Raw genomic sequence first — 57,671 nt, forward strand, 5'->3', positions numbered from 1 at the left:
GCGGCCTTGCGGAACAGGGTGGTAGCCATGATGGGGGTGCTCCTTCACATCGGGGGTGCGCGACACACGCAAGAAGGGGGGTTCTGCGGTGGCATGCCGCGATGTTTCGGGGGATCCGGCCCGGCGGTGGTGGTGTCCTGCGCGGGTCCGGGGGATGTAACGACCGGGGCCGGGGGGTCATTCCCCGCCGGGGTTCCCGGGGCGGGCCCTGGTGCGTGGCCCGGGGGATGTAACCGTGCCGGCCGGCGGATCATTCCGGCCGGCCGGGGGTGGCGGGCTCGGACGGTGGCCGGTGGCGGGATCGTTCCCGCCGGGGTGGCGCGGTCTGCCATGTACAACGACCCGCCGGGGTCGGGGATTCCACCCCCGCGGTGGCCCCGGCCACCCGACACCCCACCCCGAAACCGGACACCCGGCCCGATCCGGCGCGACCGGAACCGGACACCGATGACGATCCGGGCAGGTACCCCGATCCGCGCGGAGTCGACCCCCAGTCGACCACGGTGGGCGGCAGCCGGCAGACCCCGTGGAGGTCGACGATCAGCCTCCCGCGCGCGCCACGTCCCCTTCGGACAACCGGCGTTCGATGGTGACGGTCGTGCCCTCGGCGGTGGAGACCATCCGCACGTCGCCGTAGGCGTTCATCAGCGTCGCGCCGCGGCCCCGGTCCATTGCCGGACGGCGGTCGCGCCAGGTCCCGAAGTCCCGCACCACGATCTGAACGGTGCCGTCGGCGACCCGCAACCGGACCCGTACCTCCGGCCGGGTCGGGCGCTGGGCGTGCTCCACCGCGTTGTTGACCGCCTCGGACGCGGCCACCAGCAGGTCCTGGACGACGTCCGGATCGAGGTCGATCGCCTCCAGCGCGGTGCGCACGTCCCGGCGCATCGCCGCCGCCGAGGTGGGCCGGGACGGGTACGCCCAGCCGGTGTCCAGCACGCCCGCGCGGGTGGCGAGGTCGGTGCGCGGCCGGGGATCGCTCACCTCCGGCTCGGGCGGTGCCGCGGTTGCCCGTACCGGCATGGGAGCGCCCGGCCCGGACGGCGGGGTGAGGTCCCCCGGCGGGCGGACCACGACGGTGGCCGGGGTCGTGGCGGCGGACCCGCCGGCGTCCGGTCGCCGGGTTCGGGCGCGCAGCAGCGCCGCCCGCACCCGGGCGATCAGCTCGGCGGCGGCGAAGGGCTTGACCACGTAGTCGTCGGCACCCAGTTCGAGGCCGGCGACGCTGGCGTCACCACCGGCGCGCGCGGAGAGCACCAGCACCGGCAGGGCCGCGGTGGACGGCGCGGCGCGCAGCCGGCGGACCAGCTCGAAGCCGTCGACGCCGGGCATCATCACGTCGGTGAGCAGCAGGTCCGGCGGGTCGCGCCGGACCGTGTCGAGGGCGGACCGGCCGTCACCGACCGTCTGCACCCGCCAGCCCTGATCGGCGAGCAGGCGGGCCAGGTAGGCGCGCATGTCGGCGTTGTCGTCGGCGACCAGGATCCGGGCCCCGTGGGTGGCGTCCATCGGCCCGGACGCGGGCGCCGGCACGGTCGTCGAGACCGGTTCGGTCAACCAGCCGGCCGCCTCCTGGACGGCCGCGCGGGTGGCCTCGCCCCGGGTCGGCGTGTCGGGTCCCGGTGGCGCGTCCCGGCCGGCCACCGCCCAGGGCAGCGCCACGGTGAACGTGCTGCCGACGCCGACCCGGCTCACCACCCGCACGTCGCCGCCCTCCAGGCGGGCCAGCTCGCGGACGAGGGCCAGGCCGATGCCGGTCCCCTCATAGCTGCGGGCCCGGGTGCCCGGTAGCCGGTGGAACCGCTGGAAGAGCCGGGGCAGGTCCTCGGCGGCGATACCGATGCCGGTGTCCGCGACGACCAGCCGGACCTCCTCGTCGTCGGCCTCGACGGTGACCCGGATCCGGCCGACGAACGTGTACTTCAGCGCGTTGGACAGCAGATTGGTGACGATGCGCTCCCAGTTGACCGGGTCGACGGCGACCGGGCGGGACAGCGGTGGGCAGTCCACCTCCAGGCGCAGCCCGGCCCGCTCCACGGCGGCCCGGAACACGCTGGCCAGCTCGCCGGTCAGCCCGGCCAGGTCGACCTCGCGGGCCTCGCTGCGGGCCCGCCCGGCCGCCAGGCTGGAGAAGGTGAGCAGGCTGTTGACCAGGGTCAGCAGCCGGGTGGCATTGTGCCACGCCGCGTCCACCCGGTCCCGCTGCACCGGCGGCAGCGGGTGTCCCGAGTCGGCGAGGGCGTCGGCGAGCGGGCCCAGCATCAGCGTCAGCGGGGTACGGAACTCGTGGCTGACGTTGGTGAAGAACGCGTTCTTGACCCGGTCGAGTTCGGCCAGCGCCTCGGCGCGACGCCGCTCGTCCTCGTAGGCCCGCGCGTTGCGGACCGCCACCGCCACCTGCTGCGTCAGCAGGTGGAAGAAGGACCGGTACGCCTCGTCCAACCCCCGGCTGGGACCGACCCCGGCGAGCAGCACGCCCAGCGGTTGGTCCGCCTCGGCCGACGGCAGCGGCAGCGCCAGCGCCCGACCGACCGGATCACCCCACGCCCCACCGGCGAGGTCGAGCCGGTCGGCCACATCGTCGATCTCGGTCATCACCCCCGCCGCGGCCTCCGGCAGACCCCAGGACCGACCCTCGCCCGCCGGTACGCGCTCCGGCAACCCGGCGGCCACCGCCGCGCCGCCGACGCACGCCGCCCGCCGCAGCAGGTCACCCTCGCGCAGGTAGATCGCGGCGAACGGGACGTCCAACGGGTACGCCTCGATGGCCTCGGCGAGCCGGCGGCAGGTGCCCGCCACGTCGAGTGTGCGCCCGTCCCCGCCGCCGGTCAGGTCCCGCAGCAGGCGCAGCCGACGCTCGCCGACCACCTGCTCGGTGACCTCACTGCACACGGTGAGCACCCCGACCGTGCGGCCGTCGTCGTCGCGGGCCGGGGCGTGCGAGACGCTGAAGTACGCCTCCTCCCGGTAACCGGCCCGCTCCAGCAGCAGCCGCAGCGCCGGCACCCAACTGGCCACCCCGGTCGTCATCGCCTCGTGGATCAACGGCGCCAGCACGTCCCAGCCCTCGGCCAGCGTCACCCGCACGTCGCCACCGAGCGCGGCGGGATGCTTGTCCCCGATCAGCGCCGAGTACGCGTCGTTGTAGAGCTGGGTGAACTCCTCGCCCCAGAGCAGCAGCATCGGGTAGCGGGAGGAGAGCACCATCCGGACCGCGGCGCGCAGGCTCTGCGACCAGCCGGCGACCGGCCCGACGGGCGACGCCGACCAGTCCAGGCGCGCCATCAGCCGCCCGGTGTCGCCGCCGCCGGCGAAGAGGTCACCGATACCTGCCGTCACGTCCGACCGATTCTCATCGTCGCCCCCCGTTCCGGGGCGAACGACCCCTGGCGCACCTGCCCACATCCTGACACCTGGGCCGGCGCGCGCCGTTGCCGGCACCCCGGCCGGTCTCTGTACCCGCCCCGGCCCGCCGGCACACCTGTCGGATGGGTCACCGGGGCGCGCCGGCCGTCTCCCGACGCGGGACGGCTGTTGCCCCCGCCGGAGACGATCCTCTACCGTGCTGTCAGCGGTGCAGCGGTGCGGTCCGCATCCGACGACCGCTGGGCGGCTCGCGTGCGGGCCGGGACGGTGGAAGTCCCGGATCGCCCCCACCGACGCCGGTCAGCGTCCCGCGTGACTTCCTGCTCGACTCCCGGGCATCGTGCTCGCCTCCCGCGGCACCTGCCCGCCTCCTTCGGCTCGGTGCCGCCCTGTCGGGCGGCGTACGGCCGGAGGTTCCCCGGGACGCCGAGCCGGGACACGCCGACCCCACCGGGAGCGACCGTGTACCTCACCCCCCACGAGCAGGACCGCCTGCTCGTCCACGTCGCGGCCGACGTCGCCCGTCGTCGCCGCGAGCGTGGCCTGCGCCTGAACCACCCCGAAGCGGTCGCGGTGCTCACCGCCTTCCTGCTGGAGGGAGCCCGCGACGGCCGGTCGGTCGTCGACCTGATGTCGACCGGCCGCACCGTCCTCGGCCGGGACGACGTCCAGGACGGCGTTGCCGAGATGCTGAGGGAGGTGCAGGTGGAGGCCACGTTCCCGGACGGCACCAAGCTGGTGACGGTGCACCACCCGATCCCGTGATCCCCGGGGAGATCCTGCCCGCCGCCGCGCCGGTGGAGATCAACGTGGGTCGGCCGGTCACCACCCTGCCGGTGGTCAACACCGGCGACCGGCCGGTGCAGGTCGGCTCGCACTACCACTTCGCCGAGGCCAACCCGGCGCTGGACTTCGACCGGGCCGCCGCCTGGGGCCAACGGCTGGCCGTACCGGCCGGGACCTCGGTGCGCTTCGAGCCCGGGGTCCGCCGGCAGGTCGAACTGGTGCCGCTCGGCGGCGCCAGGGTCGTACCCGGCCTCCGCGGCGAGTGCGGCGGTCCGCTCGACGAGCCGGCGGCCGGGCGGTGAGCGCGGTCGAGCGGTCCCGTTACGTCGACCTGTACGGCCCGACCACCGGCGACCGGATCCGGCTGGCCGACACGAACCTGCTCATCGAGGTGGAGGACGACCACTGCGTCGGCGGCGACGAGGTGGTCTTCGGTGGCGGCAAGGTGATCCGGGAGTCGATGGGCCAGTCCCGGGCCACCCGGGCGGAGGGCGCGCTGGACACCGTCATCACCGGCGCGGTGGTGCTGGACCACTGGGGCGTGGTGAAGGCCGACGTGGGTATCCGCGACGGCCGGATCGTGGCGCTCGGCCGGGCCGGCAACCCGGACACCATGCCCGGCGTGCACCCCGACCTGGTGATCGGTCCGGCGACCGAGGTGATCGGCGGCAACGGCCGGATCCTCACCGCCGGCGCGGTCGACACCCACGTGCACTTCATCTGCCCGCAGCTCGTCACCGAGGCGCTGGCCGGCGGCATCACCACGCTGGTCGGCGGCGGTACCGGCCCGGCCGAGGGCACCCGCGCCACCACGGTCACCCCGAACGCCTGGCACCTGGCCCGCATGCACGAGGCCCTGGACGCCTTCCCGGTCAACGTGCTGCTGCTCGGCAAGGGCAACACGGTCTCCACCGAGGCGCTGTGGGAGCAGTTGCGCGCCGGCGCCGGCGGTTTCAAGCTGCACGAGGACTGGGGGACCACCCCGGCGGCGATCGACGCCTGCCTGCGGGTGGCCGACGCCTCCGGAGTGCAGGTCTCCATCCACACCGACACCCTCAACGAGGCCGGTTTCGTCGCCGACACGCTGCGGGCGGTCAACGGCCGGGCGATCCACTCGTACCACACCGAGGGGGCGGGCGGCGGGCACGCGCCGGACATCATCACCGTCGCCGCCGAGCCGAACGTGCTGCCCTCGTCGACCAACCCCACCCGGCCCTACACCCGCAACACCCTGGCCGAGCACCTGGACATGCTGATGGTCTGCCACCACCTCAACCCGGCGGTGCCGGAGGACCTGGCGTTCGCGGAGAGCCGCATCCGGCCGTCGACCATGGCCGCCGAGGACCTGCTGCACGACCTCGGCGCGATCTCCATCATCGGGTCCGACTCGCAGGCGATGGGACGCATCGGCGAGGTCGTCCTGCGGACCTGGCAGAGCGCGCACGTGATGAAGGCCCGGGTGGGCGCCCTGCCCGGTGACGGGGCGGCGGACAACCACCGGGCCCGCCGGTACGTCGCGAAGTACACCATCTGCGCCGCGATGGCCAACGGACTCGACCACGAGATCGGGTCGGTGGAGCCGGGCAAGCTCGCCGACCTGGTGCTCTGGGAACCGGCGTTCTTCGGCGTACGCCCGCACCTGGTCATCAAGGGCGGGTTCATCGCCCACGCCCAGATGGGCGACGCCAACGCGTCCATCCCGACGCCGCAGCCGATGCTGCCCCGCCCGATGTTCGGCGCGTACGGCGGCGCGGCGGCGGCCACCAGCCTCGCGTTCGTCGCGCCCGCGGCGCTGGACGCCGGGCTGCGGCTGGACGTGCGGCGGCGGGTGGTGCCGGTCGCCGACGTACGCGGCCGGGGCAAGACCGACCTGCCGAACAACGGGGCGATGCCCCGGATCGAGGTGGATCCGGACACGTTCACCGTCCGGATCGACGGCGCGGTGGTCGAGCCGGACCCGGTTGCCGAACTGCCCATGGCCCAGCGGTACTTCCTCTTCTGATGCCGACGTCGAGCATGCTCCTGCTCCTCGCCGACGGACGGTTCCCGGCCGGGGCGCACGCCCACTCCGGCGGGCTGGAGGCCGCCGTCGCGGCGGGACGGGTCACCGACCTCGGCACGCTGGGCGAGTTCCTGCGCGGCCGGCTGGCCACCGCCGGGCTGGTCGGCGCGGCCTTCGCCGCCGCTGCCCACCGGGCCGTCCCGACCGCCGACCGGGCGGCCGAACTGGGCCGGCTGGACGCCGAACTGGACGCGCGTACCGCCGCACCGGCGCTGCGGACGGTGTCCCGCCGGCAGGGCCGGGCGTTGCTGCGGGCCGGGCGGGCGATCTGGCCGTACGCCCCGTTCGGTGACCTGCCCGGCGGTGCCGCGGGCCCGCACCAGCCGCTGGTGTTCGGGCTGCTCGCCGCCGCCGCCGGGCTGAGCAGGACCGAGACCGCGCTGGCCGCCGCCCACGGCACGGTGACCGGCGCGGCCAGCGCCGGGGTCCGGCTGCTCGGCCTCGACCCGTACCACGTCCAGGCGTTGCTGATCGCCCTCGCCGGCGCCTGCGACACCACCGCCGCCGACGCCGCGCGGGCCGCCGACGGCCCGCCGGAGGAGCTGCCGGCCGCCGCCGCGCCGCTCGCCGACATCCATGCCGAAGCACACGTCACCTGGGAGGTGCGTCTCTTTGCGTCCTGAGACCGCGCACGACGAGTCCGTTCCGCACACCCACCCCGAGCCCGGGGTCGACCCGCACGCCCCGCTGCCGCCGGCCGCACGGGCGCTGCGGGTCGGCATCGGCGGTCCGGTCGGATCCGGCAAGACCGCCCTGGTCGCCGCGCTCTGCCGGGCGTTCGCCGATGAACTCCGGCTGGGCGTGGTGACCAACGACATCTACACCACCGAGGACGCCGACTTCCTGCGCCGGGCCGGGGTGCTCGACCCCGCCCGGATCCGCGCGGTGGAGACCGGCTGCTGCCCGCACACCGCGATCCGCGACGACATCGGCGCGAACCTCGACGCGGTCGACGACCTCGCCGACACCGTCGGCCCGCTGGACCTGGTGCTGGTGGAGAGCGGCGGGGACAACCTGACCGCCACCTTCAGCCGAGGGCTGGTGGACCGGCAGATCTTCGTCGTCGACGTGGCCGGCGGGGACAAGGTGCCACGCAAGGGCGGCCCGGGGGTGACCGCCGCCGACCTGCTTGTCGTCAACAAGACCGACCTCGCTCCGATGGTCGGCGCCGACCTGTCGGTGATGGACCGGGACGCCCGCGCCCGGCGGGGCGACCTGCCCACGGTCTTCCTCTCGATCACCCAGGATCCGCTGGCCCACCGGGTGGCCGAGTGGATCCGCCACGAGCTGGCGCACCACCGCACCGCCGTCGCAGCCGCCCCGCCCGCCGCTCTGCCGCCGTCGGTCGCGGTGCCCACCGGGTCGGCCTGATGCGCGCCGCCGCCCGGCTGGTCGCCCGGACCGACGGTCGCGGTCGTACCGTCCTGGCCGAGCTACGCGGGGAACCACCGCTGCTGCTGCGCCAGGTGCCCGGCCGGGATGGCGGCGTCACGGTGTACGTCGTCGGCGGTGCCGCCGGACCGCTCGCCGGTGACGACCTGCGTCTCGACGTCGAGGTGGGACGCGGCGCGGTGGTCCGGGTGCACACCGTGGCCGCCTCGGTGGCGCTGCCCGGCCGGCCCGGGGCGGTGTCCCGGATGCGGGTCCGGGCCAGCGTGGCGGAGGGCGCCAGCCTGCACTGGCTGCCCGAGCAGCTGGTCGCGGCGACCGGCTGCGCACATCTCGCGGACTCCCGGGTGATGGTGGCCGACGGGGGGACGCTGCTCTGGCGGGACGAGCTGATCTGCGGCCGGTACGGCGAGCAGCCCGGCGACGTCGTCGTCCGGACCACCGTCGACCACGCCGGCCGCCCCCTGCTGCGGCAGTCCCTCGCGGTCGGTCCGGACGTACCCGGCTGGTCCGGACCGGCGGTGCTCGGCGGGGCGCCCGCCACCGGTTCCCTGCTGCTCCTGGATCCGGCCCGACCCGCCGCGCCCCCCGAGGTGGACCTGGGCGGGCCGGTTGCCGGCACGGCGTCGCGGGAGCGGCCAGGGGCGGTGGCCCGTCTGCCCCTGGCCGGCGACGCGGCCACCCTCTGGACCGCCACCGCCCCCGACGCAGACACACTGCGGCAACACCTGACACCCCGGCTGCCCGGTCCCGTGCCGGCCCCCACCTAGCGGCCCGCTCCGCGCCCCGCCCCGGCGCCGGTCGCCGGCGACCGCCACCCGCGGTCGGCGCGGGGGAGGAGGGAAGGGGACCGGTCAGGCGGGGGTCGGGGTGGGGCGGCGGTTCGGCTCCAGACGGCCGATCAGGTCGCCGAGCAGACGGGTCAGGTCGGCGTCGGCTCCGGTGGTCAGCTCGGCCAGGGCAGCGCCAACCAGGGCGTCGACCCGTTCGTGCTCGCGCCGCCCACGCGCGGTCAGGTACGCCCGGATGCGGCGACGGTCCACCGGGTCGACCCGGCGGAACACCAGGTTCCGGTCGACGAGATGGTCGACCAGCTTGGTCAGGGTGCCCGGGGGCAGCGACGCCTCGGCGGCCACCTCGCTCATCGGGTGTCCCCGGCCGTCGGCGAGCAGGCAGAGCACCCGCCACGCCTCGATGCTGAGCGACTCGACGGTCAGCACCGCGCCGGTCCGGCGCGCGAGCAGGCGCTCGGCGCGGGTGAGCAGGTGGAGCAGGTCGGCTGCGGAGCCGGGAAGGTCGGACATGGCACTCCCGCCTGGCGGTGGCCTCCGGGGGCTTCGACGACGGGGAAGGAGACCCCCGGCCATCGTACCGAGCCGTCCCGGTGGGTGGGGAGGGCTGGTCATCGCATCCGGGCGCGGTCACCATGTGTGCATGTCCGCGCCGGCTCCGGGGTCCGGGCGCCCGCAGGCGGGGGAGACCGTCGCCACCGGGGCGTCCTGGCTGACCGTCGACCGGGGTGTGGTCAGCGTCGCCCTGGTCTATCCGATGCGGGGCCCCGCCGGCATGTTCGGCCCGAGCTGCGAACTGTGCGCGCAGTTGGCGGCGGAGGAGGTCAACCGCCGGGGTGGGGTGCTGGGCCGGGAACTACGGCTGGTGCCGGTGGACGGTGGCGCACCGCCGCAGGCGGTGGCGGCCGAGGTCGAGGCGCTGGTGTCGGTGGGCGCGGTGCAGGGGGTGACCGGCTGGCACATCTCCTCGGTACGGCAGGCGGTGGCGCCCCGGATCGCCGACCGGGTGCCCTACGTCTACACCGCGCTGTACGAGGGTGGGGAGCGTACCGAGGGCGTGTTCCTCACCAGCGAGACACCGCAGGACCAGTTGTGGCCGGCGATGCGTGTGCTCGCCGGGGACCTCGGGGCGCGGCGGTGGTTCGTGGTGGGCAACGACTACGTCTGGCCACGACGGACCACCCGGGCGGCGTACCGGTACGCGGTGCACAGCGGCGGACGGGTGGTCGGGCACCGGTTCCTGCCGCTGGAGACCCACGACTTCGCCGAGGTGCTGCGCCGGATCGAGCGCAGCGGGGCGGACGCGGTGCTGATGCTGCTGGTGGGGGCGGACGCGGTCCGGTTCAACCGGGCCTTCGCCCGAGCCGGACTGGACCAGCGCTGCCTGCGCCTGAGCACGCTGATGGACGAGAACATGCTGCTGGCCAGCGGCCCGTCGGCGACCCGGCGGCTTTACAGCACCGCGGGATTCTTCGCCGGCCTGGTCACCCAGGAGAACCTGGACTTCCACCGGGCGTTCGCCCGCCGGTTCGGGGTGGAGGCGCCCCCGTTGGGCAGCCTGGGCGAGTCCTGCTACGAGGGCGTCATGCTGCTCGCCGCGCTGATCGCGAAGGCCGGCACGCTGGACGTACGGGCGGTGGAGGCGTCCGCGGACGTGGTGTCGTACGACGGGCCGCGAGGTGAGCTGCGGTTGCGTCGCCGGCACGTCCGGCAGCGCATCTATCTCGCCGAGGCCGACGGGTTGGACTTCCGGGTTCTCGCGCAGCTGTGAGCGAGGCCCGGCCGACGTGCCCGGGACCGGGCCTTGACAGGCCGGCCCGGCGCGCGCCTAAGATGCTTCCTGCGTGAAGTATCCGGGTGCCGCCCGGACACCGCTGATTCCACGGCGACCTGCCGGCGATTCCGTGACGCCCGTCGGGAATTGACCCGAGCAGCGGCCGACATTCGCATGCCGACGTCCATTGTGCCGATTTTCTCTCGGCCGGACGTCGGCATTTCTCGTGGGCCACGACAAGCCACGCCGGCTCGGTGGAAACAGTCTATTGAGGATCGGGAAACATCCGCGCAACGAAGCGGATCGAAGCTTTCCCTGCCCGACAGATAAATCGACGCCCGGACGGTGTCCACCCACCTGTCCGGTGCGCCGCGTAACGATCCACCGGACCGCACCGCACATCCGTCGACACACACCTCCACGCGCGAAGCAGGGAGAATTGATGACATTGTTCCGGGGCCGCCGCATCCTGGCGGGTGCCATGACCCTGGTCGCCGCGGTCGCGTTGACCGCGTGCGGCAGCAAGACCAGCGACACCGACACCGCCGCCGGTGTCAGCGCCGACACCTCCGGCGACACCGTCAAGGTGGGCCTGCTCAACTCGCTCTCCGGCACCATGGCGATCAGCGAGGTCACCGTCCGGGACGCGATCATGCTCGCCGTCGAGGAGATCAACGCCGTCGGCGGCGTACTCGGCAAGAAGGTCGAGCCGGTCGGCGAGGACGGTGCCTCGGACTGGCCCACCTTCGCCGAGAAGGCGGAGAAACTGATCAGCCAGGACCGGGTCGCCGCCGTTTTCGGCTGCTGGACCTCGGCCAGCCGCAAGGCGGTCAAGCCGGTCTTCGAGAAGAACAAGGCGCTGCTGTTCTATCCGGTGCAGTACGAGGGACTGGAACAGTCCCCCTACATCTTCTACACCGGCGCGACCACCAACCAGCAGATCGTTCCCGGCCTGGACTACCTCAAGGCGCAGGGCAAGAAGTCGGTCTACCTGGTGGGCAGTGACTACGTCTTCCCGCGGACCGCCAACAAAATCATCAAGGCGTACGCGGCGGCGAACGGGATGACGGTGCTCGGCGAGGACTACGCACCGCTGGGCTCCACCGAATTCGGCACGATCGTCAACAAGGTGAAGTCATCGAAGGTCGACGCGGTCTTCAACACCCTCAACGGCGACAGCAACGTCGCGTTCTTCAAGGAGTACACCTCCGCGGGTCTCACCGCGGCCAGCATGCCGGTGGTGTCGGTGTCGATCGCCGAGGAGGAGGTCAAGGGCATCGGCACGCAGTACCTCGCCGACCAGTTGACCGCCTGGAACTACTACCAGACCACGCCGGGCGCGGCGAACGAGAAGTTCGTCGCCGCGTACAAGGCCAAGTTCGGCCCGGACAAGCCGACCAGCGACCCGATGGAGGCCGCGTACGTCTCGGTGCACCTGTGGAAGGCGATGGTGGAGAAGGCCGGCACGTTCGAGGTGGAGAAGGTCCGGGCGGCCGCCGACGGGATCACCTTCGAGGCCCCGGAGGGCCTGGTCACCGTCGACGGGACGACCCAGCACATCGCCAAGACCGCCCGCATCGGCAAGGTCGGCGCGGACGGGTTGATCACCGAGGTCTGGAACTCCGGCCAGCCGATCAAGCCCGACCCGTACCTCAAGAGCTACCCCTGGGCGACCGGCCTGAGCTGACCGAACCGGCCCGGGCGGCGCCGCGCCGCCCGGGCCACCACACCTCCTCGGAGTGCGCACCGTGACAGTCCTCTTCGGTCAACTCTTCACCGGCGTCAGCATCGGGGCGGTCCTGCTGCTCATCGCGCTCGGCCTGGCGCTGACCTTCGGCCAGATGAACGTCATCAACATGGCGCACGGCGAGTTCATCATGGCCGGCGCCTACACCACGTACGTGCTGCAACAGACCATCACCGGCGCGGGCGTGTCCCTGCTGGTGGCGTTGCCGGTCGCCTTCCTGGTCGCGGGCACCATGGGGGTGCTGCTGGAGGCGCTGCTCATCCGCCGCCTCTACGCCCGGCCGCTGGACACCCTGCTGGTCACCTGGGGTGTGTCGCTGATGCTCCAGCAACTGGCCCGGGACGTCTTCGGCAGCCCGAACGTGCAGACCCGGGCGCCGGAGCTGCTCACCGGCAACATCGGCCTGCCCGGCGGGCTCACCGTCGCCAACAACCGCCTGTTCATCCTGGCCCTGGCCCTGGCCGCCGTGGCGGCGCTGACCCTGGCCCTGCGCCTCACCCCGCTCGGCCGCCGGATCCGCGCCGTCGTGCAGAACCGGGACCTCGCCGCGGTCTCCGGCATCGCCACCTCCCGGGTGGACCGCACCACGTTCTTCGTCGGCTCCGGCCTGGCCGGCGTCGCCGGGGTCGCCCTCACCCTGCTCGGCCCGATCGGCCCCACCATGGGCACCAACCTGATCATCGACGCCTTCCTGGTCGTCGTGGTCGGCGGGATCGGGCAGCTCAAGGGCAGCGTCATCGTCGCGTTCGCCCTCGGCGTGCTCCAGGCCACCGGCGAATACCTCACCACCCTCAGCGTCGCCAAGGTGATGGTCTTCGTGGCCATCGTCGCGTTCCTGCAGTGGCGACCCCAGGGACTGTTCACCCTGCGTACCAGGAGCCTGGCATGACCGCCGTCGTCGGACCGCCCACCGTGACCACCGTCGGCCCCGTCCCGGCCGGGGGTCCGCCGCCGGGCCGTCGCCGGCGCGCCCTGCGGCTGCGCGCGGCGGCCGGCTTCGCGTGCGGCGCGGCGTTGCTGTTCGCCGTCGCCCCGCTGGTGCTGTCGGACTTCCGGCTGTCCCTGCTGGCCAAGTACCTGTGCCTGGCCATGGTGGCGGTCGGCGTCGGCATCGCCTGGGGCCGCGGCGGGATGCTCACCCTGGGTCAGGGCGTGTTCTTCGGCCTCGGTGGCTACGCGATGGCCATGCACCTCAAGCTGGCCGACGCGGGCCCCGGTGCGATGCCCGACTTCATGCAGCTGTACGGGCAGCTCGACGAGCTGCCGGTGTGGTGGCGGCCGTTCGCCAGCCCCTGGTTCGCGCTGCCGGCGACCGTGCTGCTGCCGATGGCGGTCGCGTTCGGTCTCGGCTCGCTGGTCTTCCGCCGCCGGGTGCGCGGGGCGTACTTCGCGATCCTCAGCCAGGCCCTCGCCGCCGCCATGGTGATCCTCCTGGTCGGCCAGCAGGGCACCACCGGCGGCACCAACGGCCTGACCGACATCCAGGGCTTCTTCGGCTACGACCTGGACGACCCGGTGAACCAGCGGATGGTCTACTTCGTCATCGCCGCGTGCCTGCTCGGGCTGCTGGTGCTGGCCCGTCAGCTCATTCAGAGCCGCTACGGGGAGCTGCTGGTGGCGGTGCGCGACGGCGAGGAGCGGGTGCGTTTCCTCGGCTACGACCCGGCGTCGGTCAAGCTCGTCGCGTACGTGGTGGCCGCCGGCATGGCCGGCCTGGCCGGCGCGCTGTTCGTCCCGGCGGTCGGCATCATCTCACCGGCGCTGATCGGGATCGTGCCGTCCATCGAGTTCGTCATCGGTGTCGCCGTCGGTGGCCGGGCCACCCTGCTCGGCCCGGTGCTCGGGGCGGTCGCGGTGGCGTGGGCGCGTACCGCCCTGTCGGAACGGTTCCCGGGCACCTGGACGTACCTCCAGGGTCTGCTGTTCGTGTTGGTCGTGGCGTTCCTGCCGGGTGGCCTGGCGTCGCTGGTGGCGCTCGCCCGGCGGCGCGGCGACGACGGCCCGCCCGGACGTTTCACGTTGTGGCGCAAGCGTTCCCGGACGGAGACGGTGGCATGAGCGGGCCGGACGGGTTGGCGATCCGCGACCTGCGGGTCAGCTTCGACGGGTTCACCGCGGTCGACGGGGTCAGCCTCGACGTGCCGCCGGGCGACATCCGCTTCCTGATCGGCCCCAACGGGGCCGGCAAGACCACGCTGGTCGACGCGGTGACCGGCCTGGTCCGGGCCACCGGCTCGGTCCGCTTCGGCGAGCACGAGCTGCTCGGCCGGGCGGTCCACCGGATCAGCCGCCTCGGCGTCGGCCGGACGTTCCAGACCTCCACGGTCTTCGAGGAGCTGACCGTGTTGCAGAACCTCGACATCGCCGCCGGTGCCCGCCGGAGCTGGGCGACGCTGGTCCGGCGCCGGCACGGCGTTCCCGACGAGGTGGCGGCGGCGCTGGACACGATCGGGCTGGCCGGGCACGTCGACCAGCTCGCCGGCACCCTCGCACACGGCCAGAAGCAGTGGCTGGAGATCGGCATGCTGCTGGTCCAGGACGCCAGGCTGCTGCTGCTCGACGAGCCGGTGGCCGGGATGAGCCACGAGGAGCGGGACGCCACCGGCACGCTGCTGGAAAAGGTGAGCCGCGACCGCACGGTGGTGGTGATCGAACACGACATGGACTTCCTGCGCCGCTTCGCGCGTACCGTCACCGTGCTGCACGCCGGGAAGGTGCTCAGCGAGGGCACCGTGGCGCAGGTGCAGGCCGACCCGAGGGTGCAGGAGGTCTACCTCGGCCACCCGGTCGACGCCGCCGGGACCGCCCCGGCCGGAACGGAGGCGTGATGCTGGTGCTGCGGGACGTCCACGCCGGGTACGGGCGCAGCCGGGTGCTGCACGGGGTGGACCTGGCGGTGCCCACCGACGGGGTGGTCGCCGTGCTCGGTCACAACGGCGCCGGCAAGAGCACCCTGTTACGGGTCGCCGCCGGCCTGCTGCGGCCGAACGCGGGCAGCGTCGAGCTCGACGGCGAGGACGTCACCCGGCTCGCCCCGCACCAGCGGGTCGCCCGGGGCCTGGCGTACGTGCCGCAGGGGCAGCAGTGCTTCCCCCACCTCACCGCGGGGGAGAACCTGCGGCTGGTGGCCGACGGGCGGCGCGACGGCGCGGTGGCGACCGCCGAGGTGCTGGATCTGTTCCCCGCGTTGCGTCCGCTGCTGCGGCGTCGGGCGGGTCTGCTCTCCGGCGGCCAGCGCCAGCAGCTCGCGCTCGCCCGGGCGTTGATCACCCGGCCGCGGCTGTTGATGCTGGACGAGCCGACCGAGGGCATCCAGCCGTCGGTGGTCACCGAGATCCAGGACCGGATCGTGGCGTTGACCCGGCAGAGCGGCATCAGCGTGCTGCTGGTGGAGCAGCACCTCGGCTTCGCGCTGCGGGTCGCCGGCCGCTACCACGTCCTGGAGTCCGGTCGGGTCACCTCCACCGGCGACGGCGGGGCCGGGGCCGAGGCGGACGTGCGGGCCGCGCTCGCCGTGTGACCGCACGCGGGCGTCTGGTGTTCGACCGGGCGTCGGACGCCTCGCCCTCCGCGACGACTCGTATCCTTTCCGCGAACCTCTCCGTGGAGTCGAGCATGAAAGGACACGGTGTGAGCAACCGGGCCGAGACGTTGGAGTTCCAGGCCGAGGCGCGTCAGCTGCTCCAGCTGATGGTCCACTCGATCTACTCGAACAAGGACGTCTTCCTGCGTGAGCTGATCTCCAACGCCTCCGACGCGCTGGACAAGCTGCGGCTGGCGTCGATGGTCGACAAGGACCTGGACGTCGACACCGCCGACCTGCACGTGGCGATCGAGGTCGACCGGGACGCGCGGACCCTGACCGTCCGGGACAACGGGATCGGCATGTCGCGCGACGAGGTGGTCCAGGTGATCGGCACGATCGCCAAGTCGGGCACCGCGGAGCTGCTGCGCAAGCTGCGCGAGTCCTCCGACGCGGGGGCGTCGCAGGAGCTGATCGGCCAGTTCGGCGTCGGCTTCTACGCGGCGTTCATGGTCGCCGACCGGGTCGAGCTGGTCACCCGCCGGGCGGGGGAGAGCGGCGGCACCCGCTGGGAGTCGTCGGGTGAGGGCACCTACACCGTCGAGGCGGTCGCGGACGCGCCTCAGGGCACCGCGGTGACGCTGCACCTCAAGCCGACCGACGCCGAGGACAACCTGCACGACTACACCGCCGAGTGGACGATCCGGGAGATCGTCAAGCGGTACTCCGACTTCATCGCCTGGCCGATCCGGATGACCGTGTCGCGCCCCGGCGCCGAGGGTGCCGAGCCGACCACCGAGGTACAGACGCTCAACTCGATGAAGGCGCTCTGGGCCCGTCCCCGCGACGAGGTCGACGAGGCCGAGTACCACGAGTTCTACAAGCACGTCAGCCACGACTGGGCCGACCCGCTCGAGGTCGTGCACATGCGGGGCGAGGGCACCTTCGAGTACGAGGCGCTGCTGTTCCTGCCCTCGCACGCCCCGCTGGACCTGTTCTCCCCGCAGGGCCGCCGCGGTGTGCAGCTCTACGTCAAGCGCGTCTTCATCATGGACGACTGCGAAGCGCTCATGCCGAACTACCTGCGCTTCGTCAAGGGCGTGGTCGACGCGCACGACCTGTCGCTGAACATCTCCCGGGAGATCCTCCAGCAGGACCGGCAGATCCAGGTGGTCCGCCGCAGGCTGGTGAAGAAGGTGCTCGGCACGGTCCGCGACCTGAAGGCGAAGCAGCCGGAGAAGTACCGCACCCTCTGGACCGAGTTCGGCTCGGCACTGAAGGAGGGACTGATCGACGACACGGAGAACCGGGACACCCTCCTGGAGATCCTGTCCGTCGCCTCCACCCACGACGCGGCCGAGCCCACCGACCTGGCCGGGTACGTCGGCCGGATGCGGGACGGCCAGGCCGACATCTACTACGCCACCGGCGAGTCCCGGACGACCATCGAGAACTCGCCGCACATGGAGGCGTTCCGGGCCAAGGGCTACGAGGTGCTGCTGCTGACCGACCCGGTGGACGAGGTGTGGGTCGAGCGGGTCGGCACGTACGACGGCCGGACGTTGCGCTCGATCGCCAAGGGCCAGGTGGACCTGGACACCGAGGAGGAGAAGGCGGAGGCGGAGGCCGAGCGGGAGCGGCAGCGCACCGAGTACGCCGACCTGCTCACCTGGCTGGGTGGGGCGCTCGCCGACCAGGTCAAGGAGGTCCGGCTGTCCTCGCGGCTCACCACCTCCCCGGCCTGCGTGGTCGGCGACGCCCACGACATCACCCCGACGCTGGAGAAGATGTACCGGGCGATGGGCCACGAGGTCCCGGCGGTCAAGCGAATCCTGGAGCTCAACCCGGGCCACCCGCTGGTCACCGGCCTGCGCAAGGCCCGCGAGCAGGGCGGCTCCGAGGAGTCGCTGACCGAGACCGCGGAGTTGCTGTACGGGATGGCGCTGCTCGCCGAGGGCGGCGAACTGGCCGACCCGGCCCGGTTCACCCGGATCCTCGCCGACCGGCTCACCCGTACCCTCTAGGTTCTCCGAGCCGGGGGAGGTCGCCGGTCGGCGACCTCCCCACCGGCGGCGTGGGATCGGCGGCGGCTGGGTACACCGGCGGGCATGAGCAGCGCCACGGCTGAGGCCGCCCCGTCCCCGACCGGTTTCGGCACGGTGGCGGTCGTCGCCCACCGCAGAAAGACCCTCGGCGGCGGTCTCGACGCCCTCCGCACCGAGCTGCTTGGCGCCGGGGTCGAGGACCTGCTCTGGTACGAGGTGCCGAAGAGCCGCAAGGCGCCCAAGAAGGTGCGCAAGGCGCTGAAGAAGGACGCCGACCTGGTGTTCGTCTGGGGCGGGGACGGCATGGTGCAACGCTGCGCCGACACCCTCGCCGGCTCGGGCACCCCGATGGCGATCCTGCCGGCCGGCACCGCGAACCTCTTCGCCGCGAACCTCGGCATCCCGGAGGACCTGCCCGAGGCGGTCCGGATCGGCCTGCACGGCCGCCGCCGCACCCTGGACCTGGGCCGGCTCAACGGCGAGCACTTCGCGGTGATGGCCGGCGCCGGGTTCGACGGCGACCTGATCCGGGACGCCGACCGCGACCTCAAGGGGCGCTTCGGCCGGCTCGCCTACATGTGGACCGGGCTGCGCCACGTCCGGGGTGACCTGGTCGGCACCCGGATCACCGTCGACGGCACGACGTGGTTCGACGGCGACGCGAGCTGCGTGCTCTTCGGCAACGTGGGCACCATCACCGGCGGGATCCCCGCCTTCGACGACGCCCGCCCCGACAACGGCTGCCTCGAGGTCGGCGTGTCGACCGCCGACGGCGCGGTCGACTGGGCCCGTACGCTCAGCCGGATGGCGGCGGGCCGGTCGGAGGAGTCGCCGTTCCTGCGGATCACCCGCGGCCGCAAGATCAAGGTCCGCTTCGCGGCACCCCGCACGTACGAGCTGGACGGCGGCGCGCGCGGCGAGGTGACCGCGCTCAAGGTGCGGGTGATGCCCGGCGCGCTGACCCTCGCCTGTCCCGATCCGGACCGCTGAGTCGGCACGCCGGGCCGGCCTTACGGAGCGGCACCCCGCCCGGCCGCGCCGAACGGGGTGCGGTGTCTCAGGCCGCCGACGCCGCCGATCCCCGGCGTCCGCCCTGGGGTACGGCGGAGCGCAGGCGGTGCGCCTCCGTCGGCGCGACGGCGGACCAACCGCCCGGCCGAGCCTGCTCGGGCGGCGCGTCGGTCGACCGTCCGCCGGACGTGGCCTGCGCCATCTGCAACGCCCGCTGGGCCCGGTGCCACGGCTCGCAGGGCCAGGCCCGGCCGGCACAGAGCAGGTTGTGACAGGTGTCGTCGTCGTCCGGCTGGTGTGCGTCCGCCACGTCCAGGGCGAGCCCCCACAGCAGCGGGTCGGTCACCCCCTCGGGACGGTCGGTATGGCGGTCCGGCCGGTTGCGGCTGGTGTCGGACATGATGCGGCCCCCCTCGCGAAACCTCTGCTGCCCTAACTTTGACCCGTCCGGCGGCCTGGTAAACGAGCAGGCACGACCTCGTCGGGAACGGTCGCGGCCGGGCGGATCCGCCGGGTCCGCGCGGAGGCCGGCGGCGCAACCGCCATGATGAGGTGGTGAAGATCCTGTCCATCCAGTCATCGGTCGCGTACGGCCATGTCGGGAACTCCGCCGCCGTCTTCCCCCTCCAGCGGCTCGGTCACGAGGTGTGGCCGGTGCTGACGGTCCACTTCTCCAACCACACCGGGTACGGCGCGTGGCGGGGACCGCTGCTGGCGCCGGCCGACGTCGCCGAGGTGATCGAGGGCATCGCCGACCGGGGTGTCCTCGGCAGCGCCGACGCGGTGCTCTCCGGTTACCAGGGCGACCCGGCGATGGGGGCGGTGATCCTCGCGGCGGTGGCCCGGGTGAAGGCGGAGAACCCGGACGCCGTCTACTGCTGCGACCCGGTGATGGGCGATGTCGGCCGGGGGATGTTCGTCCGCCCGGGCATCCCGGAGTACCTGCGGGACGAGGTCGTCCCGCGGGCGGACATCGTCACCCCGAACCAGTTCGAGCTGGAGTTCCTGTCCGGCCGTACGACCGATTCGCCGGCGGCGCTGCTGGAGGCGGTCGACGTGGTACGCGCCACCGGGCCGCGCCACGTGCTGGTCACCAGCGTGCTGCACGGCGACGTGCCGGAGGGCTCGCTGGAGGTGGTCGCCGTGTCGGACGAGGGCGCCTGGGCGGTGACCACTCCGCTGCTGCCGATCAGTCCGAACGGCGGTGGCGACGTCACCGCGGCCCTCTACCTCGCCCACCTGGCCACCAGCGGCTCACCGGCGACGGCCCTGGAGCGCACCACCACCTCCATCTTCGCCGTCCTGGAGGCGACCCTCGCCGCGGGCACCCGGGAGATCCAGCTGATCGCCGCGCAGGACGTGATCGCCGACCCGCCGGCGAGGTTCGCCGCCCGCCGCCTGCGCTGACCGCCCCGGGCGGGGTGGCCCTCCCGTTGGTTCGTCAGGCCCGCCCGGCGGCCGGCGGGGCACCGAGCGTGGCGGCGAGCCACCGCAGTTGCCGCCGGACGTGCAGTGCCTCCCCGCCCTCGTGGCCGTTGAACGGATACACGTGGATCTCCCGTGCCTCGGGGTCCGCCCCGGTGCCGGTGCCGTACCGGTTGTAGGCGGCGAAGCCGGTGCTCGGCGGGCAGACGGTGTCGCGCAGGCCGATCCCGAAGTGCGCCGGCGCGGTCGCCCGACGGGCGAAGGAGACCCCGTCCACGTACGACAGGGTCCGTCGGACCGCCTCCTCCGCCTCCCGGTGCACCGCCAGGTACCGGCCGATCTCGCCGTACGGGGCGACGTCGGTGAGCGTGACGGCGCGCTGCACGTCGCAGAGGAACGGCGCGGTGGTGAGCAGGGCCGCGAGGCCGTCCACCAGGCCGGCCACCGCCAGGGCCAGCCCGCCTCCCTGGCTGTTGCCCACCGCCGCCACCCGGGTCGGGTCCACCCCGGGCAGCGCGCGAGCGGCGTCGACGGCCCGGACCGCGTCGGTGATCAGGCGGCGGTAGTGGTAGTCGCGCGGGTCGAGGATTCCCCAGGTGACCGGCCAGGGGCCACCGGGGGCGCCATGCCGGTCCGGGGTGTCGCCGACGGCGTACTGCCCGGACTGCCCCCGGTTGTCCATCAGCAGGTGCGCGTACCCGGCCACCGGCCAGGTGAGCCGCTCGTGCGGCAGGCCGCGTCCGCGCCCGTAGCCGGCGTACTCGACGACGGTCGGCAGGGGAGCGTCCGTCCCCGCCGGGCGGGTGTACCAGGCCCGCACCCGATCGCCGCCGAAGCCGGCGAAGGTGACGTCCCACGTGTGCACCAGCCGCAGGTCGGTGCGTTCCGGGCGGACGTCCACCAGGACCGGGTGGGCCGCGGCCCCGGCGAGCGTGTCGCGCCAGAACACGTCGAAGTCATCGGGTTCGACCACGTCGGGCGCGTACCGGCGGAGCTGGTCGAGGGCGTCGGCGGGCGCGGTCATGGGTCCTCGCAGGGTCCGTGGTCAGGTCAGGTGTACGGCGGTGCGGTGCTCTCCCGGACGACCAGCTCGGTCACCAGGTCGATCCGGCTGGTCGCCAGCTCGTTGCGGCGGGTCAGCACGAGCAGCATCTGGATGGCGACGCCGGCCATGTCCCGCAGGGGCTGGTTGACGGTGGTGAGGGCGGGGGTGGTCCAGGCGGCGAGCGGCAGGTTGTCGTACCCGATCACCGAGAGGTCCTCGGGAACCCGCAGGCCGCGCTGCCGCGCGGCCCGCAGCACGCCGATGGCCTGCATGTCCGATCCGGCGAAGATCGCCGTGGGTCGGTCGGGCAGGCTCAGCAGGTGCAGGCCGTGTTCGAGGCCGGTGCCGGCGGAGAACGTGCCGTACCGGACCAACTGGGGATCCACCGGGATCCCGGCCTCCTCGTGGGCGGACCGGAAGCCCGCGGTCCGGGCCCGGCTGCACAGCACGTCGCGCGGCCCGGACACGACCGCGATCCGCCGGTGTCCCAGTTCCAGCAGGTGCCGGGTGGCCAGCAGGCCGCCGTTCCAGTTGTTCGAGCCCACGGTGGGCACCGAGGACGAGGTCGCGCTGTCGGTGTCGACGACCACGAACGGGATCCCGTCGCGGCGCAGTTGTTGCTGCTGGACGCCGGACAGGTGGCAGAGCACGAGCAGCACGCCCAGGGGTCGGCGGGCGAGCAGGGCACCCAGGAACCCGGGGGACGGTCGGTGCGCGCCCTGGAGCTGCGACACGGTGAGCCCGAGCCCGGCGTGGGTGGTCACCTCCTCGACGCCGCGCAGGATCTCCATGGCCCACCCGACGTCGAACTCGTGGAACACGAGTTCGATCTGTCCGCTGCCGCCCGGCTGCCGCCGGTTGCGCCGCCGGTACTGGTGGCGTTCGAGGCTCTCCTCGACGCGAGCGCGGGTGCCGGCCGCGACGTCGGCGCGTCCATTCAGGACCTTCGACACCGTCGCCACCGAGACGCCGACCTCGCCGGCGATCGCCGCGATGGTGGTGGAGGGTGCGCCGGCCGGGCCCAGGTTCGTCATCGCCGCCTCACATCTCCGAAATTTTCGGAAGACCGTAGCACGGTCGTCGGGCGGTTCGGTGTGGACACAAGATCGGTGACCCCACCGGGAAAGCGTGGATCCCCGAGTGTCGTGCCAACGATCGGCGGTCCAGTTGAGACTCTTGACACACCCTCGCGGTGCCCCTAGGTTGCCGAAAAGGTTACCGGGGTTTCCGGAAAGTTTCGGAACGTCGAATGGGGCGTGGGACGGTCCCGTCCGCTGAGGAGTCCGTGGATGACATCCGACACGTTGCGGCCACCGCCGCAGGCGCCGGCGAGCGGTCCGGTGGTGACCAGCACGGTGGCGCCGAGGTCACCGCGCCGCCGCCGGACCTGGCGCCAGGCGCTGCGGCGGGACTGGCAGCTCTACTCGCTCGCCGTCCTGCCGCTGTTGTTCTTCCTGGTCTTCCGCTACCTGCCGATGATCGGCAACGTCATCGCGTTTCGCCGGTTCAAGCCGGGTGGGAGCATCTTCGGCGAGTACTGGGTCGGTCTGCGGTACTTCCGGATGTTCTTCGCCGACCCGACGTTCTGGGAGGTCTTCACCAACACGCTGGTGCTCGGGACGCTGAGCCTGCTGTTCTGCTTCCCACTGCCGATCGTGCTGGCGCTGCTGCTCAACGAGGTGCGGACCCGCCGGTTCAAGCGGTTCGTCCAGTCGGTGTCCTACCTGCCGCACTTCCTGTCCATCGTGATCGTCGCGGCGATGGTCATGCAGTTGACCTCGATCGACGGCACGGCCAACCAGATCGTGCGGTTGTTCGGCGGCGACGCGGTGGCGTTCCTGCAACAACCGGGGTGGTTCCGGACCATCTACGTCTCGTCCGAGGTCTGGCAGACCGTTGGCTGGGGCACGATCCTCTATCTCGCCGCACTCACCACCATCGACGACAACCTGTACGAGGCGGCCCGGATCGACGGGGCCAACCGCTGGCGGCAGACCTGGCACGTGACGCTGCCCGGCATCCGGCCGACGATGGTGACCCTGCTGATCCTCAACATCGGCACGTTCCTGGCGGTCGGTTTCGAGAAGATCCTGCTGCTCTACAACCCGCTGACGTACCCGACCGCGGACGTGATCTCCACCTACCTGTACCGGATGGGCTTCCAGTCGAGCAACTTCAGCTACGCCGCCGCCATCGGCCTCTTCGAGGCGGTGATCGGGCTGATCCTGGTCCTGACGGCGAACCTGATCTCCCGTCGCACGGTGGGGACGAGCCTGTGGTGATCCTCGGTACGAAGCGCGCCGCGCCCCGCACCCGCGGGCCGGTGGACAGCCGGGGCTACCGGATCTTCCGGGTCGTCAACGCGGTCGTGCTGACCCTCGTGGTGATCCTGACCCTGTATCCGTTCGTCAACATCGTGGCCCGCTCGCTCAGCGACGAGGCGTACCTGCTGGCCGGGAAGGTGAACGTCGTCCCGCGCGGGTTCGACCTGACCGCGTACCGGCTGGTGATGTCCGACCCGCTGTTCTGGACCAACTACCGCAACACCGTGGTGTACACGGTGGTCGCCACGCTCATCTCGATCGTGCTGACCACCTGCTACGCGTACGTGCTGTCGAAGCCGCAGCTCAAGGGTCGTGGCGTGCTCGTCGGCGTCGCCCTGTTCACCATGTTCTTCTCCGGCGGGCTGATCCCCAACTACGTGCTGGTCACCAGCCTGGGAATGAAGAACACCATCTGGGCGATCGTGATCCCCAACGCGATCAGCGTGTTCAACCTGCTGGTCATGAAGGCGTTCTTCGAGAGCCTGCCGACCGAGCTGGAGGAGGCGGCGGCGGTCGACGGGCTGAACACCTACGGCATCCTGCTGCGGATCGTGCTGCCACTGTCGAAGGCGATCATCGCCACGATGGTGCTCTTCTACGCGGTCTCCTTCTGGAACTCGTGGTTCACCGCGTTCCTCTACCTCGACCGGCAGGACCTGCTCCCGGTCACGGTCTACCTGCGCAACCTCATCGCGGGCGCCACCAGCGCCGAGTCGGCCGCCGCCGACGCCGACAAGGTCCAGGCCGCGGCCACGCTCCAGGCCGTGACGATCGTGCTCACCACCCTGCCGATCCTGGCGGTCTACCCCTTCGTGCAGCGGTACTTCGTCTCCGGCGTACTGCTCGGCGCGGTCAAGGGATGACGCCGGGCGCCGCCGCACCGTTGCACCCCCACCCCCCACCGAAAGGACGAGCCATGCTCCGCAAGACGTGGCGCCGCGCGGCGGTAGCCACCGCCGGTGTGCTCGCGCTCACCCTCGCCACCGCCTGTTCCGAGGATCCCGGCGAGTCGACGGACCTCGCCGAGAACCGGGTCGGCGCGATGGCCGAGTACGGCGTCGGCGACCAGTTCAAGGCCACCGAGGCGCTGTCCTTCTCCACCCTCTACAACAACCACACGTTCTATCCGTTGAAGGACGACTGGCTGTTCTGGTCGGAGCTGACCAAGCGGACCAACGTCACGATCGAGCCGGTCGCCGTGCCGTTGAGCGACTACGAGCAGAAGCGCAGCCTGCTGATCGGCGCCGGCGACGCGCCGTTGATCATCCCGAAGACGTACCACCCGGCGGAGACCGCGTTCGTCGCCTCCGGGGCGATCCTCCCGGTGAGCGACTACCTGGATCTGATGCCCCACTTCAGGGACAAGATGGAGAAGTGGAACCTCAAGCCGGAGATCGACAATCTTCGGCAGTCCGACGGAAAGTTCTACCTGCTGCCCGGGGTCCACGAGAAGCCCACCCAGGACTACACGGTGCTGGTGCGCACGGACGTCCTCCAGGAGCTGAACCAGCCGGTCCCGAAGACCTGGGACGAGCTGTACACGGTGCTCAAGGCGATGAAGGCGAAGTACCCCGACGTCTACCCGTACTCCGACCTCTTCAGCAAGCCGACCCCGACCGGTGCCCTGCTGAACATCCTCGGCGCCTCGTACGGCACCCAGGCGGGTTGGGACTACCAGCACGCCACCTGGGACCCGGCGGCGAAGAAGTTCACCTACACCGGTGGGTCCGAGCAGTACAAGCAGATGCTCACCTACCTGCACAAGCTGGTCGCCGAGGGACTGCTCGACCCGGAGAGCTTCACCCAGACCGACGACCAGGCCCGCCAGAAGCTGGCCAACGGCAAGTCCTTCGTGGTCACCGGAAACGCGCAGACCCTGGTCAACAACCACCGGCCCGACCTGGCCAAGACCCAGCCGAACGCGAAGCTGGCCAAGATCCCCCTGCCGGTCGGCCCGGCCGGTGAGATCAATCCCGCGCCCCGGCTGGAGAACGGCATCATGATCTCCTCCAAGGCCCGGGAGAGTAAGAACTTCGTCGCGATGATGCAGTTCATCGACTGGTTGTGGTATTCCGACGCCGGCCAGGAGTTCGCCCGGTGGGGCGTGGAGGGCACCACCTTCACCAGGGACGCGTCCGGCAAGCGAGCCCCCGCCGCCGACGTCGACGTGCTGGGACTCAACCCGAAGGGCACCAAGCACCTGCAGCAGGAGTTCGGCTTCTACAACGGTGTCTTCACCTACGGCGGCACCCCCGACCTGGTCCGCGGGTTCTTCTCCGCCGAGGAGCTGGAGTTCCAGAGGGTGATGGACGCGCGGACGCCGCGGGCGGTGCCCCCGCCGCACCCGCTCACCGACGAGGAGCGCGAGCAGGTCTCGCTCTGGGAGACCCCGCTCAAGGACTTCGTCGCGCAGAACACGCTGAAGTTCGCCCTCGGCCAGCGGCCGCTGAGCGAGTGGGACGCCTACCTCGCCGAGCTGAAGGCCAAGAACGCCGAGCAGTACATCGAGGTGGTCAACAAGGCGTACCAGCGGTTCCAGGACAAGAACAGCTGATCACGCAGGGTCCGGCCGGACCGCGCGCCCCGCGGCCCGGCCGGACCCGCCGGCCAGCACCGGCCGGCGCGCCGGCCGACCCGCTCGCCCGCCGCCGGGACGACCAGAGGACAGCGATGCGCATCACCGTTCCCGACCGGCCCGTCGGCCGGCTCACCGACGCCTGGCGTACCTGCGTCGGCACCGGTCGTTTCGAGTTGGCGCTGCGCCGCGACTACCAGGACTCGCTGGCGCTGATGCAGCGTGACATCGGGTTCCGGCACATCCGCGGGCACGGGCTGCTCAGCGACGGCGTCGGCGTGCACCGCCCGTACCAGCACCAGGGCCAGCGCCGGGTGCACCACTCGTTCACCTACGTCGACCAGGTCATCGACGCGTACCTGGACCTCGGGGTCCGGCCGTTCGTGGAGCTGGGCTTCATGCCCTCCGGGCTGGCCTCCGGCGACCAGACGGTGTTCTGGTGGCGGGGCAACGTCACCCCGCCGGACTCCTGGTCGGAGTGGGCCGACCTGGTCCGGGCCACCGTCGCCCACCTGGTCGACCGGTACGGCCTGGACGAGGTGCGCCACTGGCCGATCGAGGTGTGGAACGAACCCAACCTGACGGACTTCTGGTCGGGCGCCGACCGGGACGCGTACCACCGGCTGTACGAGGTGACCGCGCACGCGGTCAAGGAGGTCGACGCCGGCCTCCAGGTCGGCGGTCCGGCCATCTCCCCGGGGGCGGACGAGTGGCTGGTGCCGTTCGCCGAGTTCGTCACCGACCGGCAGGTGCCGGTGGACTTCGTCAGCCGGCACGCCTACACCTCCGGCCCCGCCCAGCACGTGCCGTTCGGCACCTACCAGACCCTCACCCCGGCGGCGGACCTGCTGACCCAGTTCGCCGCGCCCCGCCGGCACCTGGCCGGCACCGCGCTGGCCGGGTTGCCGGTGCACATCACCGAGTTCAACTCCTCCTACCGGCCGGACAACCCGATCCACGACACCGCGCTGCACGCCGCATACCTCGCGCCGGTGCTGGCCGCCGGCGGCGAGCTGGTCGACTCCTTCTCGTACTGGACCTTCAGCGACATGTTCGAGGAGACCGGCGTGCCCACCGCCCTGTTCCACGGCGGGTTCGGCCTGCTCACCCACCGGCAGATCAAGAAACCCACCTACCACCTGTACGCCTTCATGGCCCGCCTCGGCGACGAGGTGCTGGCGCGCGGCGACGACCACCTGGTCACCCGGCATCCCGACGGGCGGGTCGCCGTGCTGGCCTGGGCACCGGTGGACGTCACCGGCCCGTCGCCGGTACCGGACCGGCACCCGCTGGCCCTGACGGTCCCGCTCGGCCCACCCGGCACCACCTCGGCGTTCCTGCTCCGCTCGACCGTCGGCGAGGAGGCCGGCAACGCCTGGGCGGCCTGGGCCGAGATGGGCCGCCCCCGCTCGCCCCGGGCCCGGCAGCTCGACGCGCTGCGGGAGGCCGCCGAGCCGGCCCGGACCCACCGTGCCCTGCCGGTGCACGCCGGCCGGGTCGAGCTGGACCTCACCCTCGCCCGGCACGAGGTCACCCTGCTGGAACTGAGCGCCGTGGTGGACGAGACCCCGCCGTGGTGGGACGAGCGCCGGCTGCTCGGCGGAGACCCGGAGCCGGCGTCGTGAACGACACCGCGCACACCTCCCGGCTGTTCGGCGACGGGCCGCTGTCCCGGGGCGCCGCCGGGATCTACATCCTGCTCGTGGTCGAGCTGCTGCTCCTGCTCACCACCCTGCCCGGCCTGCTCCCGCTGCTCCTGCTCGGCCGTGACCCCAGCAACCTGCCGCTGGTCGCGGTCCTCCTGTTGCCGGTCGGCCCGGCGGTCTCCGCCGCCCTGTACGCCCTGCGCCACCAGCGGCCCGACCTGACCGACCTGAGGCCGGCCGCGGTCTTCTGGCGGGGTTACCGGACCAACCTGTCCGGCGCGCTGCGCGTCTGGGTGCCGGCGCTGCTGTGGCTGACCGTGCTCGGGGTGAACCTGGCCCACCTGGGCCCCGCCGGCCTGTCCGGTTGGTGGGTGGTGCCGTTGGCCCTGATCGCGGTGGCGGTGACGCTCTGCGCGGCCAACGCCCTGGTGATCACCTCGTTGTTCGACTTCCGCTCCCGTGACGTGCTCCGGCTGGCCGTCTACTTCCTCGTGCGTACCCCCGGGGTCGCCCTCGGCAACGTCCTGCTGCTGGCCGCGGCGGCCGGCGTCACCGCGGTGCTCTCCGAGGCGGTGCTGGCGTTGCTCGCCTCGATCGCCGTCCTGGCGCTGCTGCGCGTCGGCGACCCGATGATCCGCGCCACCGAGAAGGAGTTCACCGCATGAGCCTGCCCGGCACCGGAACGGCGCGCTGGCACCCGGCCTGGCTGCCGCCGGAGGCGTTCCGCGCGATCGGTACCCGTCGCGTCCTGGTGCACGGTGCCGGCCCGCTGGTCGACACCGTGTTCGAGGAGGTCACCCGCGCCTGTGCCGACCACGGCGGGCGGGCCCGCCGGACCGGTGCCACCCCGCCGGCGGGTACGACGGACTCCGCCGGCCCGCCGGACGGTGACGGGGGCGGCGGGCCGGCGGCCGACGAGGTCGACGCGACGCAGGTGGCGCTGGTGCTGCGCGGTGCCGGGGCGCTGCCGGCCGTCGCCGGGGACGCCCCGGTGCCGGCCGGCGGCGAGCCCGGGGCGCTGGGCGACGAGGGATTCCTGCTGACCCGGGACGGTGCCGTGACGGTGCTGCTCGCCGACGCGCCGGCCGGCCTGCTGTACGGGCTGTTCCACCTGGTCCGGCTCGGCGAGACCGCCTTCGACCCGGCCCGCCCCGGCGCGGTGCACCGGCCGGCGGTGCGCCGCCGGATGCTCGACCACTGGGACAACGTGGACGTGCACCCCGTGATGGGACAGGTGGAGCGCGGCTACGCCGGTGGCTCGATCTTCTGGCGGGACGGCCGGGCGCGCCGCGACCTGGCCCGGCTGCGCGCGTACGGGCGGTTGCTGGCCGCGTGCGGGATCAACGCGATCTCGGTCAACAACGTCAACGTGCACGCCACCGAGGCGCGGCTGCTGACCGACCGGCTCGGCGACGTCGCCGAGATCGCCGACGTGCTGCGCCCGTACGGCGTCCGGGTGCACCTGTCGGTCACCTTCGCCGCGCCCGTGGTCGTCGGCGGGCTGGCCACCGCCGACCCGCGCGAGCGCCGGGTGCGGGACTGGTGGGCGCGGACCACCCGGCAGGTGTACCAGCGGATCCCCGACTTCGGCGGCTACCTGGTCAAGGCCGACTCGGAGGGGCAGCCCGGCCCGTTCGCGTACGGGCGTGACCACGCCGACGGGGCGAACCTGCTCGCCGAGGCGCTCGCCCCGCACGGGGGAGTGGTGCACTGGCGGGCGTTCGTCTACGACCACCGGCAGGACTGGCGGGACCGGAGCACCGACCGGGCCCGGGCGGCGTACGACCACTTCGCGCCGCTGGACGGGCGGTTCGACGACAACGTCGTGCTCCAGGTCAAGTACGGCCCGATGGACTTCCAGGCCCGGGAACCGGTCTCCCCGGTGATCGCGGCGATGCCGGCCACCCGGCTGGCGGTGGAGTTCCAGGTGACCCAGGAGTACACCGGCCAGCAGCGGCACGTCTGCTACCTCGGTCCCTGCTGGAGCGAGGTGCTCGGCTTCCGGCCCTGGGGACCGGACGGGCACCGGGTCGCCGACGTGGTGGCCGGCGTGCCCGATCGCGGGCGGGGCGGCGATCTGGTCGCGGTCTCCAACGTGGGCGACGACCCGTACTGGACCGGCCATCCGCTGGCCCAGGCCAACCTCTACGCGTTCGGCCGGCTGGCCTGGGACCCGCGGCGGGATCCCCGGGCGGTCCTGGACGAGTGGATCGACCTGACCTTCCCGCCGACCACCACCGGCGACCCGGAGCGAGTCCGGGAGACGCTGCACGCGCTGCTGGACGACTCCTGGCGCACCTACGAGCGGTACACCGCCCCGCTGGGCGTCGGGTTCATGGTCAGCCCGGCGAACCGCCACTACGGCCCGGACGTCGACGGCTACGAGTACAGCCGGTGGGGCACGTACCACTTCGCCGACCGCGACGGCGTCGGCGTGGACCGCACCCGGGCCACCGGCACCGGCTTCGCCGGCCAGTACCCGCAGCCCTGGTCGACGGTGTACGAGTCGGTCGACGAGTGTCCCGACGAGTTGCTGCTGTTCTTCCACCACGTGCCGTACGGGCACGTCCTGCGCGGGGGCTCCACCGTCGTGCAGCACATCTACGACACCCACTTCGCCGGGGCCGAGGAGGTGACGGCGATGCGGGAGCGATGGCGGGACCTCGCCGGACTGGTCGATCCGGCCCTGTACGACCGGGTCGGCGAGCGCCTCGACGAGCAGGTGCGCAGCGCCACCGAGTGGCGGGACCAGATCAACACGTACTTCTTCCGCAAGTCCGGGGTGCCCGACGCCAAGGGCCGCCGGATCCACTGACCGCGTCAGGGCGACGGTCGCCCGCCGGCCGCGGTCACCAGGGGTGCACGGTGCCGTCCTCCAGCCGGTTGACCGGCAGGTACGCCGGCGAGTACGGGTACGCCGCCGCGGCCTCCTCGTCGATGTCCACGCCCAGACCCGGCGTCTCGGCGGGGTGCAGGTAGCCGTCGGCGTAGTGGTAGCCGTGCGGGAAGACCGCGTCGGTCTCCTCGGTGTGCCGCATGTATTCCTGGAGGCCGAAGTTGGGGATCGCGATGTCGAGCTGCAACGCCGCGGCCATGCACACCGGGGACAGGTCGGTGGCCCCGTGCGAACCGCTGCGCACGTGGTGCAGCGCCGCCAGGTCGAAGATCCGACGCAGGTGGGTGATCCCGCCGGCGTGCACCACCGTGGTCCGGATGTAGTCGATGAGCTGTTCCCGGATCAGCTGGGCCGCGTCCCAGACGGTGTTGAAGACCTCGCCGACGGCGAGCGGCGTGGTGGTGTGCTGCCGGATCAGCCGGAACCCCTCCTGGAAGTCGGCCGGCACCGGATCCTCCATCCAGGTCAGCGCGTACGGCTCCAGGCTCTTGCCGAGCCGGGCCGCCTCGATCGGGGTGAGCCGGTGGTGCACGTCGTGCAGCAGCCGGACGGTCGGGCCGAAGTTGTCGCGTACCTTGGCGAACACCGTCGGCACGTGCGCCAGGTAGCGTTCCGTCGACCAGGTCGCCTCGCTGGGCAGCGCGGCGTCGGCCGGCTCGTAGAAGAGCTTGTCGGTGCTGACCCCGTACGTCTTCGGCAGGCCCGGCACGCCGCACTGCACGCGCACCGCGCGGTAGCCGAGGTCGAGGTAGCGGGCGACCTCGGCCAGCACCTCCTCCACCGTCTCGCCGTTGGCGTGGCCGTAGACGGTGACCCCTTCCCGGGACCGGCCGCCGAGCAGCTGGTAGACGGGCAGGCCGGCGACCTTGCCCTTGATGTCCCACAGCGCGGTGTCCACGGCGGCGATCGCGCTCATCGTGACCGGTCCCCGCCGCCAGTACGCCCCCTGGTAGAGGTACTGCCAGGTGTCCTCGATCCGAGCCGGGTCCCGTCCGACGAGCAGCGGCACCACGTGGTCGCGCAGGTACGACGCCACGGCCAGTTCCCGGCCGTTCAGGGTGGCGTCCCCGACGCCGGTGACCCCCTCGTCGGTGATGATCTTCAGGGTCACGAAGTTGCGGCCCGGACAGGTCACGATGACCCGGGCGTCGACGATCCTCACGCGGTCTCCTCCGTCGGCCGGACCAGCGCGGACACCACGGCACGCACGCGGGACGCCGTGCGGGCCGGTACGCACCGCCGCGCGGGCCACCTCCCGGTCCTCGCCGACCGGCTGCCCGAGAGTCTGGAACCGTACTCAGATCGGTGTCAAGGACGGACGGCCCGCCCCCACGTTCCCGGCGCTACGGTGTCCGGGTGACCACTTCGGACTCCGGGTCGTCGCGGACCGCCACGGTCGGCGGGCTGGTCCTGGCCTACCGGGTGGCCGGCGACCCGACCGGCCCGCCGATGCTGCTGCTGCACGGCCTCGGCGAGGACGGCAGCGACTGGCACACCGTGCTGCCCGCCCTCGCCGACACGCACCGCGTGTACGCGCTGGACCTGCGCGGCCACGGACGCAGCGTCCACCCGGGCCGGTACCCGTTCGAGGCGATGCGCGACGACGTGCTCGGCTTCCTCGACGCGGTCGGTGTGCGGCGGTGCGTGGTGGTCGGCCACTCGATGGGCGGGGTGGTGGCGATCCTGGTCGCCCAGGCCGCCCCGGGCCGGCTCACCCACCTGGTCCTGGAGGACGTGTTCGCTCCCCGACCGGGCACCCTGGACCGGCCGCCGCTGGCACCGCCGGACACTCCCACACCCTTCGACTTCGCCGCCGTCAACGACGTCCGCGCCCAGCTCCACGACCCGGACCCGGCCTGGTGGGACCGCACCGCCACGATCGACGTGCCGACCCTGGTGATCGGCGGTGGGGCGGACAGCCCGATCCCGCAGCACCTGCTCGCCGAGATGGTCGACCGGATGCCGGACGCCGCTCTGGTCACCGTCCCGGCCGGCCACCACGTGCACGCCGACCGTCCGGTCGAGTTCCTCGCCGCCGTCCGGGGCTTCCTCGCCGCCCGGTGACCGCGGGCGGCCGAGGGCCGCCGGGCTTCGGTCACCGGGCGGCGGGTGCCCCGGTGCCGCTCACCGCAGGCCGGCGAACAGGTCGTCCTCGGGGACCGGCGCCCCGGTGGTGTCGTGGACCCGGACGAACGTCTCCATGCCCATCAGCTCGGTGAACCGTTCCCGTCCCAGTTGCAGGAAGAAGATGTTCTCCGTCTGGCTGGCGTGGGTGGCCAGCGCGTCGAACTTCTGCGCGGCGTAGGCGCGGGTGTCCACCCAGGTGGTGATCTCGTCGTCGGGCAGGCCCAGCTCCGGCTCCGGCTCCGCGCCGGCCTCGGGCTCGGGCCACTCGATGCCGGCCTCCTGCATGACCCGGCCGAACTCCGCGAACGCCGACCGGGGCACCGTGGTCCAGTACACCTTCGCGGGGATGCCCGTCCTGGCCACCGCGGCCATCGTGATCCGGTGCGCCTGGATGTGGTCCGGGTGGCCGTAGAAGCCGTTCTCGTCGTAGGTGACCACGACGTCCGGTCGGTACTTGTCGATCAGTGCGGCCAGCCGGTCCGCCGCCTCCGCCACCGGCGTGGTCCAGAACGCGCCGGGCTGGTCGTTGGTCGGCCACCCCATCATCCCGGAGTCGTGGTAGCCGAGGGTCTCCAGGTGGGTCACCTTCAGCGCCGCGCAGCTGGCCTCCAGTTCCTCCTGTCGCATCGTCACCACGGCGGCCGGGTCGTGCCCCTCCGCGCCCGGCTTGACCCCGCCGGGTCCGTCGCCGCACCGCCCGTCGGTGCAGGTCACCAGCACCGTCGAGATCCCCTCGGCGGCGTAGCGGGCAAGGACACCACCGGTGCTCGTCGCCTCGTCGTCCGGGTGGGCGTGCACCGCCATCAGGGTCAGGGATCGCTCAGCCATGCCTCTCACCCTACGAGCCCGCACGACGTCGGTGCGTCCACCGGTCACCGCGCGCCGGCCCGGAGGAGGTGCGCGAGCGCGTCGGCGGTGTGCGGATGTGCGGTGAGCAGGTCCGCCGCCCCGGCGCGGGACACCGGTTGCCCGACCGGCTCGGCCGGCCAGTCGCCGGAGTGGCCGAGCAGGCCGGCGACGGCGTCGACCGGCTCCCGGTGCCCGGCGAGCAGCGCGACGACCGGGCCCGCCGGGGCGGCGGCCGACACCGGTGCCGCCGGCACGGCCGGCCGCGTCCACGGCGGCGTCCAGGCGTCCAGCGCCGGCAGCGTGCCGGGGAACGTCCGTCCGGCCTCCCGGACCAGCAGCGGCACCAGCTCCGGTCCGTGCGCGCGCAGGGTGGTGATGAGCGTCGGCAGCCAGGGCAGCAGGACCGGGTCGGGCAGCCGCGCGAACGCGGTCGACATCACCTCCACCACGAACGGCGCCAGCCCCGGGACCGGTTCCAGCGCCTGCACGAAGCCGGACAGGTACTGCGGGAAGGTCGGCACCACCAGCGGGTTGGCCAGCAGGTCGGCGCAGCGGGCGCGCAGCTCGGTCAGCGGGAGCAGGCCGAGCTGGTGGCGGGCCGCCCAGAGCAGGGCGACCTTGGCCGGTGCCGCCGGGCGGGACTGCGCGACGGCCAGTTCGAGCTGGCTGCGGTCGCACCCCAGGGACAGCGCCACGCTCTCCAGGCTGACCAGGAAGCCCAGCATCGCGCCGACCTGCCGCACCCCGGTCTGCTCGTCGGCGAACGCGGTCGGCAACAGGGTGCAGTAGTGCGCGTACCCGGCGGTCACGAACGCCTCGCACCACCCCGGCGGCGCCGGCGCGGTGGCCCGGTGATGGGCCAGCAGCCGGCGGATGCGCCGCAGCACCTCCGGGGCGTCGTCCACGGTGCGCTCGGCGGCGAGCAACTCCACCGCCCGCGTGCCCAACTCGTCGACCAGACGGGGGGCGCCGAGCAGCGTGATGGCGTCCTCCACGGCCGCCAGCGCGGTGGCGGTGGACGCCTCCGGGCCGCGTACCGTCCGGCGCAGCCGCTGTTCGAGGACCTGCTCGACGGTGACACCCTCGTAGCCCAGCTCGATCAGGGCCCGCTGGTTGCGGCCGAGCGCCAGGTCCCAGCTCTCCCGCACCGAACGGTGTCCCAGCCGCCGCTCGCCCATGATCGGACGGGCGGTGTCGCCGGGCAGCAGGTGCCGCAGCAGCCACAGCAGGTCCGAGCAGGGGCCCAGCCCCGGGTCGGCGTGCAGGTCCAGCAGGGCCCGCTGGACCGTCCGCTTCTCCAGGTCCAACCCGAGGGGCGCCAGCCGGTCGAGGACGTCGCGGGCCAGCGGTGGCAGGGCGTCGTAGCCGACCTGGCCGACCCGGTCACCGCCGAGCAGGATCTCGCAGAGCCGGCGGACGTCCCGCCGCCCCGGCACGACGTCCTTCTCGATGCAGGTGACCGCCGCGTCGGCGAAGTCGTACGGGGTCGGACGGGCCCGGTTGCGCAGACCGGCGAGCAGGATCGAGGTCTCGAAGACGGCGATCGCGTCGGCGGTGCTGGCCAGGTATCCGTTGCGGCGGGCCAGCCGGACGATGTCCACGCACCAGCCGCGCAGCTCGGCCTCGTCCAGGCCGGCCGGCTCTCCGGCGGCGGTGAGGAAGCCGGAGAGGCGGTCGGTGACGCCGCCGGTCGGGGCGGGAACGACCGCCGTGCGTCCCTTCCGGGTCCGCCCGCCCTGCTGCCCGTCCAGCCGGTACGGGCGTAGCCCGGCCCGGGTCAGCGACTTCGTCCAGGTGGCGGCGGCGATGGAGACCGAGCCGCCGGCCAGGCCGAACTGCGCCTCGATCGCGGAGTGGCTGGACGGGATCAGCCCGTACCGCCACCGGGTGGCGGTACGGGGCTCGATCTCGTACGCCGGCGCATCCGGCGCGAGGCCGAACTGTGCGACCCGGCTGGCGGCGTGGAAGGCCCCGCACACGTGCAGGCAGTCGGCCGGGTCGGCGCCGGAGGCGGCCAGGTGCTCACGGATGCGCGTCCACATGTACCGCTCGCGGTCCTCGTCGCGCTCCTGCTTCTCCGGCCGGGCCGGGCGCAGCCGCCGGAAGAGGCTGCCGATCAGCACCATCACCTGCCGGTAGGTGTCGTGGTCGGCGGCGGCCAGCGGCTGTTCGACGTACTGGTCCCACCACTCCGACCAGTGCCGCACCTTCCCGTGGTGCAACAGGTGGGTCTCGAGTTCGGCGAAGCCGGGCCGCAGGTCGCCGATCTCCACGCCGACCGCGTCGCCGTGCAGGGCGTCGTCGTCCGCGTCCGGCGGAGTCTCGTCCCGGCCGGTCGCGCCCGCCTCGCCGCCGGGCCGGTCGTCGCGATCGCGCGGCAGCCACTGGAAGACGTGGTCGGTGGACCGGTCGACGCAGACCAGCTCCACCCCGGGCGTCTCCAGCGCGTACGCGATCGCCTGGTATTCGGCGGACGCCTCGGTGACCGGCGCGACCACGCTGAGCGGCCCCCACCCGGCGGGAAAGCCGTCCAACTCGGAGGCGAACGCCTGCACGGCCACCGGGAGGCGGCAGTTGCGCAGCTCGCCCAGCAGCGGCCCGAGGTCCTCGCACAGCTCCAGGTAGATCACCTTGGGCTTCTTCTCGCGCAGTCGCCGCACCATGGCCAGCGCGGACGCTGGCGAGTGGTGGCAGACCGGGAAGATCTCCAACGGTACGGCGAGGGCCCGGTCGACGTCGTCGACGATGCCGGCCAGGATGCCGGCCAGGGCGTCGGGGGAGTCGGCGAAGGCGGCGGCCGCGTCGGTGAGCTGGTCGCGCAGGGCACCGAACGGGCCGCCCGGGGAGGCGGCGGTCACGACAGCGTGGCGATCGCCTGGCGGCCACCGTCGAGGAAGTCCTCCCAGCCGCCGCCGTCGCGCTTGGCGCGCGGCTCCACGACGCCGTGCAGGTATTTGTTGAGGATCGCCAGGTCCTCCGGGCTGCGGCGGGCCAGCGAGCCCACCAGCGAGCCGGCGAGCGTCTCGGCTCGCAGGGTCCGGTCGCCGAAGAACTGGCTGTGCAGGATGGCGTCCTCCAGCACACCGATCTGCTCGGCGGTGGACAGCGCCGACTCCAACCTCTCGTCGTCGCTGGTCGCCGCCGAGGCGGCGGTGCGCAGGTCGGCGAAGCTCTGCAACAGGATGTCCAGCAGGGTGGGCGGCACGTCCAGGTCGATGTGGTGCCGGCGCAGCAGTTCCTCGGTGCGGAACCGGACGATCTCCGCCTCGCTGCGCCGGTTGGTCACCACCGGGATCCGGACGAAGTTGAACCGCCGCTTGAGCGCCGAGGAGAGGTCGTTGACCCCCCGGTCGCGGCTGTTCGCGGTGGCGATGATCGAGAAGCCGGGCTTGGCGAAGACGATGTTGTCGTGGTCCAGCTCGGGGATGGAGACGTACTTCTCCGACAGGATGGAGATGAGCGCGTCCTGCACGTCGCTGGTGGAGCGGGTCAGCTCCTCGAACCGGCCGACCACGCCCTGCTCCATCGCCGTCATGATCGGCGACGGGATCATCGACTCCCGGGACTGGCCCCGGGCGATGACCATCGACACGTTCCACGAGTATTTGATGTGGTCCTCGGTGGTGCCGGCGGTGCCCTGCACGACGAGGGTGGAGTTGCGGCAGATCGCGGCGGACAGCAGCTCGGCGAGCCAGCTCTTGCCGGTGCCCGGGTCGCCGATGAGCAGCAGACCCCGGTCGGAGGCGAGCGTGACGATGCTCCGCTCGACGAAGCTGCGGTCACCGAACCACTTCTGGCTGATCTCCCGGTCAAGGCCGTCGGCGCGTTCCGAACCGAGGACGAACAACCGCGCCATGCGGGGGCTGAGCCGCCAGGAGAACGGCTTCGGGCCGGTGTCGACCGACTCCAGGTAGTCGAGTTCCTCGGCGTACTTGGCCTCGGCGGGGGCACGCAGCATCTCGGACATGAGGGGATGGACTCCTAGGTGAGGAAGCTCTTGAGTTCGGAGACGAGTTTGCGGATGTGACCGGAGATCACCGGTGTGCCCAGGTCCTTGAGGCGTTGCCGGAACCAGGGGTTGACGCTCTGACCGCCGGAGCTGGAGACCGAACCGACCGGGATGAGCCGGACGCCGGAGCGGTGCACGGCCTCGAACCCCTCGAAGACTTCCTGGGACCGCCACTCGTAGAAGTCGGAGATCCAGACCAGTACGGTGTTCGGCGGTTCGGTGATCTTGGGACGGGCGAGGGTCAGGGCCGCCGTGCCGTCCGTGCCGCCGCCGAGCTGGGTGCGTAGCAGCACCTCGAACGGGTCGTGCACCCACGGGGTCAGGTCCAGCGCCCGGGTGTCGTACGCGATCAGGTGCACGTCCACCTTGGGCAGGCCGGCGAAGATCGACGCGAGGATGGTGCAGTTGACCATCGCGTCGACCATCGACCCGGACTGGTCGACCACCACGATCAGCCGGGCCGGGGTGGTGCGCCGGGCGGTCTGCCGGTAATAGAGCCGGTCGACGTAGAGGCGCTCGTCCTCCGGGCTCCAGTTGGTCAGGTTCTGCCAGATGGTGCGGTCCAGGTCGAGGTTGCGGAACACCCGCTTCGGCGGCACCGACCGGTCGATCGTGCCGACGCTGGCCTTCTCGACCTGGGTCCGGAGCACCTCGGCGACCTCGTCGACGAACCGCCGGATCAGCGCCTTGGCGTTGGCCAGCGCCACCCCGGACAGGTTGGCCTTGTCCCGCAGCAGTTGCTCGATCAGCGACATGCTCGGGGTGAGCTGCCGGGCCAGCTTCGGGTCGGCGAGTACCTCGCGCAGGTGCATCCGGCGCACCAGATCACCCTCCAGCGCGCCGAGCGTGCCGGCGAGCGGGTCGCCGCTCGCGCCGCGCCCGCGCAGCTCGCCCGGCTCGCAGCCGAGCGCCTGCTCGAACCAGCCCGCGTCGGCCTGCCACCGGGCGAGCTGCCCGGCGTCGACCGGGCCGGTGCCGGTGGCGAACACGTTGAGCAGCACCTTCGACACCAGTGCGGCACGGCGTACCTCGTCCGCGCCGGGCGGTGCGACGGTGTCGTCGGGCGCGGCGTCGGCGTCGGCGGCCAGTAGCCCGCGCAGCTCGTCGGCGAGCGCGGGGAAGCGTTGTACCAGGGTGTCCACCGAGACGGTCGGGTCCAGCAGGGCGGCCGGCAGGCCGAGGTCCTCGACCACGGCGACGCTGGCCGACTCCAGGGCGGGCTGCTCGGTCGGGTCGAACAGCCGGGCCAGCAGCCGCCAGTAGAGCACCTGCCGTCGGTGGGAGTGCGACTGGTCGGTCATCGGCGCAGCAGCCGTCCGGCGCGTTCGGTCAGCACGGCGACCGCGTCGCCGGCCTTCGCCTCGGCCTTGGCCACCCTGGCGTCGGTGACGCCGTCGGCCCAGTCGCCGGCGTGCGCGTCGACCGGCTTGCGTTTGACGGTGGCCCGCACCCCGAGCGGTTGCAGCAGCCACCGCCCGCCGTCCCACCGCAGCAGGCCGAGGCAGGCGGTCGAGGCGGCGACCAGCGCCGGGGTGAGCGGCCCGCAGGCGGGCAGCCGGTCGACCGCCACTTCGATCCGGTGGCCGTCCAGTGCCAGCGACACCTCGTCGCCGTCGACGTGCACGGTGTGCCCCTCGACCAGCACCGGTTCGGCGATGACGGCCGGGTGCCGGTCCAGCGGCGCGCCGGCCACCGCGACGGCCGACGGCAGCAGCACCCGTGCCGCGGCGAACGGGTCGACCGGCTCGTCGGGCCGCGCCCGGTCGTCCCGCCAGAGCAGGTCCGCGCCGCGCGCCGGCAGGTCGGTGACCGTCAGGCCGCGTCGCTGCGCCAGCGCCTGCCGGAGTACGGGATAGGCCCCGAGCAGCCGCCAGACCGCCGGCCCGACGATGGTGTCCACCTTCGCGGCCCCGACGGCGGTGCGGACCAGCCGGGGCGGCCCGCCGTCGGCCGGTTCGAGGATCGCGTGGACCTGGACCTGCACGGCGGTGGCGTGCTCGTGCACGTCCACCCCGAGGGGCAGCAGCCGCCCGGAGACCGGCTCACCGGCGTCGGCGGCGGGGGTGGCGTCCTGGGCGAGCAGCATCGCCCGCGCCCAGAGGTCGCCCCACCGGCGCACCGGCGGCTGTGGCAGCGCGGCGACCGGCACGCAGGCGCGCAGCTCGGCGGCGAACCCGTCGAGCAGCACCGCGAGCCGGCGCGACGCGGGCACCGCGAGCGCGGCCTCGACCGGGGTGCCGGCCGCGGCCACCAGCTCGTGGTCGACGCCGAGCCAGCCGGCCACCGCCACCTCGTGCAGCCAGGCCCGGGCCCCGGCGCGCGGGGGAGCCGTCTCGGCGGGGATGGCCGGCGACGCCGGCGTCCACGGCGAACGGGAGCGGCCCAGGGCGGCGTCGAACTGCCCGAGCAGCGCGTCTTGCCCGGCGCCGAGCAGGGCCGCGCGTGCCCCGGCGAGGACGGCGAGGTGCTCCTCGGTCACCGAGCCGGCGACGATCTTGCCGACCGCCTCGGTGACCGCGTCGCCCAGCGGCGTGGTGGCCAGTGCGGCGGCGAGGGCGGCCAGTGCGGCGGCGTCCTCCTCACCGACCCGGGCCAGGCCCCTGGTCAGCGCGGCGTCGAGGCCGGCGACCAGGTCCAGGGCGTCGGCCAGTCCGGTCGGTGCGGTGCCGGTCAGCGCGGCGAGCTGCGTGGCGAGCATCAGCGGCCCGCCCCGGTCGCCGGGAACCAGTGCAGCTCGGGCAGGGGCGTGGTGGTGGCCGGCACCTCCAGGTAGGACAGGTGGCGCAGGAACCGGCTGAACACCACCGCGGCGGGGGTCGGCTCGTGCCGGGCGTCGAGGCCGGCGAGCAGTTCGGCGCCGCTGTCCGCCTCGGCGGCGACGTCGGCGCGCAGGTAGCGGGCGACCCGGTCGATCCCGTACTGCACGACCGCCTCGTCGGCCAGCGCCTCCAGGTGCTTGCAGGGCGCGCCGCGCAGGCCGCCGCACGGGCGGTTGTTGTTGGTGGAGCAGTGGTAGGCGTGGGTGCCGGAGGCGATCGACGAGACGTAGACCCGTTCGATGTCCGACCCGCTGGACACGACCCCCTGCAACCGCCCGTCGGCCAGCTCGACGAAGGGCACCTTCGCCAGCTTCCGGGGCCGGGCGGGTGGCACCACCCGGATCACGCTGCGCCCCGCCCATCCGGCGTGGTCCGCGTCCGCCACTTCCGACCTCCCGCCCGCCGGAGACCCCGGCGTCGCCCATGACGATGTGGACGCCGCGATGGTGCCGGCGTCTCGATGACGTCAAGGATCATGGCGTACCGGTACGACAGCCCGGCGCGGGCCACGACCGGTGGCGGTCGGGGCTGTCAGGGCGTGGCGCGCAGATAGGTCAGCACGGCCAGCACCCGGCGGTTGGTGTCGTCGCTGGGCAGCAGTCCGAGCTTGGTGAGGATGTTGCCGACGTGCTTGCCGACGGCGGCCTCGGTGACGTGCAGCCGGCCGGCGATCGAGGCGTTGGACCGGCCCTCGGCGATCAGCGTCAGCACCTCCCGTTCCCGGGGCGACAACGCGGCCAGCGGGTCACCCGGGCGGTGCAGCAGCCGGCGTACGACGTCCGGGTCGATCACCGTGCCGCCGCCGACCACGGTGCGCAGGTGGTCGACGAACTCGGCCACCTCGGCGACGCGGTCCTTGAGCAGGTAGCCCACCCGGCGGCCGTCGCCGGAGTCCAGCAGTGCCGAGGCGTACGCGGTCTGCACGTACTGGCTGAGCACCACCACGGCCAGCTCCGGCCACTCGGCGCGCAGGGCGACGGCGGCGCGCAGCCCGTCGTCGTGTCGACCCGGCGGCATCCGGATGTCGGTGACCACCAGGTCCGGCCGGTGCGCACCGACGGCGTCCACCAGCTCCGGCGCGGAGCCGACGGCGGCGCACACCTCGAAGCCGAAGCGGGTGAGCAGCCCGACCAGCCCCTCCCGCAGCAGCACCTCGTCCTCGGCGAGGACGACCCGGGTCACGGACGACACGGCAGCTCCACCCGCACCAGGGTAGGGCCGCCAGCCGGGCTGGCCAGCAGCAGCCGTCCGTTCGCCGCGGCCACCCGGTCGGCGAGGCCGGCAAGTCCGGTGCCCCGCCCCGGGTCGGCGCCGCCGTGCCCGTCGTCGGAGATCTCGACCACCAGCGTCGACCGCTCCCGGGTCAGCCGTACCTGCGCCCGGCTCGCGTCGGCGTGCCTCGCGACGTTGCTCAGCGCCTCGGACACCACGAAGTAGGCGGTGGTCTCGGTGAGTTCCGGCAGCGGCCCGTCCAGGTCGGCGTGCACGGTCACCGGGACGGTCGACTCCCCGGCCAGCTCTCCCACCGCGCCGGCCAGGCCCAGCTCGGCCAGGCTCTGCGGGCGGATGCCCTGCACGATCTGCCGCAGCAGCACCATCAGTCCGCGGGCCTGCTCGTGGGCGACGGCCAGCGGCCGGGCGGCGGGGGAGTCCTCGGGCACGTCCAGGCGGGCCAGGCCGAGCTGGAGGGACAGGCTGGTCAGCCGGGGCTGCGCGCCGTCGTGCACGTCACGTTCGATCCGGCGACGTTCGTTCTCGTACGCACTGGCCAGCCGGGTCCGCGAGCGACTCACCTCGCGCAGCGCGGTCTCGTCGCCGGTGCGTCCGAGCAGCCGGCGGGCCACCGCGGCCTGGGCGGCGGCGAGCAGCCCGAGGCCGTACCAGAGCACCGGGACGAGCAGCACCCCGACGACGGCGTACGGGGTGGCCTGGCGCGGCGTGTCCACGGTGGCCCAGGCCACGATCACGTCGTCGGCGGTCCCGGCCGCGATCGGGCTGACCACGAGCATGACGTCGAGCGCCACCAGCAGCAGCACCAGCCAGTACGCGGCCGGCACCACGGTCGCCAGCCAGACCGTGTAGCCGGCCTCCCGCCAGCCGGCGGCGGTGCTCCACCGGGCGGCCACGCCCCGCCACACCGGCGCGGGCACCGGACGGTCGTCCACCAGGCCGAGCCGCCACCGCTCCAGCGCCGCCACCGCGACGCCCACCACCGGAGCCAGCCCCACCACGGCCGAACCGGCGACGACCAGGAACACCACGAGCGGCGTCGAGGGCGGCGGTCCACCCCACTGCAGCGAGCGGAACGAGGCGGTCAGCGGCGCGACGATGACGAGCAGCCCGACGGCCAGCACCCCGGCGACGGGCGTGGTGGTGACCAGGTAGGCCAGGGCCCGCCACGGCCAGGCGGTGATCAGGTAGCCGGGGCGGCGCAGCGCCGCGGCGAGATGGGTGGGCGGGGCGGTCGTCATGCCGTCGACGCTAGTGGCGGCGCGGACGCCGGCCCAGCCGGCTGCGGCCACCCGGCCGGGTAGGGCTGGACCTACCCGGCCGAGCGTCGGCACGCCGTCACGGTGCCGGCACGACCTCCTGGCCGAGCGGCCACAGGGCGGCCGGGACCAGCTTGAAGTTCGCGATGCCGAACGGGATGCCGATGATCGTGACGCACTGGGCGACGCCGGCCAGGATGTGCGCCAGCGCGAGCCACCAGCCGGCGACCAGGACCCAGACGATGTTCGTGACGCCGGAGGCGACCCCGGCCCCCGGCTTGGTGACCAGGGTGCGGCCGAACGGCCACAGCGAGTACGACGCGAGCCGGAGCGCGGCCACCCCGAACGGGATGGTGATGATCAGGGCGAAGCAGATGAGCGCCGCGATCCCGTAGCCGATGGCGAGCACGATCCCGCTGCCGAAGATGGCCCACAGGACGTTCAGTACGAAGCGGATCATCATCCCATCATGACTACCCGGCGCCACTGCCCGTCCGTGTCGGTAGTTTTCAATCCTCGCGGATCTGGCGAAACTTCCTTGCAGACGGCACACTGACCGGTGACGATGCCTCGCCTCACCCGTGGAGTACCGATGCCCAGACCACGCCGGCGCGCGGCCACCCTCGCCGCCGTCACCGCGCTCGCCCTCCTCGGCACCATGACCCCCGCCGTCGCGGGGCGCCCGGCCCGCCCGCCCGTGACGCACGACGAGCAGATCACCTTCCAGGAGTGGTCGCGGTTCGCCGACTGGCGGCGCGGCGAGCACGACGGCACCCGGGCGGTCCCCGGCGCCCGCCCGGGCCTCACCCTCGCCCGCCCGGCCGGCACCACGCAGTACGCCGACCCGCACACCGGGACCACCCGGGACTGGGAGTACGCGACCTGGACCTCCCCGCTGACCCCGGTCGGCTTCGACGCCACCGAGCTGATCGCCTCGTGGAACGCCGACACCCCGGCCGGCACCTGGATCCAGGTCGAGATGCAGGGCAGCTACACCACCGGCGACCAGACCCCGTGGTACGTGATGGGACGGTGGGCCTCCGGCGACGGGGACATCAAGCGGACCAGCGTGAACCGGCAGGGCGACGAGTGGTCGACCATCTGGACCGACACGTTCAGCATCGACGACGCCGAGGCGGGCGTGCTGCTGCGGGCCTACCAGCTGCGGCTCACCCTCTACCGCGCGCCCGGCCAGCGGGCCGCGCCGGTGGTCCACACGCTGGGCGCGATGAGTTCCGCCGTGCCGGACCGGTTCACCGTCACCCCCAGCGCGGGGGGTATCGCCTGGGGCGTCGAGCTGCCGGTGCCGCGCTACTCGCAGAACGTCCACATCGGCCACTACCCGGAGTACGACGGCGGTGGCCAGGCCTGGTGCTCCCCGACCTCCACCACCATGGTGATCGAGTACTGGGGCCGGCGGGCCTCGGCCGAGGACACCGCCTGGGTGGACCCGACGTACCCGGACCCGACGGTCAACCACGCCGCCCGGATGGTCTACGACCACACCTACGACGGTGCCGGCAACTGGCCGTTCAACACCGCGTACGCGGCCAGCTTCCCCGGGCTGGAGGGTCGGGTGACCCGGCTGCACTCGCTGGACGAGCTGGAGCGCTTCATCGCCGCCGGTATCCCCGTGGTGACCAGCCAGTCCTTCCTCGCCAGCGAACTGGACGGGGCGAACTACGGGACCTCCGGCCACCTGTTCGTGGTGGTGGGCTTCACCGCCGAGGGAGACGTGATCGTCAACGACCCCGCCTCGGCCAGCAACGACGAGGTCCGCAACGTCTACCAGCGGGAGCAGTTCGAGCAGATCTGGCTGCGGACCAAGCGGACCAACGCCAGTGGCGGGGTCTCCGGTGGGTCCGGCGGCGTGGTCTACCTGATCAAGCCCGACCGGCACCCCTGGCCGCACGTCCCGGGCAGCACGAACTGGTGACCGTCCGGCTGCGCGGGCCGGCTCCGGTCCGCGCAGCCGGCCCTCAGAGGGCCAGCGCCAGGGTCATCGCGGTGTAGCTGGCCAGCAGCAGCACCCCCTCGAAGCCGAGCCGGCCCCACCCGCAGGCCTGCCGCACCAGCAGGCCGCCGAGCAGGATCGCGGTCATGAACAGCGCGCTGGTGGTGACGAACAGTTCCTCCCGCCCGGCGACGTGGTAGATCGAACCGCCCCGGTGGGCCACGTCGGCCACCACCAGGTTGAGGGCGTCCAGGCCGTTGCCGCCGAGCACGGCGGCGATGGCCAGCGTGGGCGCGCCCCGGCGGACGGCGGCCACGGCGGTGACCGTCTCCGGCAGCGCGTTGACCGCGCCCATCAGGATCGCGCCGACGAAACCGCTACGCAGGCCGGTGGTCGCGACGAGACTCTCCGCGGCCAGGGCGATCAGCCAGCCACCGGCGGCGACGACCAGGCCGACGGCGGCGAACCGGCTCCACAGCCAGGCCGGGCTGCGCCGGTCCAGGCCGCCGTGGGCGTGCGGGACGTCCGGCAGGGTTTCGGTGGTGGCCACCGCCTCCCACAGCGGACTGACACCGGACCGCCGGATCAGGTGCAGCCCGCCGAGGTAACAGGCCACCATGGCCACGGAGACCGGGTGCAGGCCGGCGACCGTGCCGGCCGGGGCGAAGCTGCCCAGCAGCGCCAGCGCGAGCAGGGCGATCAGCAGCACCCCGAACAGCACGTTGGACAGCGACGCGGCGACGTGTTCCAGGTTCGCGCGGCGGTGGAAGGCGTCGGCCACGGCGACCGCGGTGGTCTGCGCGGCGATCCCGCCGACCGCGTTGCTGTAGCCCAGCTCCGGCTGCGCCGAGGCGGCGGTGACCGCGGTCATCACGATGCCCGACAGCGACGTGGCCAGGCCGAAGAACACCGCGCCGAAGAACGCCTCCCCCCAGCCGGTGCGGTCGGCCAGGGTGTCGCCCAGGGTGACCAGTCGGATGCTGCCCACCACGGTGAGCGCCCCGGCCAGGGCGAACACCGCGATGCTCAGTGCGGGTGGCCAGGGCAGCGAGGTCAGGTGGGCCGGCACAGCCCCGGGTCTTCCCGGTTCCGGTCGGTCCCCGGGCTGCGCGGACCGCGCTCCGCCCAGGCGTGCAACGCGTCCCGGTCACCGGCGGCGTCCAGGTTGAGCGCTGCCTCGATCAGCGCGAGGTGGGTGAAGGCCTGCGGGTAGTTGCCCAGGGCGGTGCCGTCGGCGGCGAGCTGCTCGGCGTACAGGCCGAGGGGTCCGGCACACGACAGGAGATCGTCGAACAGGGCCCGGGCGTCGTGGCGGCGGCCGGCCAGGACCAGCGCGGAGACCAGCTCGAAGCAGCAGAGCAGGAACGCGCCCTCCTCACCGGGCAGCCCGTCGTCGACCGCGTACCGGCGGATCAGGGCGGGGGCGACCGCGAGGTCCCCGCGCACCCGCTCGATCGTGCCGACCATCCGGGGGTCGTCACCGGGCAGGAAACCGACCAGCGAGATCCGCAGCAACGAGGCGTCCAGGTCGGTCGAGTCGTAGGCCAGGACGAAGCTGCCGACGCGCTCGTCGTACCCCCGGTCGAGGATCTCGGCGTGCAGCGCGTCGCGGGCGGCCCGCCACCGTTCCACCGGCGCGTCCCGGTCGCCGAGCAGGCCGGCCAGGCGTACTCCCCGGTCCAGGCAGACCCAGGTCATGACCTTCGAGTTGACGTAGTGGCGGCGCGGGCCACGGATCTCCCACACGCCGTGGTCGGGCTCCCGCCACCGCCGCGCCATCGTGTCCACCAGCCGGCGCAGCGACCGCCACTGCTCGGCGGTCAGCTCCCCGGTGAGCTGCTGGTAGGCCAGCGCCGCGTCCAGCACGTGGCCGTACGTGTCGAACTGGACCTGCTCGGCGGCCCCGTTGCCGACCCGTACCGGGGCGGAGCCGGCGTACCCGGACAGGTGTGGCACCTCCCGCTCGGCGGCAGTGCCGCCCCGGATCCCGACCAGGGGAGCCAGCACCCCCTCCTGCGCGGCGCAGACGTCCAGCAGGAACCGCAGGTAGCGGCGGCCCTCCTCGGCGTGCCCGAGCCGGAACAGGGCCAGCAGCAGCAGCGCGGCGTCGCGGTGCCAGGTGTAGCGGTAGTCCCAGTTGCGGACGCCGCCGAGCGTCTCGGGCAGCGAGCTGGTCGCGGCGGCGAGCAGGGCGCCGGTCTCGTCGTACGACAGGCCGCGCAGCACCAGGGCGCTGTGCCGCACCTGGTCGGCGGCGAAGCCGGCGTAGTCGCTGCGCGCCGACCACTCCCGCGCGGTCCGGCAGGTCCGCTCGATCAGGGCGTCCGCGTCGCCGGCCGCCGGGTGGTCGCCGGGCGTCCCGTCGCCGTAGGCCAGCAGCAGGGCGACCGAGTGGCCCGTCGGCACGTCGGCGGCGATCAGCAGGGTGCCCCCGTCGACGGTGACCGGCAGGTCGGTGACGAGCCGCAGCGGCGTGCCGTCGGCGTGCCAGGCGTCCCCGGCCCACCGCCACCGCACCGCGCGGGCGCCGTGTCCCGATCGGGGGGTGACCCGCGCCCGCAGCCGTGCCGTTCCGCGCGCGACCGTCACCCGGCGCACCAGGACCCGGTCGGACCGGACCGGTTGCTCGGGGCTGCCGGGCCCGGCGGCCAGGCAGTCCACGCCGACGGCCGCGACGCCGGCGCCGTCCCACCGGTTCTCCACCACCAGTGTCCCGGGCAGGTAGCGGCGGGCCGGCGTGGGACAGCCGTCCACCGTCAGCGTGAAGCAGCCGCCGACGTCACGGTCCAGCAGCCGGGCCAGCACCGCGTCACCGTCGGCCGCCGGCACGCAGAACCAGTCGACCGCGCCGTCCGGGCCGACCAGGGCCGTCGTGTGGGTGTCCGACAGGAAGGCGTACGCGTCGATCGGCGGGAAGCCGCAGGTGCTCACGTGCTCCTCCCGCCGTCGGTGGCCGACCGGTCGCCGCCGCCGGACCCATGACCGGCGGGGCCGTCTACCCGCACCGCAGCGGCGGAAACGGTCACCGGTCGGCGAGCCCGCCGAGCAGCACCGCCCGGGGTGAGCGCCGGGCGAGGTCGTCGGCGACGCTGCCCAGCAGGCGGTCCCGCAGGCCGTGTCCGTGCCGGCCGACGACCAACAGGTCCACGTCGTGCGTCTCGGCCACCGCCAGCAGCGCGTCCGCCGGATGGCCGACCACCACCTCGGTGGTCGGCTCGGGCAGTTCCGCCGGCAGGGCGGCGACCCGGTCGTCGAGCATCCGACGGGTCGCCGCCCGCTCGGCCGTCGCGTCGTCGCCGACCCGGTCGGGGCTGGCCACGCTCACCAGGACCAGTTCGCTCGTGGTGCCGGCGAGCGTACGGGCGACCGCGTCCAGCGCCCGGTCGGAGTCCGGGGAGCCGTCCACGCCGACCAGCACCCGCAGGCCGCCGCGGGCGGCGCGGGGCCGACCCGGCCGGACGTCGACCTCCCGGGTCCGGGAGTGACCGCGTTCCACCGCGATCGGGATGAACAGCGGCCCGAGCAGCCCGCCGACGACGTACCAGAGCAGGTGGGCGTGGCCGCCCCGGATGACGAACCAGGCGGCGGTGACCAGGCCGACGGTGAGCCACCCGGCGACGAACAGCAGCACGGACCACGGCTCGCTCACGTCGGCTCCCGGTGCCCGGCCGCCTCGGGTGCGGTCATGCCGGGGACTACCCGGCACGAGCGGGGGTAAGCCGGCGCGTCGAGGTGCGGGAGGGCGCGATGGGGCGGTCGTTCGTCAACTGGTCGGGCAGCCTGCGCTTCACGCCGGCCGAGTTCGTCGAACCCGTCGACGAGGACCAGGTGCGCACGGTCGTCCGGCGGGCCCGGGAGAGCGGGACCACGATCCGCCCGGTCGGCTCCGGGCACTCGTCCAGCCCGCTGGTGCGTACCGACGGGATCCTGCTGGGCCTGGACCGGCTCGCCGGGGTGATCTCCGACGACGGCGACCTCGCCACCGCGTGGGCCGGCACGAAGCTCCAGGCCCTCGGCGAGGGCCTGTACGACGCCGGCCTGGCGATGGACAACCTGGGCGACGTCGACTACCAGTCGATCGCCGGGGCGACCGCCACCGGCACCCACGGCACCGGCCTGCGCTTCGGCAACCTCAGCACCCAGGTGGTCGGCGTCCGGCTGGTCACCGGCACCGGCGACACACTCGACATCGGCCCGGACCGCAACGCCGACCTGCTCCCGGCGGCCCGGCTGTCGCTGGGCGCGTTGGGCGTGGTGACCCAGGTGACCCTCGACGTGCAGCCCCGCTACGAGCTGCACCGCCGCTCGTGGTGCGCGCCGGTGGACTGGACGCTGGACCACCTCGCCGAGTTGCAGCACACCAACCGGAACATGGACTTCTACTGGTACCCGCGCAGCGACCAGACCCAGGTGCGGGTGATGAACCGGGTCGACGAGCGGCCCGACGACCGGGTCTGGGACACCCCGCGGGTGCCCGACTCCGGGCCGTGGGGGCAGCCCCGCGAGGTCCAGGTCGGGCCGACGCACCGCACCATCCCCCGGCACCGGGAGCTGCGTTTCGAGGAGATCGAGTACATGCTGCCCGCGGAGGCGTTCCCGGCCTGTTTCGCCGAGGTGCGCCGGCGGATCACGCGGCGGCACCGGCGGGTCGCGGGGTGGCGGGTGCTGGTGCGGTCCATCGCCGCCGACGACGTCTGGCTGAGCAACGCCTACGGCCGGCCGACCACCACGATCGCCTGCCTGCAGAACACCTCCCTGCCGTACGAGGAGTACTTCCGGGACATGGAGGCGGTGTTCCGGCAGTACGGCGGCCGGCCGCACTGGGGCAAGAAGCACTGGCTGACCGCCCGTGAGCTGCGCCCCCTGTACCCCCGGTGGGACGACTTCCAGGCGGTGCGGCGACGGCTCGACCCGGACGGCGTGTTCCTCGGACCGGACCTGGCCCGGCTGCTGGAGCAGGCGTGACGGCCGACGTCGGGGCGCGGACCTGGGTGGTGCCCGGCGGGCACGTCCCGTTCCCCGGCCACGGCACCGAACCGGAGTTCACCGGCTTCGACCAGCTCTGCGTGCTCAACGCCACCGACACCGAGGCCGAGCTGAGCCTGGACGTCTACTACGCCGACGCCGAGCCGGTCGGCCCGTACCGGATCCTGGTCGGCGCGCGGCGGATCCGGCACGTCCGGATCAACGACCTGATCGATCCCGAGGCGGTCCGCCTGGACCGGCCGTACGGCTGCGTGCTGCGCTCTCCGGTGCCGGTGGTGGTGCAGTTCCTGCGCCAGGACACCCGGCTGCCCGGGGTGGTCGCGCTGACCGGCACGATGGCCCACCCGGCGTGACGTTCACCGGTCGGCGCGCCGGGTATGCCCGTCCATGCCTTTCGCGGCGGAGACCCGGGTGCCGGCGGCCCTGACCGGCCGGGTCCGCGACGCCGGCCGGAACAGCTACCGCCGGTTGCAGACGTACCTGATCGTGGCCGTCCAGGCCGGCCTGGCCGCCGCGCTGTCCTGGGTCATCGCCCGGGAGGTGCTGGGCACCCCGGAACCCACGTTCGCGCCGGCGGCCGCGGTCGGTGTGATCGCCGCGGCCCTGGGCAACCGGACCCGCCGCACCGTCGAGCTGATCGTCGGTGTGATCGTCGGCATCGCCGCCGGTGACCTGCTGATCCTGGCGATCGGCACCGGCCCGTGGCAGACCGGCGTCATCGTCTTCCTGGCCGTCACCGTGGCGGCGGTGGTACGCGGCGCCGGCGCGCTGATGACCCAGGCCGGCGGTACGGCGGTGCTGGTGGCCACCCTCACCCCGACCGCGCCCGACCTGGAACTGCCCCGGACGCTCAACGCGCTCGTCGGCGGGGTGGTCGGTCTGCTGGTGGTGCTCGTGCTCGCGCCGCTCAACCCGTTGCGCACCGTGCGCCGCGTCGCCGACTCCGCCCTGGACGTCTTCGCGCGGGAGATGACCGCCTCCGCCGAGGCCCTCGCCCGGGGCGACGCCCGTGCGGCCGAGGCGGTGCTGGACCGGATGCGGGCCGCCGAACCGGAACTCGACCGGCTCGGTGAGGTCGTCGGCGCCGCCGAGGAGGTGGTCCGCTTCTCGCCGGTACGGTGGCGACGCCGCCGGGCGCTCAAGGCGTACCGCAGGGGCGTCGAGCACATGGACCGGGCGTTCCGCAACAGTCGGGCGCTGGTCCGGCGGATCGGCAGCACGCTGCGCGACGAGGAGCCGGTGCCGGCGGACCTGCCCGCGGCGATCGAGCACTACGGGGAGGCGGTCCGGCTCCTGCACCGCGAGTTCCTGGAGGCCCGGGAGCCGGTCCGGGCCCGCGAGCGGGTGCTGACCGCGGTGCGGGAGGCCGGCGAGGCGTGTCGCCAGGACATGGGGTTCTCCGGCACGATCGTGGTGTCGCAACTGCGGACGGTCGCCAACGACCTGCTCCGGGCGACCGGGGTTCCCCGGGACGAGGCCCGCCGGATGGTTCGTCGTGCGGCAGCCGGGTACTGACCACACCGGCGTCGCTCGAGGAGGCCGCCACGGCCGGCGGCGGATAGGGTTGCCGCAGGTGTGCCGGGAAGTCTGGTCGGCGATGGATGACGCGTACCCCGTCGACGAGGAGTTTTCGTGACCGACGCCACTCGGCGCCGCCCCAGCCTGTTCGCCCGCCGATCCTGGCCGGAGACGAGTCGCATCTCCGGCATCCTGCGCAAGGAGACCGTCGGCGGCGCGCTCCTGCTGGTCGGCGCGCTCCTGGCCCTGATCTGGTCGAACTCACCCTGGTCGGACGGCTACCAGGCGGTCCGCGACTTCCGGGTCGGCCCGGCCGCCCTGCATCTGGACCTCACCCTGGGCACCTGGGCCGCCGACGGCCTGCTGGCGATCTTCTTCTTCGTGGCCGGCCTGGAACTCAAGCGGGAGTTCGTCGCCGGGGACCTGCGTGATCCGCTGCGCGCCGCGGTGCCGGTGTCCGCGGCCGTCGGCGGCGTCGCCGTGCCGGCGATCCTCTACGTGGTGATCGCCGGTGCCGAGGCACCCCGGGGCTGGGCGATTCCGACCGCCACCGACATCGCCTTCGCCCTCGCGGTGCTGGCCGTGGTGGGTCGTTTCCTGCCGTCGGCGCTGCGGACCTTCCTGCTCACCCTGGCCGTCGTCGACGACCTGCTGGCCATCATGATCATCGCGGTGTTCTACACCGCCGACCTGGCGGTGCTGCCGCTGCTCGGCGCGCTGGTGCCGCTGGCGGTCTTCGGCCTGCTCGTGCAGCGGCGGGTGCGGTCCTGGTGGCTGCTGCTGCCGCTGGCCGCCGCCACCTGGGTGCTGGTGCACGAGTCCGGCGTGCACGCCACCGTCGCCGGTGTGCTGCTCGCCTTCACCGTCCCGGTCGTCCGCAGCGCCGCGGCCGGCGGCCCGGACGCCGGTCCCGGCCTCGCCGAGCACTTCGAGCACCGGTTCCGGCCGATCTCGGCCGGGGTGGCGGTACCGGTCTTCGCCTTCCTCTCCGCCGGGGTCACCGTCGGCGGCCTGGCCGGCCTGGCCACCGCGCTGTCCGACAAGGTGGCGGTGGGCATCGTGGTGGGCCTGGTCGTCGGCAAACCGATCGGCATCGTGGGCGCCACCTGGCTGGTGTCCCGCTTCACCCGGGCCCAGCTCGACCAGGGCCTGAAGTGGGTGGACGTGCTCGGCCTGTCGCTGCTCGGCGGCATCGGCTTCACCGTGTCCCTGCTCATCGGCGAGCTGGCCTTCGGTCTCGGCAGCGACCGCGACGACCACGTCAAGGTCGCCGTACTCGCCGGCTCGCTGCTGTCGGCGCTCCTGGCCACGGTCATCCTGCGCTCCCGCAGCCGCCTCTACCGCCGGGTGCACGAGGAGGAGACCGCCGACGTCGACCACGACGGCGTCCCGGACGTGTACGACGCCGCGCCCCAGGACCCGTCGCGCCAGTGAGAGCCACCGCCGGCCGGCCCGCCCACGACGGGTCGGGCCGGCCGGCGGTAATCGGCTCGGCGGCGGTTCGCGCCGCTGTTAGGGTGGAGGCGGCAGATCGGGCCGGCGACGACGTTCGCCCGGCCCCGACCAGGGAGAGCAGACGTGGCAGGTGACGACGACATCTCCGGGTGAGACCGGAGTGTCCGGCCAGCGAGCGGGCGCGCGGCAGCGCCGCCGCCGTGGCCGATTCGTCGTCCCCTGATCCCTCCGCTGGGCGGCCCCGGCGCGCGCCCACCTCACCCGCGAGGTCCCTTCCGATGTCCGACGCATCCGTCGTCTGCACCCGCCTGAGCTTCGCCTGGCCCGACGGCACCACCGTCTTCCAGGATCTGTCCTTCTCCGTCGGCGCCGGGCGCACCGGCCTGGTCGCGCCCAACGGCGCCGGCAAGACCACCCTGCTCCGGCTGATCGCCGGCGAACTCACCCCCACCTCGGGCACCGTCACCGTCGACGGCACCCTCGGCTACCTGCCGCAGAACCTGCCACTGGCCGGCGACCTGACCGCCGCCGAGGTGCTCGGCGTCGCCGCGACCGTCGCCGCCCTGCACGCCATCGAGGCCGGCGACGCCCGCGAGGAGCACTTCACCACGGTCGGCGACGACTGGGACGTCGAGGAGCGCAGCCGCGCCGAGCTGGACCGGCTCGGGCTCGGTGACGTCACCCTCGACCGCCGGCTGGACACCCTCAGCGGCGGCCAGATCGTCACCCTGGGGCTGGCCGCCCAACTGCTGCGGCGTCCCGACGTCCTGCTGCTCGACGAGCCCACCAACAACCTCGACGTCGACGCCCGGCACCGCCTGTACGCGGTGCTCCAGGAGTGGCCCGGGTCCCTGCTGCTGGTCAGTCACGACCGGGCGCTGCTGGACCGGATGGAGCGCATCGCCGAACTCGACCGGGGCGAGGTCCACTTCTTCGGCGGGAACTTCACCGCGTACGAGGAGGCGACGCAGGCCGCTCAGGAGGCCGCCCAACGGCACGTCCGCTCCGCCGAGCTGGAGATCAAGCGGGAGAAGCGGGAGATGCAGCAGGCCCGCGAGCGGGCCGAGCGACGAGCCGGCAACGCCGCGCGCAACCTGAAGAACGCCGGGCTGCCGAAGATCATCGCCGGTGGACTCAAGCGCCGCGCCCAGGAATCGGCCGGGAGGGCCGACGAGACGCACGCCGCCCGGGTCGACGACGCGCGTGCCCGCCTCGACGAGGCCAGCCGGGCGCTGCGCGACGACGCCGCGATCACCGTCGAGCTGCCCGACACGGCGGTACCCGCCGGACGCACCCTCGTGCAGGGGGAGGGGCTGCGGGTCCGCGACGTCTTCGCCGGAGGGGGCGTCGACCTGACCGTCCGGGGTCCGGAACGGATCGCCCTGACCGGCCCGAACGGCGTCGGCAAGTCCACCCTGCTGCGTCTGCTGGACGGCTCCCTGCCCCCGGACGGGGGAACGCTGCGGCGGGCCGACGGCCGGGTGGCGTACCTGTCGCAGCGCCTCGACCTGCTCGACCCCGAGCGGACGGTGGCGGAGAACTTCGCCGGGTACGCACCGGACCGGCCCCAGTCCGAGCGGATGAACCTGCTCGCGCGGTTCCTGTTCCGTGGCGCGCGGGCACACCTGCCGGTCGGGGTGCTGTCCGGCGGGGAACGCCTGCGCGCCACGCTCGCCTGCGTCCTGTACGCCGAGCCGGCCCCGCACCTGCTGCTGCTCGACGAGCCCACCAACAACCTCGACCTGGTCAGCGTCCGGCAGCTGGAGACGGCGCTCCAGGCGTACCGGGGGGCGTTCGTCGTGGTCAGCCACGACGAGGCGTTCCTGACCGAGATCGGGGTCCGGCGGTGGCTGCGGCTGGACGACGGGCGGCTGCGGGAGGTCGCCGCCCCCGACGGCGACTGACACCGCCGGGCCGGGCGGCCGGTGGTCGGTAGGGCTTCACCCGGGGCGGGTCGGCAGGGCGTTGGCGACGTCGAGCAGTCCGGCGTCGACCACCGCCCGGCTCATCGGCCGGGTCAGCTCGGCGAGGCGGGCGCACCCGTCGGCGCCGAGCACCGCGTACGCGGGCGCGGCGAGCCGGTCGGTGGCCGCCTCGATCCACTCGCGTCGTGCCCGACCCTGGTCGGTGAGGGTCGGCTCGGCACCCTCCACCAGTCCCCGGGCGCGCAACCGCTCGACCGTGTCGGCCCACTGCTCGGCGGTCCAGCCGCGGGTGCGACGCAGGAACGTGACCGGCACCGCACCGGACGCGGCGTGCAGCACCAGTGCCTCCGTCCCGGTCAACCCGGCCAGCACCAGCGCGGCGACGTGCCCGTCGCCGCGGAACTCCCGCAGGACCGTCTGGGCCTGCCAGAGGACCAGGTGCGGCTGCTCCGGCCAGGGCAGCGCGGCGTGGGCGGCGGCCAGCGGCCGTCCCTCGGGGTACCCGGCGGCGGACTCGGCGGCCCGGCGGGCCAGGCCGGCGGCCTCGACCATGTCGGGGCCGTGCACCGCGTCGCCGAGCGCACGGGTCAGGGCGGCGTCGGCGGCCTCCAGCCGGGCGGCCAGCACGGCGGCCGGGGTGGTCCGCGTCCAGGCGGCCGGCAGCACCCGGGCGACGAGGTCCGGGTTGAAGTTGAAGAAGCTGGCGGCGACCGGGGCGGGACCGACCGGCCCCAGTGCGGCGGCGCGGGAGGCGAAGTAGCCGGCCGGCTCCGGGATGCCGAGGGCGGCGTACCGCTGGTGCGCCTCGGGCACGAAGTAGATCATCGCGTGCAGCGGCTCGGTCACCCGCCAGGCGTGCCGCGCCGCGGCCGGGTCGAGCGCCGCCGGCTCGGGCCAGTCGGGGACCGTCACGTCCGTCGCGTCCGTCATCCCGCCGCCTCTCGTCGAGCACGTTACCGACCGGTAGCCTCCCATGCCGGGCGGCGGCGTGTCACGCGCCGGCCGGCGGACTGCACCAGCACGGACCGGATCGGGTCGACGGCGAGTCGGTGGATCGGGGTAGCGTCGGGGACCGTGACCGCATCCAGGATCGCCGTCGCCACCGCGGCCGACCGTCCACCGGTTCCGGGTCACCGGCCGGCCCCGCCGGAGCGCGACAGGTGAGCGCCGACGCGGTGGGTCGGGCCGCGGACCTGCTCCGGCGGGCCCGGCGGGTGGTGGTCTTCACCGGGGCGGGGATGTCCGCCGAGAGCGGCGTGCCGACCTTCCGGGACGCGCTGACCGGCCTGTGGCAACGGTACGACGCCCAGACGCTCGCCACCCCGGCGGCCTTCCACGCCGATCCCGACCTGGTGTGGGGCTGGTACGAGTGGCGACGCGCCGCCGTCCGGCGGGCCCGGCCGAACCCCGGGCATCTCGCCGTGGCCACGATCGAGGCCCGGGTCCCGGACTCCGTCGTGATCACCCAGAACGTCGACGACCTGCACGAGCGGGCGGGCTCACCGGCCCCGCTGCACCTGCACGGCAGCCTGTTCGCGCCCCGTTGCGCGTCCTGCGCCCGGTCCGCCCCGGAGCCGGACGGGCCGCCGGAGGAACCGGCGGACGGCCGACGGACGCCACCGCCCAGGTGCGCGGGGTGCGGGGCGGCCGTCCGCCCGGGCGTGGTCTGGTTCGGCGAGGCGTTGCCGGGGCAGGCGTTGGAGGCGGCCGTCGAGGCGGCCGCCTCGTGCGACCTGCTGTTGACCGTGGGCACCTCCGGCCTGGTTTACCCGGCCGCCGAGATTCCGCAGGTGGCGTCCCGGTTCGGTGCCGTGGTGGTCCAGGTCAATCCGCGGGAGACGCCGCTGGACGCGGTGGCCGAGGTGAACCTGCGCGGCCCGGCCGCCCGGCTGCTGCCCGCCCTGGTCGACGCCACCTGGGACGGGACCGGACCGCAGCCGGCGGACTGACCCCGCGCCCGATGCCCGATCGGGGGCCTGCGGGGGACACAATGTCCCGATGGACGTCGAGGCGGTCACGGCCGAGGCCACCCGGCCGCTGCGGTGGCCGGTGCTGGTGCAGCGGTGGGAGGACCTGACCTTCCTGCACTGGGCGGTGGACCCGGACGTGGTGGCGCCGCTGCTGCCGCCGGGAACCCGGCCGGACGTGCTGGCCGGCCGGACCTACGTGGGTCTGATCGCGTTCCGGATGGTCGGGCTCGGCCCGCTGGCCGGACCGGGTCTGCCCTACCTGGGCACGTTCTGCGAGACGAACGTGCGGCTGTACAGCGTGGACACCGCCGGCCGACGGGCGGTGGTGTTCCGGTCCCTGGACGCCGCCCGGCTGCTGCCGGTCCTGGTCGCGCGGGCCAGCCTGCGTCTGCCGTACCTCTGGTCCCGGATGCGCCTGCGCCGCGACGGCGACGTGCTCACCTACACCAGCCGGCGGCGCTGGCCGGGCCCGCGCGGGGTGGTCGGCGACCTGCGGGTACGTCTCGGCGACCCGATCGGCGAGCCGACCGCGTTGGAACACTTCCTGACCGCCCGCTGGGGGCTGCACACCCGGGCGTACGGGCGGACCCTGCACCTGCCCAACGTCCACCCGCGCTGGCCGTTGCACCGCGCGGAGCTGCTCGGCCTCGACGACGAGTTGATCGCCGCGGCCGGCCTGCCCGCGCCGGAGTCCGCGCCGGTGAGCGTGCTCTACTCGCCGGGCGTGCCGGTGCGCTTCGGCCCGCCGACCGTCCTGCGCTGAAGCCGCGCCGACCCGCGCGGATCTCCCGGGGACTGGTGATTTCGCCGATGCGGTGGTGGAACGACCCGCCGAAGACTGGCGTACGTCGATATGTCCCCACCACCAGGGAGTGCCCGACGTGTCATCAGCCACCACCACCCGTACCCGTCCCCTCGCCGGCCGGGTCGCCCGCCTCGCGCTGGCCGCCACACTGTCCGCCACCGCCGCCGTCGCCGCGCCGGCCGCCGCCCAGGCGGCCAGCCCGTACGAGCGGGGCCCGAACCCGACGGTCGCGCTGCTGGAGGCCAGCCGCGGACCGTTCGCCACCTCGTCGCAGAGCGTCTCCTCGTGGAGCGTCACCGGCTTCGGCGGCGGCGTCATCTACTACCCGACCACCACCAGCGAGGGCACCTTCGGTGCGGT

At 73.5% G+C, this 57,671-nt stretch carries 50 protein-coding genes (1 of these 50 running past the window's edge); 31 read left to right on the forward strand and 19 right to left on the reverse strand.

Annotated elements, in window-relative coordinates; genetic code table 11:
* Positions 1 to 540: 540 nt before the first annotated feature.
* On the reverse strand, positions 541 to 3,339 hold the full coding sequence (locus tag D7223_RS28110) for an ATP-binding protein (RefSeq protein ID WP_238162263.1): 2,799 nt from the start codon (positions 3,337 to 3,339) through the stop codon (positions 541 to 543).
* A gap of 489 nt (positions 3,340 to 3,828) precedes the next feature.
* Between D7223_RS28110 and D7223_RS28115 the strand changes: the two genes are divergently transcribed.
* The 6 genes from D7223_RS28115 to D7223_RS28140 are packed head-to-tail and all read left to right on the forward strand — an operon-like array spanning position 3,829 to position 8,373.
* Positions 3,829 to 4,131, forward strand: a complete 303-nt coding sequence (locus D7223_RS28115; RefSeq protein WP_120731876.1) for an urease subunit gamma — start codon at positions 3,829 to 3,831, stop codon at positions 4,129 to 4,131.
* Positions 4,128 to 4,454, forward strand: a complete 327-nt coding sequence (locus D7223_RS28120) for an urease subunit beta (protein ID WP_120731878.1) — start codon at positions 4,128 to 4,130, stop codon at positions 4,452 to 4,454. Before D7223_RS28115 ends, D7223_RS28120 begins: the two co-directional genes overlap by 4 nt.
* On the forward strand, positions 4,451 to 6,154 hold the full coding sequence (locus D7223_RS28125) for an urease subunit alpha (RefSeq protein ID WP_120731880.1): 1,704 nt from the start codon (positions 4,451 to 4,453) through the stop codon (positions 6,152 to 6,154). Before D7223_RS28120 ends, D7223_RS28125 begins: the two co-directional genes overlap by 4 nt.
* Positions 6,154 to 6,837: an urease accessory protein UreF gene (locus D7223_RS28130; RefSeq protein WP_120731882.1), complete on the forward strand. Its 684-nt coding sequence runs from the start codon at positions 6,154 to 6,156 to the stop codon at positions 6,835 to 6,837. The genes D7223_RS28125 and D7223_RS28130 overlap by 1 nt, the downstream gene beginning before the upstream one ends.
* Positions 6,827 to 7,585 (forward strand): urease accessory protein UreG, encoded by a 759-nt coding sequence (gene ureG / locus D7223_RS28135; protein WP_280531493.1) that lies wholly within the window; start codon positions 6,827 to 6,829, stop codon positions 7,583 to 7,585. Before D7223_RS28130 ends, ureG begins: the two co-directional genes overlap by 11 nt.
* Positions 7,585 to 8,373: an urease accessory protein UreD gene (locus D7223_RS28140; RefSeq protein ID WP_120731886.1), complete on the forward strand. Its 789-nt coding sequence runs from the start codon at positions 7,585 to 7,587 to the stop codon at positions 8,371 to 8,373. The genes ureG and D7223_RS28140 overlap by 1 nt, the downstream gene beginning before the upstream one ends.
* An 84-nt stretch (positions 8,374 to 8,457) precedes the next feature.
* On the opposite strand, the gene D7223_RS28145 is transcribed toward D7223_RS28140, so the two are convergent.
* The gene (locus D7223_RS28145; RefSeq protein ID WP_120731888.1) at positions 8,458 to 8,907 is read right to left on the reverse strand and encodes a MarR family winged helix-turn-helix transcriptional regulator; all 450 of its coding nucleotides are present in this window, start codon (positions 8,905 to 8,907) and stop codon (positions 8,458 to 8,460) included.
* 130 nt (positions 8,908 to 9,037) lie between these two features.
* Here D7223_RS28145 and D7223_RS28150 point away from each other — a divergent pair, with 130 nt between their 5' ends.
* The 8 genes from D7223_RS28150 to D7223_RS28185 all read left to right on the forward strand — a co-directional run bounded on the left by D7223_RS28150 (position 9,038) and on the right by D7223_RS28185 (position 18,473).
* A complete protein-coding gene (locus tag D7223_RS28150) occupies positions 9,038 to 10,165 on the forward strand; it encodes a substrate-binding domain-containing protein (protein WP_120731890.1) in 1,128 nt (375 codons plus the stop codon).
* Between the two features lie 445 nt (positions 10,166 to 10,610).
* The gene (urtA, locus tag D7223_RS28155) at positions 10,611 to 11,855 is read left to right on the forward strand and encodes an urea ABC transporter substrate-binding protein (protein ID WP_120731891.1); all 1,245 of its coding nucleotides are present in this window, start codon (positions 10,611 to 10,613) and stop codon (positions 11,853 to 11,855) included.
* Positions 11,856 to 11,916: 61 nt separating this feature from the next.
* On the forward strand, positions 11,917 to 12,804 hold the full coding sequence (gene urtB, locus D7223_RS28160) for an urea ABC transporter permease subunit UrtB (protein ID WP_120731893.1): 888 nt from the start codon (positions 11,917 to 11,919) through the stop codon (positions 12,802 to 12,804).
* Positions 12,801 to 13,973, forward strand: coding sequence for an urea ABC transporter permease subunit UrtC (gene urtC, locus D7223_RS28165; protein ID WP_238162264.1), 1,173 nt, complete (start codon positions 12,801 to 12,803; stop codon positions 13,971 to 13,973). The genes urtB and urtC overlap by 4 nt, the downstream gene beginning before the upstream one ends.
* A complete protein-coding gene (gene urtD / locus D7223_RS28170; RefSeq protein WP_120731895.1) occupies positions 13,970 to 14,743 on the forward strand; it encodes an urea ABC transporter ATP-binding protein UrtD in 774 nt (257 codons plus the stop codon). The genes urtC and urtD overlap by 4 nt, the downstream gene beginning before the upstream one ends.
* A complete protein-coding gene (urtE, locus tag D7223_RS28175) occupies positions 14,743 to 15,435 on the forward strand; it encodes an urea ABC transporter ATP-binding subunit UrtE (RefSeq protein ID WP_120731898.1) in 693 nt (230 codons plus the stop codon). The genes urtD and urtE overlap by 1 nt, the downstream gene beginning before the upstream one ends.
* 95 nt (positions 15,436 to 15,530) lie before the next feature.
* Positions 15,531 to 17,462, forward strand: a complete 1,932-nt coding sequence (gene htpG / locus D7223_RS28180) for a molecular chaperone HtpG (RefSeq protein ID WP_120731900.1) — start codon at positions 15,531 to 15,533, stop codon at positions 17,460 to 17,462.
* 84 nt (positions 17,463 to 17,546) lie between these two features.
* A complete protein-coding gene (locus D7223_RS28185) occupies positions 17,547 to 18,473 on the forward strand; it encodes a diacylglycerol/lipid kinase family protein (protein WP_120731902.1) in 927 nt (308 codons plus the stop codon).
* A 67-nt stretch (positions 18,474 to 18,540) separates the two neighbouring features.
* Here the strand turns inward: D7223_RS28185 and D7223_RS28190 are convergent, their stop codons facing one another.
* Positions 18,541 to 18,894, reverse strand: coding sequence for a hypothetical protein (locus D7223_RS28190; protein WP_120731904.1), 354 nt, complete (start codon positions 18,892 to 18,894; stop codon positions 18,541 to 18,543).
* 155 nt (positions 18,895 to 19,049) lie between these two features.
* Here D7223_RS28190 and pdxY point away from each other — a divergent pair, with 155 nt between their 5' ends.
* Positions 19,050 to 19,901: a pyridoxal kinase PdxY gene (pdxY, locus tag D7223_RS28195; RefSeq protein ID WP_120731906.1), complete on the forward strand. Its 852-nt coding sequence runs from the start codon at positions 19,050 to 19,052 to the stop codon at positions 19,899 to 19,901.
* Between the two features lie 34 nt (positions 19,902 to 19,935).
* Here the strand turns inward: pdxY and D7223_RS28200 are convergent, their stop codons facing one another.
* Positions 19,936 to 20,943 (reverse strand): acetylxylan esterase, encoded by a 1,008-nt coding sequence (locus D7223_RS28200; protein WP_120731908.1) that lies wholly within the window; start codon positions 20,941 to 20,943, stop codon positions 19,936 to 19,938.
* 26 nt (positions 20,944 to 20,969) lie between these two features.
* Positions 20,970 to 21,998 (reverse strand): LacI family DNA-binding transcriptional regulator, encoded by a 1,029-nt coding sequence (locus tag D7223_RS28205; protein ID WP_120731910.1) that lies wholly within the window; start codon positions 21,996 to 21,998, stop codon positions 20,970 to 20,972.
* Positions 21,999 to 22,253: 255 nt separating this feature from the next.
* Here D7223_RS28205 and D7223_RS28210 point away from each other — a divergent pair, with 255 nt between their 5' ends.
* From D7223_RS28210 to D7223_RS28235, 6 genes are all read left to right on the forward strand, one after another.
* Positions 22,254 to 23,246, forward strand: a complete 993-nt coding sequence (locus tag D7223_RS28210) for an ABC transporter permease (RefSeq protein ID WP_238162265.1) — start codon at positions 22,254 to 22,256, stop codon at positions 23,244 to 23,246.
* Positions 23,243 to 24,151 (forward strand): carbohydrate ABC transporter permease, encoded by a 909-nt coding sequence (locus tag D7223_RS28215; protein ID WP_120732089.1) that lies wholly within the window; start codon positions 23,243 to 23,245, stop codon positions 24,149 to 24,151. The genes D7223_RS28210 and D7223_RS28215 overlap by 4 nt, the downstream gene beginning before the upstream one ends.
* Before the next feature lie 53 nt (positions 24,152 to 24,204).
* On the forward strand, positions 24,205 to 25,842 hold the full coding sequence (locus D7223_RS28220; protein ID WP_120731912.1) for an ABC transporter substrate-binding protein: 1,638 nt from the start codon (positions 24,205 to 24,207) through the stop codon (positions 25,840 to 25,842).
* 116 nt (positions 25,843 to 25,958) lie between these two features.
* Entirely contained in the window at positions 25,959 to 27,488 is a 1,530-nt protein-coding gene (locus D7223_RS28225; RefSeq protein WP_120731914.1) for a GH39 family glycosyl hydrolase, read from the forward strand.
* Positions 27,485 to 28,174, forward strand: coding sequence for a DUF624 domain-containing protein (locus tag D7223_RS28230; protein WP_202864708.1), 690 nt, complete (start codon positions 27,485 to 27,487; stop codon positions 28,172 to 28,174). The genes D7223_RS28225 and D7223_RS28230 overlap by 4 nt, the downstream gene beginning before the upstream one ends.
* Positions 28,171 to 30,324, forward strand: a complete 2,154-nt coding sequence (locus D7223_RS28235; protein ID WP_120731918.1) for an alpha-glucuronidase — start codon at positions 28,171 to 28,173, stop codon at positions 30,322 to 30,324. Before D7223_RS28230 ends, D7223_RS28235 begins: the two co-directional genes overlap by 4 nt.
* A 34-nt stretch (positions 30,325 to 30,358) precedes the next feature.
* Here the strand turns inward: D7223_RS28235 and manD are convergent, their stop codons facing one another.
* Entirely contained in the window at positions 30,359 to 31,567 is a 1,209-nt protein-coding gene (gene manD, locus D7223_RS28240) for a D-mannonate dehydratase ManD (RefSeq protein ID WP_120731920.1), read from the reverse strand.
* A gap of 287 nt (positions 31,568 to 31,854) precedes the next feature.
* Here manD and D7223_RS28245 point away from each other — a divergent pair, with 287 nt between their 5' ends.
* Entirely contained in the window at positions 31,855 to 32,469 is a 615-nt protein-coding gene (locus D7223_RS28245) for an alpha/beta fold hydrolase (protein WP_120732091.1), read from the forward strand.
* 60 nt (positions 32,470 to 32,529) lie between these two features.
* On the opposite strand, the gene D7223_RS28250 is transcribed toward D7223_RS28245, so the two are convergent.
* From D7223_RS28250 to D7223_RS28290, 9 genes are all read right to left on the reverse strand, one after another.
* Positions 32,530 to 33,360: a PIG-L family deacetylase gene (locus tag D7223_RS28250; RefSeq protein WP_120731922.1), complete on the reverse strand. Its 831-nt coding sequence runs from the start codon at positions 33,358 to 33,360 to the stop codon at positions 32,530 to 32,532.
* Positions 33,361 to 33,404: 44 nt separating this feature from the next.
* Positions 33,405 to 36,239, reverse strand: a complete 2,835-nt coding sequence (locus D7223_RS28255; RefSeq protein ID WP_120731924.1) for a DUF5682 family protein — start codon at positions 36,237 to 36,239, stop codon at positions 33,405 to 33,407.
* The gene (locus D7223_RS28260) at positions 36,236 to 37,348 is read right to left on the reverse strand and encodes an ATP-binding protein (protein ID WP_120731926.1); all 1,113 of its coding nucleotides are present in this window, start codon (positions 37,346 to 37,348) and stop codon (positions 36,236 to 36,238) included. Before D7223_RS28260 ends, D7223_RS28255 begins: the two co-directional genes overlap by 4 nt.
* 14 nt (positions 37,349 to 37,362) lie before the next feature.
* The gene (locus D7223_RS28265; protein WP_120731928.1) at positions 37,363 to 38,691 is read right to left on the reverse strand and encodes a VWA domain-containing protein; all 1,329 of its coding nucleotides are present in this window, start codon (positions 38,689 to 38,691) and stop codon (positions 37,363 to 37,365) included.
* On the reverse strand, positions 38,688 to 40,088 hold the full coding sequence (locus D7223_RS28270) for a hypothetical protein (protein ID WP_120731930.1): 1,401 nt from the start codon (positions 40,086 to 40,088) through the stop codon (positions 38,688 to 38,690). The genes D7223_RS28265 and D7223_RS28270 overlap by 4 nt, the downstream gene beginning before the upstream one ends.
* Complete coding sequence (locus tag D7223_RS28275) at positions 40,088 to 40,555, reverse strand: hypothetical protein (RefSeq protein ID WP_120732094.1); 468 nt, start codon at positions 40,553 to 40,555, stop codon at positions 40,088 to 40,090. The genes D7223_RS28270 and D7223_RS28275 overlap by 1 nt, the downstream gene beginning before the upstream one ends.
* Before the next feature lie 185 nt (positions 40,556 to 40,740).
* Complete coding sequence (locus D7223_RS28280) at positions 40,741 to 41,400, reverse strand: response regulator (protein WP_120731932.1); 660 nt, start codon at positions 41,398 to 41,400, stop codon at positions 40,741 to 40,743.
* Positions 41,388 to 42,680: a sensor histidine kinase gene (locus D7223_RS28285; RefSeq protein ID WP_120732096.1), complete on the reverse strand. Its 1,293-nt coding sequence runs from the start codon at positions 42,678 to 42,680 to the stop codon at positions 41,388 to 41,390. Before D7223_RS28285 ends, D7223_RS28280 begins: the two co-directional genes overlap by 13 nt.
* A gap of 97 nt (positions 42,681 to 42,777) precedes the next feature.
* Positions 42,778 to 43,158 (reverse strand): YccF domain-containing protein, encoded by a 381-nt coding sequence (locus D7223_RS28290; RefSeq protein WP_120731934.1) that lies wholly within the window; start codon positions 43,156 to 43,158, stop codon positions 42,778 to 42,780.
* Between the two features lie 132 nt (positions 43,159 to 43,290).
* On the opposite strand from D7223_RS28290, the gene D7223_RS28295 reads away from it, so the two are divergent.
* Positions 43,291 to 44,634, forward strand: a complete 1,344-nt coding sequence (locus D7223_RS28295; RefSeq protein WP_120731935.1) for a C39 family peptidase — start codon at positions 43,291 to 43,293, stop codon at positions 44,632 to 44,634.
* A gap of 43 nt (positions 44,635 to 44,677) precedes the next feature.
* On the opposite strand, the gene D7223_RS28300 is transcribed toward D7223_RS28295, so the two are convergent.
* From D7223_RS28300 to D7223_RS28310, 3 genes are all read right to left on the reverse strand, one after another.
* Positions 44,678 to 45,721 carry a sodium:calcium antiporter gene (locus D7223_RS28300; protein ID WP_120731937.1) on the reverse strand — a complete coding sequence of 348 codons (1,044 nt, stop codon included), beginning with the start codon at positions 45,719 to 45,721 and terminating at the stop codon, positions 44,678 to 44,680.
* Positions 45,706 to 47,583 (reverse strand): glycoside hydrolase family 15 protein, encoded by a 1,878-nt coding sequence (locus tag D7223_RS28305; RefSeq protein ID WP_120731940.1) that lies wholly within the window; start codon positions 47,581 to 47,583, stop codon positions 45,706 to 45,708. The genes D7223_RS28300 and D7223_RS28305 overlap by 16 nt, the downstream gene beginning before the upstream one ends.
* Positions 47,584 to 47,674: 91 nt before the next feature.
* Positions 47,675 to 48,301 (reverse strand): universal stress protein, encoded by a 627-nt coding sequence (locus D7223_RS28310; protein ID WP_158610942.1) that lies wholly within the window; start codon positions 48,299 to 48,301, stop codon positions 47,675 to 47,677.
* A 98-nt stretch (positions 48,302 to 48,399) separates the two neighbouring features.
* Here D7223_RS28310 and D7223_RS28315 point away from each other — a divergent pair, with 98 nt between their 5' ends.
* The 5 genes from D7223_RS28315 to D7223_RS28335 all read left to right on the forward strand — a co-directional run bounded on the left by D7223_RS28315 (position 48,400) and on the right by D7223_RS28335 (position 54,515).
* Positions 48,400 to 49,617 (forward strand): D-arabinono-1,4-lactone oxidase, encoded by a 1,218-nt coding sequence (locus D7223_RS28315; RefSeq protein WP_120731944.1) that lies wholly within the window; start codon positions 48,400 to 48,402, stop codon positions 49,615 to 49,617.
* Positions 49,614 to 49,991: a sensory rhodopsin transducer gene (locus D7223_RS28320; protein WP_120731946.1), complete on the forward strand. Its 378-nt coding sequence runs from the start codon at positions 49,614 to 49,616 to the stop codon at positions 49,989 to 49,991. The genes D7223_RS28315 and D7223_RS28320 overlap by 4 nt, the downstream gene beginning before the upstream one ends.
* Positions 49,992 to 50,025: 34 nt before the next feature.
* Positions 50,026 to 51,153, forward strand: a complete 1,128-nt coding sequence (locus tag D7223_RS28325) for an FUSC family protein (protein WP_120731948.1) — start codon at positions 50,026 to 50,028, stop codon at positions 51,151 to 51,153.
* A 117-nt stretch (positions 51,154 to 51,270) separates the two neighbouring features.
* Positions 51,271 to 52,590: a Na+/H+ antiporter NhaA gene (gene nhaA, locus D7223_RS28330; RefSeq protein ID WP_120731950.1), complete on the forward strand. Its 1,320-nt coding sequence runs from the start codon at positions 51,271 to 51,273 to the stop codon at positions 52,588 to 52,590.
* 299 nt (positions 52,591 to 52,889) lie between these two features.
* Positions 52,890 to 54,515: an ABC-F family ATP-binding cassette domain-containing protein gene (locus tag D7223_RS28335; protein WP_120731952.1), complete on the forward strand. Its 1,626-nt coding sequence runs from the start codon at positions 52,890 to 52,892 to the stop codon at positions 54,513 to 54,515.
* 36 nt (positions 54,516 to 54,551) lie between these two features.
* Here the strand turns inward: D7223_RS28335 and D7223_RS28340 are convergent, their stop codons facing one another.
* Positions 54,552 to 55,466: an SCO6745 family protein gene (locus tag D7223_RS28340; RefSeq protein WP_120731954.1), complete on the reverse strand. Its 915-nt coding sequence runs from the start codon at positions 55,464 to 55,466 to the stop codon at positions 54,552 to 54,554.
* 230 nt (positions 55,467 to 55,696) lie between these two features.
* Here D7223_RS28340 and D7223_RS28345 point away from each other — a divergent pair, with 230 nt between their 5' ends.
* The 3 genes from D7223_RS28345 to D7223_RS28355 all read left to right on the forward strand — a co-directional run.
* On the forward strand, positions 55,697 to 56,485 hold the full coding sequence (locus D7223_RS28345) for an SIR2 family NAD-dependent protein deacylase (RefSeq protein ID WP_120731957.1): 789 nt from the start codon (positions 55,697 to 55,699) through the stop codon (positions 56,483 to 56,485).
* A gap of 49 nt (positions 56,486 to 56,534) precedes the next feature.
* A complete protein-coding gene (locus D7223_RS28350) occupies positions 56,535 to 57,269 on the forward strand; it encodes a YqjF family protein (protein WP_120731959.1) in 735 nt (244 codons plus the stop codon).
* A gap of 118 nt (positions 57,270 to 57,387) precedes the next feature.
* Positions 57,388 to 57,671, forward strand: the 5' portion of a protein-coding gene (locus D7223_RS28355; protein ID WP_120732099.1) for an alpha/beta hydrolase family protein. The gene runs 613 nt beyond the window's last position; only the first 284 of its 897 coding nucleotides appear in the window; its start codon is at positions 57,388 to 57,390; its stop codon lies off the right edge, out of view.

Source organism: Micromonospora endolithica, assembly GCF_003626595.1.
In the GTDB taxonomy this organism is placed as follows: domain Bacteria; phylum Actinomycetota; class Actinomycetes; order Mycobacteriales; family Micromonosporaceae; genus Micromonospora; species Micromonospora endolithica.

Excerpts from the sequence above, each read along its gene's own strand:
- D7223_RS28210 (WP_238162265.1), top strand. The coding sequence starts at position 22,254 with ATGACATCCGACACGTTGCGGCCACCGCCGCAGGCGCCGGCGAGCGGT.
- D7223_RS28205 (WP_120731910.1), bottom strand. The coding sequence starts at position 21,998 with ATGACGAACCTGGGCCCGGCCGGCGCACCCTCCACCACCATCGCGGCG.
- D7223_RS28140 (WP_120731886.1), top strand. The coding sequence starts at position 7,585 with ATGCGCGCCGCCGCCCGGCTGGTCGCCCGGACCGACGGTCGCGGTCGT.
- D7223_RS28185 (WP_120731902.1), top strand. The coding sequence starts at position 17,547 with ATGAGCAGCGCCACGGCTGAGGCCGCCCCGTCCCCGACCGGTTTCGGC.
- D7223_RS28225 (WP_120731914.1), top strand. The coding sequence starts at position 25,959 with ATGCGCATCACCGTTCCCGACCGGCCCGTCGGCCGGCTCACCGACGCC.
- D7223_RS28315 (WP_120731944.1), top strand. The coding sequence starts at position 48,400 with ATGGGGCGGTCGTTCGTCAACTGGTCGGGCAGCCTGCGCTTCACGCCG.
- D7223_RS28260 (WP_120731926.1), bottom strand. The coding sequence starts at position 37,348 with ATGTCCGAGATGCTGCGTGCCCCCGCCGAGGCCAAGTACGCCGAGGAA.
- D7223_RS28200 (WP_120731908.1), bottom strand. The coding sequence starts at position 20,943 with ATGACCGCGCCCGCCGACGCCCTCGACCAGCTCCGCCGGTACGCGCCC.
- D7223_RS28130 (WP_120731882.1), top strand. The coding sequence starts at position 6,154 with ATGCCGACGTCGAGCATGCTCCTGCTCCTCGCCGACGGACGGTTCCCG.
- D7223_RS28220 (WP_120731912.1), top strand. The coding sequence starts at position 24,205 with ATGCTCCGCAAGACGTGGCGCCGCGCGGCGGTAGCCACCGCCGGTGTG.
- urtD (WP_120731895.1), top strand. The coding sequence starts at position 13,970 with ATGAGCGGGCCGGACGGGTTGGCGATCCGCGACCTGCGGGTCAGCTTC.
- D7223_RS28335 (WP_120731952.1), top strand. The coding sequence starts at position 52,890 with ATGTCCGACGCATCCGTCGTCTGCACCCGCCTGAGCTTCGCCTGGCCC.
- D7223_RS28270 (WP_120731930.1), bottom strand. The coding sequence starts at position 40,088 with ATGCTCGCCACGCAGCTCGCCGCGCTGACCGGCACCGCACCGACCGGA.
- D7223_RS28340 (WP_120731954.1), bottom strand. The coding sequence starts at position 55,466 with ATGACGGACGCGACGGACGTGACGGTCCCCGACTGGCCCGAGCCGGCG.
- D7223_RS28350 (WP_120731959.1), top strand. The coding sequence starts at position 56,535 with ATGGACGTCGAGGCGGTCACGGCCGAGGCCACCCGGCCGCTGCGGTGG.
- D7223_RS28245 (WP_120732091.1), top strand. The coding sequence starts at position 31,855 with ATGCTGCTGCTGCACGGCCTCGGCGAGGACGGCAGCGACTGGCACACC.
- D7223_RS28290 (WP_120731934.1), bottom strand. The coding sequence starts at position 43,158 with ATGATCCGCTTCGTACTGAACGTCCTGTGGGCCATCTTCGGCAGCGGG.
- urtC (WP_238162264.1), top strand. The coding sequence starts at position 12,801 with ATGACCGCCGTCGTCGGACCGCCCACCGTGACCACCGTCGGCCCCGTC.
- D7223_RS28265 (WP_120731928.1), bottom strand. The coding sequence starts at position 38,691 with ATGACCGACCAGTCGCACTCCCACCGACGGCAGGTGCTCTACTGGCGG.
- urtA (WP_120731891.1), top strand. The coding sequence starts at position 10,611 with ATGACATTGTTCCGGGGCCGCCGCATCCTGGCGGGTGCCATGACCCTG.
- D7223_RS28250 (WP_120731922.1), bottom strand. The coding sequence starts at position 33,360 with ATGGCTGAGCGATCCCTGACCCTGATGGCGGTGCACGCCCACCCGGAC.
- urtE (WP_120731898.1), top strand. The coding sequence starts at position 14,743 with ATGCTGGTGCTGCGGGACGTCCACGCCGGGTACGGGCGCAGCCGGGTG.
- D7223_RS28325 (WP_120731948.1), top strand. The coding sequence starts at position 50,026 with ATGCCTTTCGCGGCGGAGACCCGGGTGCCGGCGGCCCTGACCGGCCGG.
- D7223_RS28235 (WP_120731918.1), top strand. The coding sequence starts at position 28,171 with ATGAGCCTGCCCGGCACCGGAACGGCGCGCTGGCACCCGGCCTGGCTG.
- D7223_RS28285 (WP_120732096.1), bottom strand. The coding sequence starts at position 42,680 with ATGACGACCGCCCCGCCCACCCATCTCGCCGCGGCGCTGCGCCGCCCC.
- D7223_RS28190 (WP_120731904.1), bottom strand. The coding sequence starts at position 18,894 with ATGTCCGACACCAGCCGCAACCGGCCGGACCGCCATACCGACCGTCCC.
- D7223_RS28295 (WP_120731935.1), top strand. The coding sequence starts at position 43,291 with ATGCCCAGACCACGCCGGCGCGCGGCCACCCTCGCCGCCGTCACCGCG.
- D7223_RS28150 (WP_120731890.1), top strand. The coding sequence starts at position 9,038 with ATGTCCGCGCCGGCTCCGGGGTCCGGGCGCCCGCAGGCGGGGGAGACC.
- htpG (WP_120731900.1), top strand. The coding sequence starts at position 15,531 with ATGAAAGGACACGGTGTGAGCAACCGGGCCGAGACGTTGGAGTTCCAG.
- D7223_RS28145 (WP_120731888.1), bottom strand. The coding sequence starts at position 8,907 with ATGTCCGACCTTCCCGGCTCCGCAGCCGACCTGCTCCACCTGCTCACC.